This is a genomic window from Pseudomonas sp. FW300-N2A2 (assembly GCF_017351735.1).
GTDB lineage: Bacteria > Pseudomonadota > Gammaproteobacteria > Pseudomonadales > Pseudomonadaceae > Aquipseudomonas > Aquipseudomonas migulae.
Window position 1 is genome coordinate 1 of sequence record NZ_JACNDU010000027.1, and the last position, 57,142, is coordinate 57,142.

Here is a 57,142-nt window from a genome sequence, read left to right on the forward strand (position 1 = left end):
TGCGTTGATGGCGGCGCAACAGATGGTGGCGGCGGGGGAAACGGGGTCGATCGTGGCGATTCTGTGCGATGGCGGCGAGCGCTATGAGACCAGTTATTACGATCAGGCCTGGCTCAAGGCGCAGGGGTATGAGTTGAGTGGGTTGATGGCGGCGGTGGCAGCGAGTGTCGAGCGCGGCGAGCCGCTTCCAGCGACCGTGCTGCGCGCCAACATCTGACACACCGAAATCCAATGTGGGAGCGAGCCTGCTCGCGATAGCGGTAGACCAGTCAACATCTCAGTTGAATGTTCAGCCGTCATCGCGAGCAGGCTCGCTCCCACAGGGTTCTGCATTGTTTCAGAAATTGCCGGTCAGGCCTCGAGGCCGAGGATATCGCGGGCCACGGCTTCAGCGATGCGAATGCCATCGACACCCGCCGACAGAATCCCGCCCGCATAACCCGCGCCTTCACCCGCCGGGAACAAGCCCTTCACGTTCAGGCTCTGCATCGACTCGTTACGGGTGATCCGCAACGGTGACGACGTGCGCGTCTCGATCCCGGTCAACACCGCGTCATGCAGCGAGTAGCCGCGAATCTGCTTCTCGAACGCCGGCAAGGCTTCGCGAATGGCTTCGATGGCGAATGCCGGCAAGGCCAGCGCCAAATCACCCAGTGCAACACCGGGCTTGTAGGACGGTTCAACGCTGCCCAGCTCGGTGGACGGTTTGCCCGCGATGAAATCGCCAACCAACTGTGCCGGCGCTTCGTAGTTGCTGCCACCCAGCACAAAGGCGTGGGATTCCAGGCGTTCCTGCAACTCGATACCGGCCAGCGGGCCGCCCGGATAATCGACTTCCGGGGTGATCCCGACGACGATCCCGGAGTTGGCGTTGCGCTCGTTACGCGAGTACTGGCTCATGCCGTTGGTCACGACGCGATTCGGCTCGGAGGTCGCCGCGACCACCGTGCCGCCCGGGCACATGCAGAAGCTGTAGACCGAGCGACCGTTCTTGGCGTGGTGCACCAGTTTGTAGTCGGCGGCACCCAGTTTCGGGTGGCCGGCGTACTTGCCCAGGCGCGCGCGGTCGATCAGCGACTGCGGGTGTTCGATACGGAAACCCACCGAGAACGGCTTGGCTTCCATGAACACGCCACGGCCGTGCAGCATGCGGAAAGTGTCGCGGGCGCTGTGGCCGAGGGCCAGAATCACGTGCTTCGAATGGATCTGTTCGCCGCCGTTGAGCTCGACGCCAACCAATTGACCGTCCTCGATCAACACGTCGGTGACGCGCTGTTGGAAGCGTACTTCGCCGCCCAGTGCACGGATCTGCTCACGCATGTTTTCCACAACGCCCGTCAGACGGAACGTACCGATGTGCGGTTTGCTGACGTAGAGGATTTCTTCCGGCGCACCGGCTTTGACGAACTCATGCAGAACTTTGCGCCCGATGAATTTCGGGTCCTTGATCTGGCTGTAGAGCTTGCCGTCGGAGAACGTCCCCGCGCCGCCTTCACCAAATTGCACGTTGGACTCGGGGTTGAGCACGCTTTTACGCCACAGGCCCCAGGTGTCCTTGGTGCGCTGGCGCACTTCGGTGCCGCGCTCGAGGATGATCGGCTTGAAGCCCATTTGCGCGAGCAGCAGCCCGGCGAAAATCCCGCACGGCCCGAAACCTACGACAACCGGGCGTTGCTGCAGATCGGCCGGCGCCTGGCCGACCACTTTGTAGCTGACATCCGGCGCCTCGTTGACGTTACGGTCATCGGCGAATTTGTGCAGCAACGCCGCCTCATCCTTCGCGGTGAGGTCGATGGTGTAGATGAAGCACAGTTCGGAGGATTTTTTGCGCGCATCGTAGCTGCGCTTGAACAAGGTGAAATCGAGCAGGTCATCACTGGCGATACCCAGGCGCTGCACGATGGCAGGGCGCAGGTCTTCTTCGGGATGGTCGATCGGCAGCTTGAGTTCAGTGATTCGTAACATGACGGGATCCGGTTCGCGGGGCGCACAACTGCGCCAAGGCGTTTGAAGGCGGCGATTATAAGCCCCAAAAGCCGAGTCCCGTGAGGCTTAAACGATCAGTCGTCGCGCGATCCGCCGAAATACCCGCAACCACGCTGAACCTGGCCATCAATGCGCAGTTCGGCGCTCATGTGTTGAACACTGCCGGTGCTGCTGTCGACGCAACGTTGCGGTGCGACCCACAGTTCGATGTGCTGGTTATTGGCTTCGGTGCTGAGGTTGAAGCGGCCATCGCCCAGTTGCTCTTCAACATAAGGGACGGCCAGGGGCGGTTGGCCCGCACGGTCGACGACCATGCCTTTGCCACTGACCTTGACGTTCCACTCGGGCCCGTGGCCGGCGGCGCGCAGGATCAACGGTTTGAAATTTGGATCGCCGCAGGCGGTGCCCGAGCGCTCGACGCGGTACAACTGCTCCAGATCGAGGCGGCTGTCGACGATCCGCCCGCGAACGTCAGCGAACAGCTTGCCTTGCGCATTGGCGAGGCTTGCGGCCTCTTGCAGGACGCTGGTGCCGCCGGTGTCGTTGACCACGAAACTGCGCTGCTCATTGCACGGCTGGAACAACAGCTTGCCGTCGGCTGCCGTCAACTGACCCTGCATTCGGGTCTGGCCCACGTGGGAGGCACTTTCATGCGGGCCATCGAACAACTGACAGGCCGCGAACAGTGGAAGCACGGCAACAAGGACTAAGGAACGGGCAACACGCATCTTTGGCTCTCCAGACAAGAGCCGCCACGTTACGCAGCCTGACCGTTCATCACAACCCCGCCGAGGTGTGTTGGTCCACCTGTAGGAGCACAGCTTGCTGGCGAAGGCGATCTTACGGACGCCTTCGCCGGCAAGCCGTGCTCCTACGGATTGTGTTGTTCAGCCGACGTGAAAGGTCTGACCGGTTTGCAGGCCTTCGACGCTTTTGGCGTAGGCCAGTGCCACATCGACAGCCGGAACCGGTTTGAAGCCGCGGAAATACGGCGCGTATTTGCCCATCGCTTCAACCAGGACATTCGGGCTCACCGAGTTCACCCGCAGGCCGCGCGGCAGTTCGATCGCTGCGGCACGCACGAAGCTGTCGATGGCACCGTTGACCAGTGCGGCCGAAGCACCGCTGCGGATCGGGTCGTGGCTGAGCACGCCGGTGGTGAAGGTGAACGATGCGCCGTCATTGGCGAATTCGCGACCGATCAGCAGCAGGTTGACCTGGCCCATCAGCTTGTCGTTCAGGCCGAGGGTGAAACTGTCGGCGGTCATTTCGTTCAGTGGTGCGAAGGTCACGTTGCCCGCCGCGCAAACCAGTGCGTCGAACTTGCCGGTCTGTTCGAACAGTTTGCGAATCGAGGCGCTGTCGCTGATATCCACTTGGAAGTCGCCGCTGTTGCGACCGATGCGGATGACCTCGTGACGCTCGGACAACTCCTTGTCGATCGCCGAACCGATGGTGCCGCCTGCGCCAATCAAAAGAATTTTCATGTTGTTGATCCTCATGTGTGTTGAAAGTGGCTTCAGTCTAGAGTGGTTTTTTCTGCGGATAAGCGCGCTAATAGGCAACCTTTGGTTTTCTAATGGAAACAATCCATGAGCGAGATGGATGATCTGGCGGCGTTTGCAGTGCTGATTGAAGCGGGCAGTTTCACCTTGGCGGCGCAACAACTGGGTTGCAGCAAGGGCCAGTTGTCCAAGCGCATCAGCCTGTTGGAGACGCGGTTTTCCGTGGTGCTGCTGCAACGCACCACCCGCCGCTTGAGCCTGACGGCGGCGGGGGCGGCGCTGTTGCCGCAAGCCCAGGCGCTGGTGGTGCAAGTGGAACGGGCGCGTCAGGCATTGGCGCGGTTGAAGGACGATATGGCAGGGCCGGTGCGTATGACGGTTCCGGTATCGTTGGGAGAAACCTTCTTCGATGGCTTGCTGCTGGAGTTTTCCCACAAGTACCCGCAGGTGCAGATCGAGCTCGACCTCAGCAACAATTACCGTGACTTGTCCCGCGACGGTTTTGATCTGGCGGTTCGCTCCGACGTCGGCAATGACGAGCGTCTGGTGGCGCGACCGCTGTTGGCCTGGCACGAACTGACCTGCGCCAGCCCGGCTTACCTTGAGCAACACGGCGAACCGCTGACCCCACAGTCCCTGGCTGAGCACCAGTGTTTGCTCAACAGCCACTACAGCGGCCGCGAAGAATGGCTGTATCACCAACAGCACGAATTATTGCGGGTGCGTGTATCTGGGCCGTTCGCCAGCAATCATTACAGCCTGCTCAAAAAAGCCGCGCTGGCGGGCGCCGGCATTGCGCGTCTGCCGTCCTACCTGTTGCAGGCCGAATTGGCTGACGGCCGTTTGCGCTGGCTCCTGCGCGATTATCAGACGCGTCGCATGCCGATGTATTTGGTGCATCCGTATCAGGGTGGGTTGCCCAAGCGCACGCAGGTGCTGGCGGATTACTTGATTGGCTGGTTCAAGCGCAGTGGGGAGGCGTTGGACAGGCTGTGAGCCATCACACGGTCCCTGTAGGAGCCGGCTTGCTGGCGATCGCGGTATAACATTCAACAGAGATGCTGACTGATACACCGCCATCGCCAGCAAGCCGGCTCCTACAGGGGGATTTCGTTGTTCGGGGGATTGGGGGCAGACACAAAAAAACGGCCCGAAGGCCGTTTTTTGTTTACCGCGAACGCTTAACCACCGAGGTACGCTTCGCGCACTTTCGGGTCGGTCAGCAGCGCTTCACCGGTGCCTTGCATCACCACGCGGCCGTTCTCCAGAACGTACGCGCGGTCAGCGATTTTCAGCGCCTGGTTGGCGTTTTGCTCGACCAGGAACACCGTCACGCCATCCTTGCGCAGCTGTTCGATGATGTCGAAGATCTGCTGGATGATGATCGGCGCCAGACCCAGCGAAGGCTCGTCGAGCAGCAGCAGCTTGGGCTTGCTCATCAGCGCACGGCCGATGGCGAGCATTTGCTGTTCGCCGCCGGACATGGTGCCGCCGCGCTGATTGAAACGCTCTTTCAGGCGTGGGAAAAGTCCGAGGACCTTGTCCATCTGTTCCTGGTAATCGCCCTTTTCAGTGAAGAAGCCACCCATGGAGAGGTTTTCTTCTACGGTCAGGCGAGCAAACACCCGACGACCTTCCGGCACGACGGCGATGCTCTTGCGCATGATCTGCGACGAACTCTGGCCGACGAGCTCTTCGCCCATGTAGCGGATGCTGCCGCTGTGGGCTTGCGGCGAACCGCAGAGGGTCATCAGCAGGGTCGACTTGCCGGCGCCGTTGGCACCGATCAGGGTCACGATCTCGCCCTGACGGACTTCGACGTTGACGCTGTGCAGCGCCTGGATCTTGCCGTAGAAGGTGGAAACGTTTTCGAATTGCAGCATTTACGCTTCCCCCAGGTAGGCTTTGATCACTTCAGGATTGTCGCGGATCTGTTCCGGCGTACCGTCGGCCAGAGGCGTGCCCTGGTTGATCACGACGATGTGGTCGGAAATGCTCATGACCAGTTTCATGTCATGTTCGATCAGTAGCACGGTGACGTTGTGCTCTTCACGCAGCATGCTGATCAGCGCCTTGAGATCCTCGGTTTCCTTCGGGTTCAGGCCGGCAGCCGGTTCGTCGAGCATGAGGATCCGCGGGCGGGTCATCATGCACCGAGCGATTTCCAGGCGACGTTGCTGACCGTAGGCCAGGGTGCCGGCCGGACGGTTGGCAAACGCCTTGAGGTTGACCTTGTCCAGCCAGTACTCGGCGAACTCCATGGCTTCGCGTTCGCTTTTGCGGAAGCCCGGGGTCTTGAACAGGCCCGCCAGGAAGTTGGTGTTCAGGTGACGGTGCTGGGCGATCAAGAGGTTCTCGACCGCCGTCATGTCCTTGAACAGCCGCACGTTCTGGAAGGTGCGCACCACGCCTTTGAGGGCGATCTTGTGGCCGGGCAGGCCTTCGATCGGCTCGCCGTCCAGCATGATGCTGCCGCCGCTCGGCTTGTAGAAACCGGTCAGGCAGTTGAACACGGTGGTCTTGCCGGCGCCGTTGGGGCCGATCAGTGCCACGACCTGTTTCTCTTTCACGCTCAGGGCTACGCCATTGACGGCCAGCAAGCCGCCGAAGCGCATGCTCAGGTTTTCGACTTTAAGGATCTCGCGGCTCATTTGCGCAGCTCCATGTGAGGACGTTGCATGGGCAGCAGACCTTGAGGACGCCAGATCATCATCAGCACCATCAAGGCGCCGAACATCAACATGCGGTATTCACTGAACTCACGCATCATTTCCGGCAACAGGATCATCACCGTGGCGGCGAGTACGACGCCCAGCTGCGAGCCCATGCCACCCAGCACCACGATGGCGAGGATGGTCGCCGACTCGATGAAGGTGAAGGACTCCGGTGTGACCAGGCCCTGACGCGCGGCGAAGAAGCTGCCCGCGAAACCGGCGAAGCACGCGCCGAGGGTGAAAGCCGAGAGCTTGATGATCGTCGGGTTCAGACCCAGAGCACGGCAGGCGATTTCGTCTTCACGCAACGCTTCCCAGGCGCGGCCCAGGGGCATGCGCAGCAAGCGGTTGATGACGAACAGCGCAAACAGCGCGAGGAACAGCGCGACCAGGTAAAGAAAGATCACCTTGTTGATCGAGTTGTATTCCAGGCCGAAGTACTCGTGGAACGTCTGCAGGCCTTCGGCCGCTTTGCGTTCGAAAGTCAGGCCGAAGAACGTCGGTTTCTCGATGTTGCTGATGCCGTTCGGACCACCGGTGATGTCGGTCAGGTTACGCAGGAACAGACGGATGATTTCGCCGAAGCCCAGGGTCACGATCGCCAGGTAGTCACCGCGCAGACGCAGGACCGGGAAACCGAGCAGGAAGCCGAAAGTGGCCGCCATCAGGCCGGCGATCGGCAGGCAGATCCAGAAGCTCAAGCCGTAGTAGTGCGACAGCAGCGCGTAGCTGTAGGCGCCGACGGCATAGAAGCCGACGTAACCGAGGTCGAGCAGGCCGGCCAGACCGACCACGATGTTCAGGCCCAGGCCGAGCATCACGTAGATCAGCACCAGCGTGGCGATATCCACCGCACCGCGAGAACCGAAGAACGGCCAGACCAGCGCGCCGACGATCAGCGCGATGATGATCCAGCGTTGGGTGGTCGGCAGGGTCAGGAAATTACTGGCCTTGGCCGGCATCACCGGCAGGTTGGGCGAGGATTTCCAGGCCGAGCTGATCTGCTGGTCGAACAGCACCCGCAGGAACATCAGTACCGAGCACACGGCGATGGTGATCAGCGTTGCAGTGCTGGTGCCATGGACTTCGAGGTTGATGCCGACAATGGTCAGCTTCAGACCGAGTACCGGGTAGGCAACGGCCCACACCAGCAAGGCGCTGAACAACGCCTGTTTAAGATTCCTAGTCATACTTTTTCAACCTCCGGACGGCCCAACAGGCCGGTAGGCCGGAACAACAACACCAGAACCAATAGGCCGAACGCCACGACGTCCTTGTACTGGTCGCCGAAGATATCGGCACCGAAGGCTTCCGCCACCCCAAGCACGATCCCGCCGAGCATGGCGCCGGGGATGCTGCCGATACCGCCGAGTACCGCTGCGGTGAAGGCCTTGAGGCCGACCAGGAAACCGGCGTTCGGGTTGATCACGCCATATTGCATGCTCAGCAGCACGGCCGCGATGGCCGCCAGTGCGGCACCGATGACGAAGGTCAGGGCGATGATGTTGTTGGTGTTGATACCCAGCAGGTTGGCCATCTTGATGTCTTCGGCACAGGCGCGGCAGGCGCGACCCAGGCGAGAGCGGGAGATGAACAGCGTCAGGCCGAGCATGGCGATCAGGGTCACCACGAACACCACGATTTGCATGTAGGAAATCAGCACTTCATGTGCGCCACCTGGCCCGATGGCGAAGTTGCCGGGGATCAGGTTGGGGATGGATTTGTCCTTGGAGTCTTGCGCCAGCAGAACCGTGTTCTGCAGGAAAATCGACATGCCGATGGCGGAAATCAGCGGGATCAGACGGTTGCTGCCGCGCAAGGGGCGGTAGGCAATCCGTTCGATGCTGTAACCGTAGGCACTGGTCACGACGATGGTCGCGAGGAAAGCGGCGGTCATCAACAGCGGAACACTGTCGAGTCCCATCATGGACAGGCCCGCAATGGCGATGAACGCCACGTAGGAACCGATCATGTACACCTCGCCGTGGGCGAAGTTGATCATTCCAATGATGCCGTAAACCATCGTATAGCCGATGGCGATCAGGGCATACGTGCTGCCAATGGTCAGACCATTAACCAGCTGTTGGAAGAAGTGATAGATGTCAGGCATTACAGCGCTCCTAAAAACCTGATACGCATTTCACTGGTGGAGTCATTTTCCCGCTCGAGCCCCGTGGATCTGCATCCACTTCGAACGCGAGGTTTGCCAGCGAACCGCTGATGACGGTTTTGAGATTTTCAGGTGGGGAGACTGGCGGATCACGCCAGCGCGGCCCAATACGTTCGTAAAACAAAGCCCACGGCACGCCGTGGGCTTTATTGGCAGTCAGTCAGGCAACGCCTTACTGAGGCTTGGCTTCAGTTTTTGGTTTGCCGAAGTGCCACTCGTAAACCACAAATTTGAAGTCTTTCAGGTCGCCCTTGTCGTCGAAGCTCAGGTCGCCGGTAGGGGTCTTGAAGGTGCCTTTGTGGATGGCTTCAGCCACTTTGGCGGAGTCTTCGGACTTGGCAGCCTTGATACCATCGGCAATTACAGTCACCGCCGAGTAGGCCGGGAACACGAACGGACCGCTCGGGTCTTCTTTCTTCGCTTTGAACGCGTCAGCCAGGGCGATGTTGGCAGGATCCTGGTCGAAGGATTTCGGCAGGGTCACCAGCAGGCCTTCGGAAGCTTCCTTGGCGATCTGCGAAATGGAGTCGTTACCCACGCCTTCCGGACCCATGAACTTGGCTTTCAGGCCTTTTTCCTGGGATTGACGCAGGATCAGACCCAGCTCCGGGTGGTAGCCGCCGTAGTAGACGAAGTCGACGTTGGCTTGCTTGAGCTTGGAGACCATCGAAGAGAAGTCTTTGTCGCCGGCGTTGATGCCTTCGAACACGGCAACCTTGACGCCTTTGCCTTCCAGGGTTTTCTTCACGGCACTGGCGATGCCTTCACCGTATTGCTGTTTGTCGTGCAGGACAGCAACGATCTTCGGTTTTACGAAGTCGGCAATGTAGTTACCGGCGGCAGGGCCCTGGGCGCTGTCCAGACCGATAGTACGGAAGATCATTTTGTAACCGCGATTGGTGATGTCCGGGCTGGTGGCAGCCGGGGTGATCATGATCACGCCTTCGTCTTCGTAGATGTCCGAAGCCGGTTGAGTGGAGCTGGAGCACAGGTGACCGACTACGAACTTGACGCCGTCGTTGACGACCTTGTTCGCTACAGCCACAGCTTGTTTTGGATCACAGGCGTCATCGTATTCAACGGCTTCGAGTTTCTTGCCGTCTACGCCGCCCTTGGCGTTGATCTGTTCGATGGCCATTTTGGCGCCACTGAACTGCATGTCGCCGTATTGGGCTACAGGGCCGGTTTTAGGGCCGGCGATGCCGATCTTGATGGTGTCAGCTGCGAACGAATGGCTGGCAACCCCGGCCAGAACCATAGCGGCAAACAGTTTGGAAATCTGCTTAGTAGCCTTAGTCATAGTGCTCCACTCTTACTGTTGTAGTTTTTATAGTCCTGGCGCCGTAGCAGCAGAACCGGGTCAGATATCTTCGAATATCCTCCGGAAAATGCCCCCGGCAACTGTACCGGTACAGTGTAGAGCGCCGATTGTTAGCCTGGGAAGGCAGCGCCGGGGGGCAAAACCTGAGGGTGTCGCTTTTTTGAAAGAAAAAGACAGAATTGCGGCGGGGGTTGTAGCTGAATTCTCAGCAATCCTTGGCTTTCCTGCAGTTTTCAATCGGTAACTCAATTGCATCCGGGTTTTTCTGCCTGACCACCGACGTTATCATCCACGTCGATTTCTTTTCCGGACAGGACCCATGACTCAAGAACCTAGCACCCTCTATGCCAAGCTGCTTGGTGAAACCGCATCTATTACCTGGAAGGAGCTGGAGCCCTTCTTCGCCAAGGGTGCCCTATTGTGGGTCGATCCCGGTCTGGATTTGATCGCGGTGGCCGAGGCTGTGGCGACGGACGAAGGGACGAAAGTGGCTGCCTGGCTGGCCGCCGACACGGTCGCCAAGCTGTCTGAAACGCGGGCGCTGGATCTTTTCGAACGTGATCCGGAGTTGTGGGCAGTGGTGGTTTCGCCGTGGATTCTGATCCAGGAAAGGGCGACGAAGTGAAGTTGTGCACCGAATGAGTGCGTCGCTTCGCCGGGGAAAAGTGTGTAGCCGAGTAGCGTGATGGCATGTTGCCGTAGAGAAAGGCCACAGGCGGAGTTGGCATAACGGTGACGTAAACGTAACGGGCACAGTTTATTGAGCAGCCGATGGGCTGCTTAATTGTTTCTGGATGTTGGATTTGGGGGGCTATTCAGGCTGGGAGGCGTGGGTTGTGTACATATCCATTGCTGCGGTAACGGCTGCTAATGGTTTCGCCCTTACGGCGAGTCACTTGGAAAAGCCCCAAGTAACCAAGGGCTCTTGCCCCTTTCGTCCGGTGCCTCGCCATGGCTCGGCATACCCTCGCTCCGGTCCTGCTCCGTGGGCCCGCCGCCATCGGCCATCCATGGCCGGGGGCGGCTAACCCGGCATCCATGCCGGGTTGCCCACTGCGCAGAACCTCCACTCGGCCTCCCCATGGGGCAAGCAGATCAAATTCAAAAGCCAGATCAACAGCGCGCGAGGCGGCCTTAAAGCCGACCTGGCTCTTTGGTGGTCCGCGTTGTCCTTCTTTGTTTCGTACACTCATTCCGGACTTGTACACCAATCCCCTGTAGGAGCCGGCTTGCTGGCGATGGACGTTAACGATGACGCGGGCTGCCTGAATGTGCGCGGTGGCTGGGCGTTTTTCGCGAGCAGGCTCGCTCCTACATGGGAGCGGCGTCAGCACGGTCAAACAAGCGCAGCGCGCCCGCTTGACGCCCCGGTCGGCCCAGAGGCCGCTTCGTTTTTGATTTTGATTTTGATTTTGATTTTGATCGCAAGCGCCCCGTTAACCACGCTGGCCGAACGCAGGCATTGCGCAGCGGGGAAACCGGCAAGGATGCCGGTTTAGCCGCGCTGGGCCAGGGATGGCCCATCGCGGCGACCCGCGGAGCAATGCCGGAGTTGAGGGCACACCGAGCCTAGGCGAGGTGCCAAGTGGTGGGGCAAGAGCGCTTGGTTACTTGGCGCTCTTCCAAGTAACTCGCCGTAAGGGCGAAACCAATATCAGCCATCACCCAAAAAACGGATATGCCCCCCAAGCTTGAATCTAAAAGCCTGAGGAGCGGCATCAGATCAGACGGTAAACGTCTTGCCCGTGTGGTTATTAAGCGAAATAACCTTGGTCTTGCCAATCCGGTGACGGTAGATCTCGCGCAGGTACTTGATCGCCTTTTTCACGCAATCGCGCGACAGGCGAATGTCATTGATCGAGACAAATTTTTCCTTGTCGTTGATCAGCTCGCGGTACTTCTTCTCGTACATCGGTTTGATCGCATACCAGTTGGTATCGAGGATCTTCGCCGGGTTCTCGAACTCGTTCAGCAAGTCGTCGATCAGCTCTTCGTTGAAGTCTTCGTTGATGATGAAGTCGAGGATCGAGTTGTCCAGCGTGTCGTCGAAGCGGTACGGGTTCTTCGCGAAGCAGCGCTTGATGAAGGCCACGATCAGCGTCAGGAAGTCGTCCGACAGGCACGGGCTCTTGGCGATCAAGGTGGTCAGCGACAAGTTGGCCGACGCGCCGATCACCAGCGCATAACGCTTGAGCGTGGTGTTCGGGAACAGGCTGTTGAGGTGAGTCTTCAACCGGTTCAGGTCCATGTACGACAGCTTGTAGTCTTTTGGCAGCGAAACAATCGACACCACCGACGAGCAGTTCTTGAAGAAGTGCAGGTCGTGCAACGCGGCCGCGTCGTAACCGGAATTCTTGTACTGCTCCAGCGAGGCGCGATAGCGCTTGGACTCGATCGGCAGCAGGCTGATGCCTTCAATGGCCTGGGTCACTTTGTTGAAGTGCGGCAGGTCGATGGAGCGGAAGAACAGGTCATCGATGTTCAGGCGCTGCGGCTCTTTCTCGAACACCTTGAACTTGTCACTGCTTGGCGGCGGGGTTTCCGGCACGACGGATTCTGCGTAGGCAATCGCCACCGGGCCGGCCAGGCTCATGAACAGGTCGTTGGCGTCGAGGCGAATGGTTTCGCCGATGTCGATGCCGGCGCGACGGAAATAGTTCTGGTCGTAGTCAGTCGTGACCGCCTGCGCCGTCAGAATGTTGAAGATCTGCTGCGAAATGTATTGGTTGGCGTGCTTTTCCATCGCGTTGACGTCGATGTTCTGGATGTTGCCGTCATCGCTTTCTTCGGCATAACGCATGATGTCGTTGGAAATCAGCATCATCGCGTTCCATGGGCGGATACGGCCCATGACGCTGGCTTCGCTGCTGTCTTCGTTGGCGAAGTTGTAGGAGAAGTCCCATTCTTCCGAGAGGTATTTGCACAGCAGGCGACCGGCGTTGATGTGCAGCGCCTCGGACATTTCACTGCGGTGATCGGAAATGTTCGGCAGCACGCAGATGCCGCTGGTGAAGATCGGTTCGAAGACGAAGGAATGACCGCTTTTGCCGTCGTGCTCGTCCATCGGCTTGGTGTCGAACGTCTTGTTCATGTACGAGTGCTGCTGGGCCAGGCCGAATTCCGAAGCCATGCCCGAACCGGTACCGCCGCCGGCACTGAAGATCGAGAAGTACAGGCGCGACTGGTTAGCCTTGATGCCGCAGCTGTCGATCAGGTACGAGTGAATCATTTTCCAGTCCGGGCTGGAGAAACGCTGGGTGTCCTTGTTCAGGATGATCTTGGCCAGGTACTGACCGAGGATCGGCGCGTTACCGGCGCCACCGGCGTGGACTTCCGACAAGTCCATGATCTTCATTTTGCTGTAGTCGCGCAGGAAGCCGCTTTTTTCGCCTTTGCGCGAGAAACGGATGCGACCGGCGATGTCTTTGTCGAGGTCGCCGAGCATTACCAGTGGTTCGACCAGGAACACCGGCTTGGTGGCCTTGTTCGGGCCCAGGCGCAGGTTGTTGCGGATCCACTGGGCCGGGCTGTAACCCTTTTCCGCGTAGCGCTTGTCCGGCGACAGGCGATCTTCGTTGTTGAATTCGTTGAGGTAGAACTTGCGGGCGTTGTACACCAGCTCCGCGACGTCCAGCGCGATGTTCGAGCCGCAGCGACCGAGGCCGATCAGGCACACCGACGGGAATTCCTGATCGTTGTGCTGTTCGTTATCGCCTTCCAGGTGCGGCGGGCGCGGGAACACCATGTCGCGCAGACCGTCGAGGTTATCGAGGATGCGGTCGGTATTGGTCTCGGTGAAGTACAGGTATTGCTGAGTCGCCAACGGGCGCGAGGGGCTCAATGGCTTCGACGGCGTGGGGCTGTTCGCCGCGGGGCTCAGCGTCAGATCGGAAATCGCAGTGGCCGGATTGTTTTTAGAAGTCATTGTGCGCCATGTACCTGGGCTGGTTGGCTGGACGACAACGTGTCGTCAAACCATCACGGATGGGTTCTCGCGTCTTTTTTCAGCGCGTATTGGGCCCAAGCGTCAGGGACTGGGCCTGAACATCACTCGGGGGAATCCTTTCCTTAGTCATGATGAATCGGCCAATATTTGGCGATCTTTAATGAAAAAGGAGGCCAAATGATGTCAACCCTACCTTCGTTGGGTTTTGCCGGTATCGGCCTTATGGGCCTGCCGATGTGTCGGCGCCTGCTGGCTGCGGGGTTTTCGCTGACTGTATGGAACCGTAATCCGGCCAAATGTGCTCCGCTGGTCGAGGCGGGTGCGCGACAAGTTGCCACGCCTGCCGAGCTGTGTCGGCACGCCGATGTGCTGATGTTGTGCCTGGCCGACACGGCCGTGGTGCGCGAGGTGGTGTTTGGTCCGGGCGGAGTGGCTGAAGGTGGGAAAAGCGGCCAGTTGCTGGTGGATTTTTCCAGCCTGGAACCCACCGCGACGCGGGAAATGTCGGCGCAGTTGGCCAGCCAGACCGGCATGCGCTGGCTGGATGCTCCGGTGTCCGGGGGCGTTATCGGCGCCGAGGCCGGGAGCCTGGCGATCATGGTGGGCGGCGAAGCGGCGGACCTTGAGCGTGTCAGGCCTGTTCTGCTCAGCCTCGGCCAACGTGTCACTCATATGGGCGCGGTCGGGGCGGGGCAGGTGACCAAGGCCTGCAATCAGATGATCGTTGCCTGTAACGCTCTGGTCATCGCCGAAGTCGTGGCGCTGGCCGAACGTTCCGGTGTGCAGGCCAGCCTGATTGCCGAAGCGCTCGCCGGCGGTTTTGCCGATTCAAAGCCGTTGCAGATCCTCGCCCCGCAAATGGCCGAAAGCCGTTTTGAACCGGTGAAATGGCACGTGCGCACGCTGCTCAAGGACCTCGATACCGCGGTGAAATTTTCCCGTGAGCAAGGTTCGGCCACGCCCATCAGCGGATTGGCCGCACAATTGATGCGGTTGCATGGTAGCCAGGGATTCCTGGAAAAAGATCCGTCGACCCTGGTGCAGCTGTACCGCGAACCGGACTCAGCGGGCTGATCGTGTGCCCGTGTTGGCGCTGGTTGATTTCACTCAGCACCGGACGCAGTTCCGCCAGCGGCACCGGGCGGCTGAGCAGGTAGCCCTGGACGAAATCGCAGCCGTTGCGCTGGAGAAACTCGTATTGCTCAAGGGTTTCGACGCCTTCGGTGATCACCTGCAAATGCAGGGTGTGAGCCATGACGATAATCGCCTGAACGATTTCCATGTCCTGAGTCGACTTGGGAATGTCCTGGATGAACGAGCGATCGATCTTCAGCGAGTTGAGCGGCAGGCGCTTGAGGTAGGCGAGGGAGGAATAACCGGTGCCGAATTCGTCGATCGACAGCGACACGCCGAGGGCGCGGATCTGGCGCAACAACACCAGCGAATTGGCGATGTTGACCATCAGCGCGTTCTCGGTCACTTCCAGTTCCAGTCGCTGCGGCGCCACTCCGGCAACCCGCAACGCGTGTTCGATTTCATCGGCGAGGTCTTCGCGCGCCAGGTTCAGCGGCGAGCAGTTGACGGCGATGTGCAGTTCTTCGTAGCCCTGACGTGACAACTCGCTCAGGTCCTCGCAGGCTTTGCGCAGAACCCAATTGTCCAGCTCGGCAATCAACCCGTTGGCCTCGGCGATGGCAATGAAGCGGTCTGGTGTCAGCAGCCCGTGAACCGGATGTTGCCAGCGGACCAGCGCTTCCAGCTTGCTGACCTGTGCGGTTTGCAAGTCGAAAATCGGTTGGTAATGCAGGATCAGCCCGGTGTTTTCATGCAGGGCGTGGCGCAGTTCCTCTTCGAGTTGCAGCTCCAGCGTGGCTCGGGTTTTCAGGTTCGGGCTGAAGAAATTCAGGCCATTGCGGCCGCCGCCCTTGGACTGGTACAGCGCCAGGTCGGCGTGTTTCAGCAATTCCTCGCAGGTGGTGCCATCCTCCGGAAACAGGCTGATGCCGATGCTGGTGGTCATGACCATGCGCCGCCCGGACAGCTCGATCGGTTCCTTCATCTTCAGCATGATGCGCTGGGCCATGGCCCGTGCTTCCTCGCGTTCACGCAGGCTGATGAGGAGGCAGAACTCGTCACCGCCGAAACGCGCCACCACATCTTCGTGGCTGCGAACCGAACCCTTGATGTGCTGGGCCAGGACTTTGAGCAATTCGTCGCCGGCGTCGTGGCCGAGGCTGTCGTTGATCCGCTTGAAGTGGTCGATGTCCAGAAACATCACCGCGAGCATGCCGCCTTCATCGGTTTTCTGGAGCAGCTTCTCGGCGAAAATCTGGTTGAAGCCGCGGCGGTTGATCAGGTTGGTCAGGGCGTCATAGTTCGCCACTTCTTGCAGCGACATGCGCGCCTGATCCAGTTGGCCGAGCAGCGTGTTGACCCGTTGCAGGTCGCGTTCCTTGTGTTGCAGTTTCTTGTCCGCCAGTGCTGCGCCGATGCTGCTGCCGATGATCAGCAGCGTGATGACCGCCACCGTCAGCCCCAGTTGCAGGTGATTGTTGTCACCGGGCAACGTCAGCGGGCTGCCGGTCGGCAGCACCAGGCTGAAGGCGGCCATGCCAGTGAAATGCATGCTGATAATGCCCGCCCCGAGCACCAGGCTGGCGCTGAATTTGACCAATTGATGGAGCAGGCCAGAGCCTTCGCGCAATCGACTCGACAGCAACAGCGCCGCGAGGCTGGCGCCAATGGCGATGACGATGGAAAGGATGAACAGCACCGGTTCGTAATACGTCATCGCATTCGAACGCATCGCCGCCATGCCCACGTAATGCATGATCGCGATGCCCAGGCCAATGCAAATGGCCGCCTGGATGTACTGCCGGATGCTCAGGTGAGGATGACTGAGGGTGTGCATCGCCAGCCACGAGGCGAACAGGGCAATCAGCAGGGAGGCAAGGGTGACGGGCAGTTCGTATTGAATCTCGACCGGCGCCTGGAACGCCAGCATGCCGATGAAGTGCATGGCCCAGATGCCGCCGGCCAGGCACCCGGCGCCGATCCAGCGCCACAGCCGTTGTGACGCCGGGTTTTCCGAATGCCCGACCCGTTCGGCCATGTCCAGCGTGGCGAAGCCGCCCACACAGGCGACCAGATAGGCCAGCAGCACCAGAAAAGGATCATGTGTGCAATTGAGGACAACTTGCCCGTTCGCGGTCAGCTCGGTAAAAAAATGCAAACCAAGCCACTCCATAGCATGCCCCGTCTTGTCCCGGCCCGCGCCATGCACGCTGGCGAATGCTTTGGAGTATAGAGGTCATACAAAGAGCGTCAGCGGTGATGGCACATTGGCACTAATGATTTTGGCATAAGTGTTATAGCGTTTACGGCTAAGGCTCAGGCGATCTGCTCATAAGGTAAATCGGGTTGCAGCGCTGGTAACCCGAAGGCGGCTCGTGCCGCATCGCAATCCACATTCGCCTCGCCGTTGGCCCAGGAAGCATCGAACTCCCGGCAAGTGCTGGAGCGTTGGTCGTAAATCGAGCATTGCACCGCGGTGCCGACTTCACCGACCAATCCGACACAACGAGTCGGTTTGCAGTCGGTTCCGAGCATGGCCACCCGGCTGGGGCTGATCGGCGCCACCAGTTCATCGGGCACTACACCTCCGGCCGAGGTGCATTCACCCCAGAAAAAAGACACGCGAAAGTGAGAACAGCAGGCACCGCAATTCAGACACGGACTGGCTTCGGACATGGGCGATAATCAAAGGAGGGATGGGGGCATGGTGTGGCAGACAAGGCCGCTATTCTAGGCTTCGCCTCGGGCTTTGGAAGGGGGGCACAGAGGTATTTTTCAACGGTTGGTCGGATCATGGAAAACACCACCAACCCACTGTGGGACGGGCGATGCGACCGGTATATCAGTCACATGAATGTTGAATGTGGCATCGCCATCGCTTGCAAGCCGGCTCCACTGGCGCCATGGGTTGATATCAGCCTTACGAATAATTACAGACAGTTGCACCGGGCCTGACTAGATTGCAGGTTCCGGGGACAGTGATGCCCCAAAAACAATAAAAAGAGACGGACCCATGCAGAACTCGACCCAAGCGGCGAATGCCTGGCGCATTCTGTTCCTGCTGTTCCTGGCCAATCTGTTCAATTTCTTCGACCGCACCATTCCGGCCATCATCATTGAGCCGATCCGTATGGAATGGCACCTTAGCGACTTTCAGCTGGGCATCATCGGTACCGCCTTCACCATCGTCTATGCGATTGCCGGGTTGCCGCTGGGGCGGATGGCCGATACCGGTTCGCGCGCCAAGTTGATGGGTTGGGGGCTGGCGGCCTGGAGCGGGCTGACAGCGGTCAACGGGCTGGTGGGCAGTTTCTGGAGTTTCCTGATCGTGCGCATGGGCATCGGTATCGGTGAGGCCAGTTACGCACCTGCCGCCAATTCGCTGATCGGCGACCTGTTTCCGGCCCACCGCCGTGCGCGTGCGATGGGCATTTTCATGCTGGGTCTGCCGTTGGGCCTGCTGCTGGCATTCTTCACCATCGGCTGGATGGTCAAGGCGTTCGACAGCTGGCGCGCGCCGTTCTTCATCGCGGCGGTGCCGGGGCTGATCCTGGCGGTCTTCATGTTTTTCATCAAGGAACCGAAACGCGGCGCAGCGGAAAGTGTGCAGGTCTCGCAGGAGCGTGTGGACCGGCCGATCCGCCGGGTGCTGGCGGTGCCGACCTTTCTGTGGCTGGTGATGGCGGGGCTGTGCTTCAACTTCGCGACCTATGCCTGCAACTCCTTCCTGGTGCCGATGCTGCAACGCTACTTCCAGATGCCATTGCACGAAGCGGCGGTGGCGACCGGTGTGATCGTCGGCGTGACGGGGCTGTTCGGCCTGACGTTGGGCGGCTGGGTCGCAGACAAGATTCACCAGCGGGTGGCCAATGGTCGGCTGCTGTTTGCGGCGTTCAGCCTGATCGTTTCGACGGTGTGCACCGCGTGGGCGTTGCATGCCGGGCGGATCGAGATCGGGGTGTTCGTGGCGGTGTTCAGTCTGGGCTGGTTGTTTGCCTACAACTTCTACACCTGCGTTTACACGGCCATCCAGGACGTGGTCGAACCACGCCTGCGGGCCACGGCGATGGCGTTGTTCTTTGCCGGGCTGTATTTGCTGGGTGGTGGATTGGGGCCGGTGGTGGTGGGCGGTTTGTCCGATCACTTTGCGCACACGGCGATGCTGGCGGCCGGCGCCGAACAGATGACCGAAGCGTTCAAGGCTGTTGGCCTGCATGACGCGATGTACCTGATTCCGGTAGCGCTGTTCTTTACGATGGTGTTCCTGTTCATGGCGTCGCGGTGTTTTGTGCGGGATGCGAAGCGGATGAAGGAAGGCTTGGTGGCGGTGGTTGAGCCGCAGATCCCGGCGGTCACCGCTTAAAAAACTGGAATATTGGACTTGTAGGAGCCGGCTTGCCGGCGATGGCGCCCGTACAATCACCGCCGAATTCAAGGGCCTCATCGCCGGCAAGCCGGCTCCTACAGGGATTGTCTGGTTTTTCCGAGACAAAAAAAGGCCCGCATCGCTGCGGGCCTTTTTCATTGCACGAGGTGGGGCAGGACGATTAACCCGCCACCAATACCCGAATCGCTTCCAGTCGCAGCGCTGCCTTGTCGAGCATCGCCAGACCTTGTTCACGTTGTTTACGCAGGGCAACCAGTTCGCTGTCGCGAACGGTCGGGTTGACCGCTTGCAACGCGGTCAGGCGCGCCAGTTCTTCATCGGTATCAGCCGCGAGACGACGTTGCGCCTCAGCCACGCGCTCGGCGTGACGCGGGAAGATTTTCTCTTCACCGGCGTTGATCCGTGGCGTCAGCTGATCGCGCTGGGCCTGGATGAACTTGTTGGCGCTGGCACGCGGTACGCTTTCCAGTTGATCGTTCAGGGTCTCGAACGACACGCGGGCCGACAGGTCGTTGCCATTGGCATCGAGCAGGCAGCGCAGCGCGGCCGGCGGCAGGTAACGACCCAGTTGCAGCGAACGCGGTGCAACCACTTCGCTGACGTAGAGCAGTTCCAGCAACACGGTGCCCGGTTTCAGCGCCTTGTTCTTGATCAGCGCCACGGCGGTGTTGCCCATCGAACCGGACAGCACCAGGTCCATGCCGCCTTGCACCATCGGGTGTTCCCAGGTGATGAACTGCATGTCTTCGCGAGACAGCGCCTGGTTGCGGTCGTAAGTGATGGTCACGCCTTCGTCGTCGCCCAGCGGGAAGCTGGCGTCGAGCATTTTTTCGCTCGGCTTGAGGATCAGGGCGTTTTCCGAGTGGTCTTCGCTGTCGATGCCAAAGGCGTCGAACAGGGTTTCCATGTAGATCGGCAGCGTGAACTGATCGTCTTGCTCGAGGATGTCCTCGACCAGTGCATCACCTTCGCCCGCGCCGCCGGAATTGAGTTCCAGCAAGCGGTCACGGCCAGTGTGCAGCTCGGCTTCCAGGCGCTCACGCTCGGTGCGAGCCTCGTCGATCAGCGCTTGCCACTCGCCGTCGTCGGCATTTTCCAGCAGCGGCAGCAGGCGCGGGCCGAACTGATGCTGCAAGGCGTTGCCGGTCGGGCAGGTGTTGAGGAAAGCGTTCAACGCTTCGTGGTACCACTGGAACAAGCGCTCTTGCGGGCTGGTTTCGAGGTACGGCACGTGCAGTTCGATGATGTGCTTCTGGCCGATCCGGTCGAGACGACCGATCCGCTGCTCCAGCAGGTCCGGGTGCGACGGCAGATCGAACAGCACCAGGTGGTGCGAGAACTGGAAGTTGCGACCTTCACTGCCGATTTCCGAGCAGATCAGCACTTGCGCGCCAAATTCTTCATCGGCGAAGTAAGCGGCGGCGCGGTCACGCTCAAGGATGTTCATGCCTTCGTGGAACACCGTCGCAGGAATACCGGAACGCACGCGCAGGGCGTCTTCCAGGTCCATGGCGGTTTCGGCGTGGGCGCAGATCACCAGCACTTTGGTGCGCTTGAGCATTTTCAGCTGGTCGATCAGCCACTCGACGCGCGGGTCGAATTTCCACCAGCGTTCTTCTTCGTTGGCGTCCGGCTGGGCCTGGAAGCTGACTTCCGGGTACAGCTCGGCGTGATCGCCCAGCGGCAGTTCGAGGTATTCGTCGGGGCACGGCAGCGGGTACGGGTGCAGTTTGCGCTCCGGGAAACCCTGCACGGCGGCGCGGGTGTTGCGGAACAGCACGCGGCCAGTGCCGTGGCGGTCGAGCAGTTCACGGACCAGGCGGGCACTGGCTTCGGTGTCGCCATCATTGACGGCGCTCAGCAGCGCTTCGCCTTCGTTGCCGAGGAAACCGTGAATGGTCTTGTGCGCTTCAGGCGACAGGCGCCCCTTGTCGAGCAGCTCCTGAACGGCTTCGGCCACCGGGCGATAGTTCTCGCTCTCGGCGCGGAAGGCGTGCAGGTCATGGAAACGGTTCGGGTCGAGCAGGCGCAGGCGCGCGAAGTGGCTGTCCTGACCCAGTTGTTCCGGGGTGGCGGTCAGCAGCAATACGCCGGGAATGACTTCGGCCAACTGTTCGACCAGCGAGTACTCAGGGCTGGCCTTGTCTTCGTGCCACACCAGGTGGTGGGCTTCGTCGACGACCATCAAGTCCCAACCGGCGGCGAACAGCGCGTCCTGAGCCTTTTCGTCTTCCACCAGCCATTCCAGGGCGACCAACGCGAGCTGGGTGTCCTCGAACGGGTTGGCGGCATCGCTTTCGATGAAGCGTTCTTCGTCGAACAGTGCGACTTGCAGGTTGAAGCGGCGGCGCATTTCCACCAGCCACTGGTGTTGCAGGTTTTCCGGCACCAGGATCAGCACGCGGTTGGCGCGGCCCGAGAGCAGTTGGCGATGAATCACCAGACCGGCTTCGATGGTTTTGCCCAGGCCCACTTCGTCTGCCAGCAATACCCGCGGCGCAATGCGGTCGGCGACTTCACGGGCGATGTGCAGCTGGTGCGCGATAGGTTGCGCACGCACGCCGCCCAGGCCCCAGAGCGAGGATTGCAACTGGCGGCTGGTGTGTTCCAGGGTGTTGTAGCGCAGGGAGAACCAGGCCAGCGGGTCGATCTGCCCGGCGAACAAACGGTCGCTGGCCAGTCGGAACTGAATGAAGTTCGACAGCTGGGTTTCCGGCAGGGTGACCACTTCGTTCTGCGCGTTGAGGCCGTGGTAGATCAGCAGGCCGTCGATGTCGTCGACTTCCTGTACGGTCAGTTTCCAGCCTTCGAAGTGAATGATCGAATCGCCCGGCGAAAAACGCACGCGGGTGAGGGGCGCATTCCGTAGCGCGTACTGGCGAGTCTCGCCAGTGGCCGGATAGAGCACGGTCAACAAGCGGCCGTCCTGTGCCAGAACGGTGCCTAAACCCAGCTCGGCTTCGCTGTCACTGATCCAGCGTTGCCCCGGTTGATACTGCTGCGCCATGCTGCCTGACTCCCACCTTGAAAAAGCGGGCTATCTTAACGGAATGAGGGCTTCAGGGCCAAAGGACTCTCAGAAAAACTCACAGTCTTACGTTAGTCCACCGCTTGAGACGTGTGCGGGCCGGGGCACTTGTTAGTGCCAATCCGGTCACAGTTTGCGACCGATGGCTCAAGTCGCCATCCCCGCAGCCGACAGCCTGCTGACAGGAGACAAATAATTATGCTGCCACCGATGCTCCCCTTGAGTGCCGTGCCGATCACTTCACAGCACGACCCGATCCGCCAGCGCCCGGATATTCCGCCTGTTGTACCGGTGCAGGAAAGCTCCAACGAAAGCACGATCGACCTGCAACAGCGCGATCCGGAAGAGGCGGCGTTTCAGCTGCGCGAGGAACAGCGCCGCAAGCAGGAAAAGGAACGCCGTCGCCGTGAAGCCGATGAAGATCCTGAAGAGCACCTGGCGATTCCCGGCACTGAGCTCAACGCGGATAATACCGTGCCGGTCGCGCCATTGATGGACGACGAGCCGCGTCAGGGGTTGTGGGTCGACATTCAGATTTAGTCCTTGATGAGGGAAAGTTCGTTGAGGGCGTTGTGCAGTACATCCATTTCTTCTTCGGTATTGAGGTAACTGACGGCAATCCGCGCGATGCTGTCCAGCCCTCGGGCCTGCATATCCAGCGGTGTATAGGCGACGCCATTGGCGCCGATGTTGATCCCTCGTTGCGCCAGCCGCTGCTTCAATTCAACGCTGTCCCAACCCTTGAGCGTGAAGGCGATCAAGCCTGATTGCTGATTCGCCGGCCCCAGGTTGTGTAGCGTCAGCCCGCTGACCGACTCAAGGCGTTCGCGCAGTTGCCCGCTCAAGCTTTCGATCCGCTGGCGAATCCGGGTTGCACCCAAGTGGTTGAACTCCTCCAGCGCATTGGCCAGCCCGGCCAGCAAAGCCACCGATACTTCACTGGTTTCAAACCGCCGCGCATCGTCACGCACCGAGAAACCTTCGCCGTCCCACGGCGCGGAAAGCACGTCCAGATGGCCGGGCACGAGACGTTCGAGAAACCCCGGTTTGATGTACATCAACGCCGTTCCTCGCGGGCCACGGAGGAATTTGCGCCCGGCGCCCTTGAGCACATCGCAGTTCAACGCCTGCACATCGCAGGGCAATTGCCCCAGCGCCTGGCCGGCGTCGATGAAGTAGGGAATGCCGTGCTGGCGCGCCACGGCACCGATGGCCTCGGCCGGGTTGATCAGGCCGCCGTTGGCCGGCAGCCAGGTCAGCGCGATCAGCTTCACCTTCGGGTCGATCATCTGCTGGAGGGCGGACACGGACACGGCGCCCGTCTCATCGCAGGGAATCACCTCCAGTCGCGCCCCGGCGCTGACGGCCCCGGCGATGCAGGCCAGATTGCCGCCCCATTCATGGCGCCCGACCAAAATCCGCTCGCCGTCCTGCCATGGCCCCAATGCATTGAATGCCATGCCCCAGGCAGCCGAACCGCTGCTGGCGAACGCGATGTTTTCAGTGTTTGCATTGAGCAGCAGAGCCGCCGCACTGCGAGCGCGGGCCTGCACGCTCTGGTCGGCGGCCTCCATGGGGCCGCAGCGGGCTTCGAGTCGCAGTTGCTCGATGATCGCGTCGAGGGTGGCCTGGCTCGGCAACGAGGCGCCGGCGTGGTTGAAGTGAATCACGCTGGCGCACCCCGGCGTCGCCGCTCGCAAACGCTCCACTTCGTCGAGGTTCATGGACGCAGCTCGAAAATCGCGTCGATTTCCACGGCCACGCCGCCGGGCAGGCTCGATACGCCGACAGCCGTGCGCACATGCTGGCCTTTTTCGCCGAGGGCATTGACCAACAGGTTGGACGCGCCATTGGCGACCGCACCTTGACGCGCAAAATCTGGGGCGCTGGCGATGAACACGCCAAGACGGATGATGCGCACCAGTTTCGACAGGTCATCACCGAGCGCATCGCTCAATTGTGCGAGCAGGCCCAGCGCGGCAAGTTCGGCGGCGTTGGCGCCTTCTTCATCGGAGATCGACTCTCCCAATCGGCCGATGAATGCCGGTTTGCCGTCCAGTAACGGAATCTGCCCGGAAATGAACAACTGGTTCTGGCTGACCACGTGGTTGACGTAGTTGGCGATGGGCTGGCTCGGTGTTGGCAGGCTCAGGCCAAGTTGCTGGACACGGTGGGCGAGTGAATCGGTCATGGTGAATCCTCCTGAATGAAGGCTTCAGCATGTTGGCGGACGGGGAGCGCGACAAACGGATAGATTTAATCCGACGTATTTAATTAGCTCATGCGTAGATCGAATGTGGGAGCGAGCCTGCTCGCGAAAGGGTGTGTCAGTCACATGAATGTTGGATGGGACATCGCCTTCGCGAGCAGGCTCGCTCCCACCTTTGACCCTCAGTCGCCGTGAGATTTGTGTGCGATGTTGGCCATCTCATTCAGCCATTCACTAAAGCATTGTGCCGCGTGGCTCGGCGGTCGCTCGGGCGTGACCAGCCAATAGCCGATATCGCTAATGAACGGCGGGGTGGAGAAGGCTTCTACCAACGAGCCGTCCTTGAGTCGGCGCTCGATCAAGTGATGACGTCCCATGGCGATGCCTTGGCCGGCCACGGCGGCTTCGACGACGATGTTGTAGTCATGGAGCATGACGCTGGGGCAATGGCTGAGGTCGATGGCGTTGTGCGCGCTCCAGTCGATCCACTCGAACGGCTGGTGCGACTTGGCCATGAGCAGCGGGCCTTGGTCGGTGCCCTTGGCCTTGAACGCCGGGCTGCAGACCGGGTTCAGTGTTTCCACCATAAAGCGCCGGGCCTGGACTTTCGGCCAGCCACCTTTGCCGTAGCGAATGGCCAGGTCGACTTCGCCGCCGCTGACGTCGGCCAGTTGCACCGAGGGCAGGAGTTCGACATGAATGTGCGGGTGGCGCGCGTTGAAACTGGCCAGGCGCGGCGCCAGCCACAGGGTGGCGAACGAGGCGAGCAGGCCGATGCGCAGGGTGCTTTCCTGGTGCTCATTGCCCCGCAGTTCACGGGTGGCCAGGGCGATGGAGGCGAGGGCCGGTTGAATTTGCCGGTAGTAGGCTGCCCCGGTTGGTGTCAGATCGATGGCCCGGGTGCGACGGATAAACAGCCGCTGATTGAGGAACTGTTCCAGTTTCTGCACTTGATGGCTGATTGCACTTTGGGTCACCGACAATTCATCGGCGGCCTTGATGAAACTCAAATGACGCGCCACGGCCTCGAAGGCGCGCAGGGCCATCAAGGGAGGCAGATCCTGGTGCAGTTCCACGGCGCGGGTCCTTTGGGTCCATCGCAAAGTCGCGATTGTGCGTTGAAAAAACGCCGTGAGCACATATTTTGTTAAGCCGCTGTTACGCAGGCGACTGGTCAGCGCGGGCGCCAGACCGCATTATTGGCGCAATCCTGCCGAGCGATGCGGCAGTTGAACTTCATTTCACACGATGCACTGAAGACCATGAGCCAAGACGACAAACTGATCGACCTCAATTCCGAACGCGCCAAGCGTGTTCATGACCTCAACGAAAAACGCCTGAACGAAGTGCGCCAGGCATTCGAGCAGGCAATGCCGTTGGGCAAGGCGAAGAAGAAGCCGAAGAGCAAACCGAAAAAGCGTTAAACCCCTTGCATCCGTTGATGTAGATCAGTTTTCCCCCTCCTTTGCGCCCAGTCTCGGGCGATATTGATCCCGGTCAATTTCCTCTCCTGCCTGATTGGTTAACTTAGCCCCATCGCAACAGGGCAAGTGCAGGAGGCCAGTCATGTTTTTCGACAACGTGGTGATCGCCGGAGTGCTGACAGTCGGCCTCATGGTTCTGTTTTTCGCAGGGTTTGGATTTTTTATCTGGAAAGATTCGCACAAACGGAAAAAACCGTAGGTCTTTCTGGATGCAATGAGCACGCAAGGCATTTTGGGCAACTTCGGTTGCCCTTTTTTTTGCCTGCGAGAATCTGGTGGTTTGTGTGGGTTGGTGGTGGGAGGTTCTGAGTTGGGCAACGGCCTGGGGTTTTCAGGTTGATTGTTGGGTGGGGTACATATCCGTTTCTGTGGTGATGGCGGCTATTGGTTTCGCCCTTACGGCGAGTCACTTTCGAAAAGCGCGAAAGTAACCAAAGCGCTTTTGCCCCTTTCGTTCGGTGCCTCGCCTAGGCTCGGCATACCCTCGCTCCGGTCCTGCTCCGTGGGCCCGCCGCGATCGGCCATCCTTGGCCGTGCGCGGCTAACCCGGCATCCATGCCGGGTTGCCCACTGCGCAGAACCTCCACTCGGCCTCTCGAGGGGGCGACCACCGCCACAGCCGCCGAGGCGGCCTGAAAGCCGACCTGGCTCTTTGGGGGGGGCGCGCTGTCCTTCTTGGCTGCGTTCACTCATTCCGGACCTGTACACCGATCCCCTGTAGGAGCCAGCTTGCTGGCGATGGACGCCAACGATAACGCGGGGTGTCTGAATGAACGCGTCGCCTAGACGATTTTCGCCGGCAAGCCGGCTCCTACAGGGAATCGCGTACGCTTTCGCTTCTCACCACTCATCAGGCCGAGCGTTAGCTCGCCTTCAGCTTTTGATCTGAGCGCCCCCTCGAGAGGCCGAGCGCAGGTTCTGCGCAGTGGGCAACCCGGCAAGGATGGCGGCGGGCCCACGGAGCAGGACCGGAGCGAGGGTATGCCGAGCCTAGGCGAGGCACCGAACGAAAGGGGCAAGAGCCCTTGGTTACTTGGGGCTCTTCCAAGTGACTCGCCGTAAGGGCGAAACCCATAGCCGCCATCACCGCAGAAACGGATATGCACCCCATCCAACACCGCCCCCCCCCAGCTCGCGTGCTTCGTGAAGTTCACTAAAACGCAGCGATAAAAAAAAGGCGCGAACCTCACGGAACGCGCCTTTTTCGTTGCAGCGATGTATCAGCTGGCCAGTGCCTTCGACGCCAGCCAGAACAGGCCGGCCGACAGGCCCACGGTTGCCGGCAGGGTCAGGACCCAAGCCAGCAGGATGGTTTTGACGGTGCCGCCCTGCAGGCCGCTTTTGTTGGCGACCATGGTGCCGGCCACGCCCGAAGACAGAACGTGGGTGGTGGACACCGGCAGGCTGAAGATGTTGGCCATGCCGATCAGGCTCGCCGTCGTGATCTGCGCCGACATGCCCTGGGAGTAAGTCATGCCTTGCTTGCCGATCTTCTCGCCGATGGTCAGTACCACGCGTTTCCAGCCAACCATGGTACCGAGGCCCAGAGCCAGTGCGACCGCCAGGATTACCCAGAACGGAGCGTATTCGGTGGTGGTTGTCAGGTCTTTGCGCAGCTTGTCCAGGTCAGCCTTTTCACGGGCCGCGAGGCTTGGCAGTTTGCTGACTTTCTTGGCCGTGTCGTCCAGGCAGAGCAGGTAGCGACGCACTTCGATGCGGCTTTCCGCCGACAACGAGTGGTAATCGGCCACACCTTTAAGGGTGTCGAGCAGGGCGGAAATGGTCGGTTCGGTCTGTTTCGGGTTGCAACGGAATTTCTCCGGCAGATCGCCTTCCACGCTTTTGCCCAGTGCCAGGAACTCGCCCAGCGTATCGGCATTGCGTTTGTAGAACTGGCTCAGGTGCAGGGTCGCATCGCGAGTCCGTTCGATCTGGTACGTGGTGCTGCCCAAGTCGAGGACGAACTGCGCCGGCACGATACCGATCAGCACCAGCATGATCAGGCCGATACCTTTCTGACCATCGTTGGAACCGTGCACGAAGCTCACGGCCATGGCCGAGATCACCAGCACCAGGCGGTTCCAGAACGGCGGATGCTTCTTGTCGTCGATCTTGCGGCGCTGTTCCGGCGTCTTGTGCATCTTCGACAGCGGACGCCACCATTTAAGGCCGATCAGAATCAGCGCGGCGACCAGGAAGCCGGCCATTGGCGAGAACACCAGGGAGGCACCGATATCGATCGCCTTCTGCCAGTTCACACCATCGGCCAACGGAATGTCGTTGATCAGGGCGTTGGCCAGGCCGACCCCGAGGATCGAACCGATCAGCGTGTGGGAGCTGGAGGCCGGGATACCGAAGTACCAGGTGCCCAGGTTCCAGGTGATGGCGGCGGCGAGCAACGAGAACACCATGGCCAGCCCGTGACCGGTGTTCACATTGATCAGCAGTTCTACCGGCAGCAGGTGGACGATGGCATACGCCACGCCGACACCGCCCAGCAGCACGCCAAGAAAGTTGAACACACCGGAAAAGAACACGGCCAGATGAGGCGGCATGGCTTTGGTGTAGATAACAGTGGCCACCGCGTTTGCAGTGTCATGAAAGCCGTTGATGAACTCGAAGGCGAGGACAAAGGCGAGGGCGAGCAAGAGGCTCACAAGCACCCAAGCATCCAGTCCGCTGAATAAATCGATCATGAAGGTTTTCTGACCCGGTCATAAGGGGGCGCGATTATGCCAGAAAAGACTGCTAATCGATGCACTAGCTGCTCATCGGTAACATTCTTCAACGAATTAGTTTGCGGAAATAGCCTAGGCGCCGGGTTTTTACCGGGTTTTGCAAGTCGTTGAATTTCTTTGGAAAGCCCGCAGGCACAAGGGTTTCTCTCCTGTAAGCGAGAGGCTTGAACGCTTGTGTGAAATATCTGAGAAGAGGGCCAGACATGAGCCATTTGCCTCATCAGATGGATGAGGAGGCCGCTGCCCGCTCGTAGCGGGCGCGAATGGCAACATCATTGCTTCCCGCTTTTAACGGGGGCAGGCGCGGGCCCTTGAAAGGAATCAGGCCGGGGCAATCATGGCTCTTCGGCTTTGAGTTCCTTTTCCATCTTCTGCAATTCCTGGGAAAAAGCCTGATCCTGAACGGTGGCGCGTTTACGCCAGGGTTTGCGTTCCGGTTCGGGCTGAGCGGCGTAGGTGGTGACTTCCCCGCCGTAAACTTCCTTGTAACGTTGTTCCTGGCGCTCAAGTTCCGCGCGCAGTTCGTCTTTCGTCACAGTGCTACCTGTATGGGTTGAGATTAATTCTGGTAAATCGCGCTGCAGCAAATGCATTGACCACGCTCGCCGAAAGGACAATGCCCGCAAAGGCATCGTTTTACGACACGGCAATCAATACTTCCATGTTGCAGGCGGCCACGGCACCAGAGCAAAACGGCTGACGTAGCATCAGTTTCCTGTTTCAGCGAGCGCGCTGGCGGAGCATATGAAATGAACGACAGGCACTTGCTGCGGGCAGCCGCGATGGAACATCGTGCTGCCGGGTGACGCAATCGGCAAGTAAAAACCGAGGGGTCACTGAGTTGCATTATAGCGGTCGATTTGCAGAACACTATCGCCAACGAGTTAAAAATGAATGGCAATGTGTGATTGTTTTGTTACTTGAAAGTTTTGTGGTCACTTAGCAGTGATGTCTTTCTGGCGTCATTAAGCCGAACAAGTTAAAGCTTATATGGGGGGCTTTAACGGCGGGTTCAAGCAAAGGTAAAACATGTAATAGAGGGCGAGCCGAAACCTGCACAGTGTCTGTCGCGTCCATAGGGCTGATTGCGATTATCGGTCGGCCGTTCGATAATCGCCCGATCTTGGCTGCTTGTGGCTTGTGCGCCGAACCCGGGGCCGCATGTAATAGCCTTCGCCGATCCGTGTGGGAAAAGGACCTGATATGAACGAGCAAATGCGCAATTCCTTCGCTTCAGTAGCGCCGCCGATAGTCGCGTCGCCCGCCAAGCGGATCCAGGCCCTGACCGGCGACCCGGATTTCATGACGTCCCTGGCCCGTGGCCTGGCCGTGGTGCAAGCGTTCCAGGAGCGCAAACGGCATTTGACCATCGCCCAGATCAGTCACCGCACAGAAATTCCCCGCGCCGCTGTGCGACGTTGCCTGCACACCCTGATCAAACTCGGCTACGCCACCACCGACGGTCGCACCTATTCGCTGCTGCCCAAAGTGCTGACCCTCGGCCATGCCTATCTGTCCTCGACCCCGTTGGCGGTGTCGGCCCAGCCTTACCTCGACCGTATGAGCGAGCAACTTCATGAGGCCTGCAACATGGCCACACTGGAAGGCGACGACATTTTGTACATCGCCCGCTCGGCGACCACTCAGCGTCTGATCTCGGTGGACCTGTCGGTGGGCGGACGCCTGCCCGCCTATTGCACCTCCATGGGCAGGATTCTTCTCGCGGCACTGGACGACACGTCGCTGCGCGAATACCTCGACCATGCCGACCTGCAAGCCAAGACCAGTCGCACTCTGCATACCCCCGAAGCGCTGCTCGAGTGTCTGCAGGAAGTACGGCAACAAGGCTGGTGCATCGTCGATCAGGAACTGGAACAAGGCCTGCGCTCGATTGCCGTTCCGGTGTACGACGCTTCCGGGCAAGTGGTGGCGGCGCTCAACGTCAGCACGCACGCCGGCCGGGTCAGCCGCAACGAGCTGGAGCAACGGTTCCTGCCGGGTCTGCTGGCGGCCAGCCGCAACCTCAGCGCCCAGTTGTTTGCCTAAGCTGTTCGGTAATCGCCCAGACTCGCGTTTAACGAATTGACGCACTTTCCCCAGGATCACTAATGTCGCGGCAGCGCCAGCCTAGGCTGGCACCTGTCCGACTGCGTTCTTGCGTGGAATAAAAATAATGAACCAGCCTCAGTCTGCTGTAGGAAACTGCCTCGACGTGCAGTCCTTCATCAATGCTCAACCCATTTCGCGCTACCAGTGGCGAGTGGTGATCCTGTGTTTCCTGATTGTCTTCCTCGATGGCCTCGACACCGCGGCCATGGGCTTCATCGCGCCAGCACTGTCCCAGGACTGGGGCATCGATCGCGCCAGCCTCGGTCCGGTGATGAGTGCGGCGTTGATCGGTATGGTCTTCGGCGCACTGGGTTCCGGTCCGTTGGCTGACCGCTTCGGGCGAAAAGTCGTACTGGTGGGCGCCGTGTTGTTGTTCGGCGCCTTCAGCCTGGCGTCGGCTTACAGCACTAATGTCGATCAATTGCTGGTGCTGCGCTTCCTGACCGGCCTGGGCCTCGGTGCCGGTATGCCGAACGCCACGACGTTGCTGTCGGAATACACCCCGGAGCGCAAAAAATCCCTGCTGGTGACCAGCATGTTCTGCGGCTTCAACCTCGGCATGGCCGGTGGCGGGTTTATTTCGGCCAAGCTGATTCCGGCGTTCGGCTGGCACAGCCTGTTGCTGATCGGCGGAATTCTGCCGCTGATCCTCACCGTCGTTTTGCTGCTCTGGCTGCCGGAATCGGCGCGTTACCTGGTTGTGCGCAATCGCGGCACCGACAAGGTACGCAAGGCGCTGGCGCCGATCGATCCGAGCGTTGTCGCTCAGGCATCCAGCTTCAGTGTGCCGGAACAGAAAACCGTGAAGGCGCGCAACGTGTTTGCGGTGATCTTCTCCGGCACTTACAGCACCGGCACCTTGTTGTTGTGGCTGACCTACTTCATGGGCCTGGTGATCGTTTACCTGCTGACCAGTTGGCTGCCGACGCTGATGCGTGACAGTGGCGCGAGCATGGAGCAAGCGGCGTTCATCGGCGCGCTGTTCCAGTTCGGCGGTGTGTTGAGCGCCGTGGGCGTAGGCTGGGCGATGGACCGGTTCAATCCGCACAAAGTCATCGGCACTTTCTACTTGCTGGCCGGGGTGTTTGCCTACGCGGTAGGGCAGAGCCTGGGCAACATCACGCTGTTGGCAACCCTGGTGCTGGTGGCGGGGATGTGTGTCAACGGCGCGCAATCGGCGATGCCTTCTTTGGCGGCGCGGTTTTATCCGACTCAAGGTCGGGCGACGGGTGTGTCGTGGATGCTCGGGATTGGTCGCTTTGGCGCGATCCTCGGGGCGTGGATGGGCGCGACGTTGCTGGGGTTGGGCTGGAACTTTGAACAGGTGCTGACGGCGCTGGTGATTCCGGCGGCATTGGCGACCACGGCGGTGGTGATCAAGGGCATGGTCAGCCATGCGGATGCGACCTGAGTCCGGGTTTCAGAATCTTCAGTGAGTTTGATGGCCTCTTCGCGGGCAAGCCTCGCTCCTACAGGTTCAGTGATTACCCGTAGGAGCGAGGCTTGCCCGCGAAGCTTTTGAGGTCGGTAGCGAGACAACAATCTGTTCGATAAACGAACACTCAGTCGATTATCGGATTGTTTGGCGTTTTTATGGGGCTTACTCTCTAGTCATTCCGGCGCGCGCATCGCGCCTTTTTCTACCACTGTCGGTTCATAACAAAACGGGAGCCTGCCCCATGGCTGAAATCCTTTCGCTGCACGACGCGGTGAAGCAATTCGTTAACGACGGCGATACCGTTGCGCTCGAAGGCTTCACTCACCTGATCCCTACGGCGGCGGGTCATGAAATCATTCGTCAGGGCAAGAAAGATCTGACGCTGGTACGGATGACGCCTGACCTGATCTACGACCAGTTGATCGGCGCCGGTTGTGCTCGCAAGCTGATTTTCTCCTGGGGCGGCAACCCGGGCGTGGGTTCGCTGCACCGTCTGCGTGATGCGGTCGAGAAGCAGTGGCCGCACCCGCTGGAAATCGAAGAACACAGCCACGCCGACCTGGCGAACGCCTACGTCGCTGGTGCCTCCGGCCTGCCGTTCGCGGTGCTGCGTGCCTACGCCGGTTCCGACCTGCCGAAGGTCAACCCGCTGATCAAATCCGTTACCTGCCCGTTCACCGGCGAAGTGTTGGCCGCCGTGCCTTCGGTGCGCCCGGACATCACCGTGATCCACGCGCAGAAAGCCGACCGTAAAGGCAACGTGCTGCTCTGGGGCATCCTCGGTGTGCAAAAAGAAGCCGCACTGGCCGCCAAGCGCTGCATCGTCACCGTCGAAGAAATCGTCGATGACCTCAACGCACCGATGAACTCCTGCGTGCTGCCGACCTGGGCCTTGAGCGCGGTCTGCCACGTTCCCGGTGGCGCGCATCCGTCCTACGCCCACGGCTACAACGAGCGTGACAACCGTTTCTATCAGGCCTGGGACCCGATTGCCCGCGACCGTGAAACCTTCACCGCGTGGATCAACGAGTACATCCATGGCTGCGCTGACTTCAGCGAGTTCCAGGCCAAGCTGGCCGCTGCTTCGGAGGCGAAGTAATGACTTACACCACCAATGAAATGATGACCGTTGCCGCCGCTCGCCGACTGAAGAACGGTTCGGTGTGCTTCGTTGGCATCGGCCTGCCGTCGAAAGCGGCCAACCTGGCGCGGCTGACGTCCTCGCCCGACGTAGTCCTGATCTATGAATCGGGTCCGATCGGTGCCAAGCCGAGTGTATTGCCGCTGTCGATTGGTGACGGTGAACTGGCGGAAACCGCTGACACCGTCGTCCCGACCGGTGAGATTTTTCGCTACTGGTTGCAGGGCGGGCGCATCGACGTCGGTTTTCTCGGCGCCGCGCAAGTCGACCGCTTCGGCAACATCAACACCACGGTAGTCGGCGATTATCACGCACCGAAAGTCCGTCTGCCGGGCGCCGGTGGCGCGCCGGAAATCGCCGGTTCGGCCAAAAGCGTGTTGATCATCCTTAAGCAGTCGTCGCGTTCCTTCGTCGACAAGCTCGACTTCATCACTTCGGTCGGCCATGGCGAGGGCGGCGATTCGCGCAAGCGTCTGGGTCTGCCGGGCGCCGGTCCGGTCGGCATCATTACCGACCTGTGCATCATGGAACCGGAAGCGGGCACCCATGAATTCGTGGTCACGGCGTTGCACCCTGGCGTGACCCGCGAGCAAGTGGTTGCGGCCACCGGTTGGGCGATTCGTTTCGCCGACACCGTTGAACACACTGCCGAGCCGACCGAGGTTGAACTCAAGGCACTCAGGGATCTGGAAGCCCGCACCGCCGCCGCCCACGGCCAAGCACCCGGAGAAGCGTGATGCGTGACGTTTATATCTGCGACGCGATTCGCACCCCCATCGGCCGTTTCGGCGGTGGCCTGTCGGCGGTTCGCGCCGACGACCTGGCCGCTGTGCCGATCAAGGCATTGATGGAGCGCAACCCGTCGGTGGACTGGAACGCCGTGGACGAGGTGTTCCTCGGCTGCGCCAACCAGGCCGGTGAAGACAATCGCAACGTGGCGCGCATGGCGCTGCTGTTGGCGGGCCTGCCGGAAACCATTCCGGGCGTGACCCTCAATCGCCTCTGCGCTTCGGGCATGGATGCCATCGGCACCGCGTTCCGAGCCATCGCCAGCGGTGAAATGGAACTGGCGATTGCCGGCGGCGTCGAGTCGATGTCCCGCGCACCGTTCGTGATGGGCAAGGCCGATGCAGCGTTCTCGCGCAACATGAAGCTGGAAGACACCACCATCGGCTGGCGATTCATCAACCCGCTGATGAAAGCGCAATACGGTGTCGATGCGATGCCGCAGACCGCCGACAACGTGGCGGACGATTATGAAGTGTCCCGCGAGGATCAGGACGCGTTTGCCCTGCGCAGTCAGCAGCGGACTGCCGCCGCGCAAGCTGCAGGATTTTTCGCGGAAGAAATCGTTGAAGTGCGGATTGCCCACAAGAAGGGTGAAACCGTCGTCAGCCAGGACGAACATCCTCGCGCTGATACCACGCTGGAAACCCTGGCCAAACTGAAACCGGTCAACGGTCCCGACAAAACCGTCACCGCCGGCAATGCTTCGGGTGTGAACGACGGCGCGGCGGCACTGATTCTGGCTTCGGCCGAAGCGGTGAAGAAACACGGTTTGACTGCTCGCGCCAAAGTGCTGGGCATGTCCAGCGCCGGTGTCGCACCACGTGTCATGGGCATCGGCCCGGTGCCGGCAGTGCGCAAGCTGACCGAACGCCTCGGCCTGGCGGTCAGCGATTTCGATGTGATCGAACTCAACGAAGCCTTCGCCAGCCAAGGCTTGGCGGTGTTGCGTGAACTGGGCCTGGCGGACGACGCGGCGCAGGTCAACCCGAACGGTGGCGCCATTGCCCTGGGCCATCCGCTGGGCATGAGCGGCGCGCGCCTGGTGTTGACGGCGTTGCATCAGCTGGAAAAAACCGGTGGCAAGAAAGGTCTGGCGACCATGTGCGTCGGCGTTGGCCAGGGTCTGGCCTTGGCCATCGAACGGGTCTGACCCACAGCAGTGACAATAAGAACTGAGGAAAGCGAAATGACTGACAAGCCTGGTTACCGTCGCCCGCAGGAAGGCACCCAGCCGGAGTACCTGCACCCGACGTATCAATCCACCAACCGTCGCTCACCGTCGAAGCCGTTGGTGTTTTTGCCTCATTCGTTGTCGGAAATTACCGGTCCGACCATCGGCGCCGAACGCGTCAACGAGAAGGACAATGACCTGACGGCCCAGCACAAGGGCGAGCCGCTGGGCGAGCGCATCATCATTCACGGCCGCGTGCTGGATGAAAACGGTCTGCCGGTGCCGGGGATTCTGGTGGAGATCTGGCAGGCCAACGCCGCCGGTCGCTACAACCATGCCCGCGACCTGCACGACGCGCCGCTGGACCCGAACTTCACCGGCACCGGCCGCACCGTGACCGACGCCGATGGCTGGTATCAATTCCAGACCATCAAGCCCGGCGCTTACCCGTGGGGCAACCACCACAATGCCTGGCGTCCGGCGCACATCCATTTTTCGCTGTTCGGGCCGAGCATCCTGACGCGCCTCGTCACGCAGATGTATTTCCCCGGCGACCCGTTGCTGGCGTACGACCCGATCTACAACTGCGTGCCCGATACCAGCGCCAAAGAGCGCTTGATCGCCAGTTTCGACCTGGAAAAAACCATCCCTTCCTATGCCCTCGGTTACCGCTGGGACATCGTCTTGCGCGGCCGCGACGCCACGCCGATGGAGAAATAAGATGACGCTGACTGCGACCACGTCCCACACCGTCGGGCCGTATTACCACATCGGCCTGACCTGGCTGAACCGCGAAAACCTGACCGTCGAACACACCCTGGGCGAGCGCGTGGCGATCACCGGGCAAGTCATCGACGGCAACGGTGACATCGTCAACGACGCGATGCTGGAAGTCTGGCAGGCCAACGCCGCCGGCAAGTACGACCATCCCGAAGACGATCAGGCCAAACCGCTGGACCCGAACTTCGAAGGCTTTGGCCGGATCCCGGTGGATGCCGAAGGGCGCTTCCGCTTCACCACGATCAAACCGGGCACAGTGGAAGGCCTGAAAGGTTCGACCCAGGCGCCACACCTGGTGGTGCTGGTGTTTGCTCGCGGGCTGGTGAAGCACTTGCTGACGCGGATTTACTTTGATGGCGAGCCGGCCAACGTCGCCGACCCGCTGTTGGAGTGCGTGCCGGCCGAGCGTCGCAATACCTTGCTGGCGAAGCAGGATGCGACCGGTGTTTATCAGTGGAATGTGATTCTGCAAGGCACGGATGCGGAGACGGTGTTCTTCGACTACTGAAAACACCACAAATCCCTGTAGGAGCCAGCTTGCTGGCGATGGTCGTTAACGATGACGCGTATTCATGGATTATCCGCGTCGCTCTTGCGTTCATCGCTGGCAAGCCAGCTCCTACAAGGGATCTGTATTGCTTGTGTGGAACGGGACTGTTGCAAAGTGTGTCTAGACTCTCACTGTCCCCATTGAGTGAAAAACAATGACAACGCCAATCGCTTCAACCGCGCTATACACCGGCGAAGAGCGCAGCAAACGGATCTTCGCGATTGTCGGCGCCTCGTCCGGCAACCTCGTCGAATGGTTCGACTTCTACGTCTACGCCTTTTGCGCGATCTATTTCGCCCCTGCCTTTTTCCCGTCCGACAACCCCACGGTGCAGCTGGTCAACACTGCGGGCGTGTTTGCCGCCGGGTTCCTGATGCGCCCGATTGGCGGCTGGATTTTCGGTCGCGTCGCGGACAAGCACGGGCGCAAGAATTCGATGCTGATATCGATTCTGATGATGTGCTTCGGTTCGTTGCTCATCGCCTGCCTGCCGACCTACAAGGACATCGGGGTCTGGGCGCCGATCATGCTGCTGTTCGCCCGTTTGCTCCAGGGCCTGTCGGTGGGCGGCGAATACGGCACCACCGCCACCTACATGAGCGAAGTGGCGCTCAAGGGCCAGCGCGGTTTCTTCGCCTCGTTCCAGTACGTGACGCTGATCGGCGGGCAGTTGCTGGCGGTGTCGCTGGTGGTGGTGCTGCAACAGTTCCTCACCGAGAATGATCTGCGTGCCTACGGCTGGCGGATTCCGTTCGTGGTCGGTGCCATGGCGGCATTGGTTTCGCTGTACCTGCGTCGTTCGCTGAAAGAAACCACCAGCAAGGAAATGCGCGAAAACAAGGACGCCGGCAGCATCCGCGCGTTGTTCCGCGACCATAAGGCCGCGTTTATCACCGTGCTCGGCTATACCGCCGGTGGCTCGCTGATTTTCTACACCTTCACCACGTACATGCAGAAGTACCTGGTGAACACCGCCGGCATGCATGCCAAGACCGCCAGCTACATCATGACCGGCGCGCTGTTCCTTTATATGTGCATGCAGCCGATCTTCGGCATGCTCTCGGACAGGATCGGCCGCCGGAGCTCGATGCTGTGGTTTGGCGCACTCGGCACGCTGTGCACCGTGCCGATTCTGCTCAGCCTGAAAAGCGTCACCAGTCCGTTCCTGGCCTTCGTGCTCATTACCCTGGCGCTGGCGATTGTCAGTTTCTACACCTCGATCAGCGGTCTGGTAAAAGCCGAAATGTTCCCGCCTGAGGTGCGTGCATTGGGTGTTGGCCTGGCTTACGCGGTGGCGAATGCAATATTCGGTGGTTCAGCGGAGTATGTAGCCTTGAGCCTCAAAGCGGTCGGCATGGAAAACTCCTTCTACTGGTACGTGACGTTGATGATGGCGATAGCGTTCCTGTTCAGCCTGCGTCTGCCCAAGCATGCGAAGTATCTAGAAAACGACCTTTGATCCACACCCGCGGGCCCAAGCGGCCCGCGCCTCCAGGGACTGTTTATGAACCAGCGACCGGGCAATCAATTGTTCGATGCCTATTTCACTGCGCGCGATATGCGCGAGGTGTTTTGCGATCAGGGCCGGGTTCAGGCCATGCTCGATTTCGAAGCGGCGCTGGCCCGCGCCGAGGCGCATGTCGGGTTGATTCCGCAGACGGCGGTGGCGCCTATCGAAGCGGCTTGCCGCGCCGGGCATTACGATTTCGCCGCCCTCGGCGAGGCGATTGCCACGGCCGGTAATTCGGCGATTCCGCTGGTGAAAGCTTTGGGCAAACAGATCGCGACCACCGATGCCGAAGCCGAGCGCTATGTGCATCTGGGCGCCACCAGCCAGGACGTGATGGACACCGGCCTGGTGCTGCAATTGCGCCGGGCGCTGGAACTGATTGAGAGCGATCTGGCGCAACTGGGCGAAACCCTTTCAACGCAAGCCCAGCGTTATGTCGCCACGCCGCTGGCCGGTCGCACCTGGTTGCAGCACGCAACGCCGGTCACCTTGGGCATGAAGATCGCCGGTTGGCTGGGCGCCGTTACCCGCAGCCGTCAACGCCTGCAAGAACTCAAACCGCGCCTGCTGGTGCTGCAATTCGGCGGCGCCTCCGGGACCCTCGCGGCCCTCGGTGCGCAAGCGCTGCCGATTGCCGACGCGCTGGCCACGGAGCTGCGCCTGACGTTGCCCGACCAACCGTGGCACACCCAACGCGACCGCCTGGTGGAGTTCGGTTCGGTGCTGGGATTGATCGCCGGCAGTCTCGGCAAGCTCGGTCGCGATATCAGCCTGTTGATGCAGACTGAAGCGGGCGAAGTGTTCGAACCCTCGGCGCCGGGCAAGGGCGGTTCGTCGACCATGCCGCACAAACGCAACCCGGTGGGCGCCGCCGTGCTGATCGGCGCTGCAACACGGGTTCCCGGTCTGCTCTCGACCCTGTTCAGTGCCATGCCGCAAGAGCACGAGCGCAGCCTCGGCCTGTGGCATGCCGAGTGGGAAACCCTGCCGGAGATTTGTTGCCTGGTGTCCGGCAGCCTCAAGCAGGCATTGCTGGTGGCAGACGGACTGGAAGTGGACGCCGAGCGCATGGCCCGCAACCTCGACCTGACCCAAGGCCTGGTGCTGGCCGAAGCGGTGAGCATCGTTCTCGCGCAACGGGTCGGCCGCGACACCGCGCATCATTTACTGGAGCAGTGCTGCAAGCGCGCCGTGGTCGAGCAACGGCATTTGCGCGCGGTGCTGGGCGACGAGCCGCACGTGACCGCCGAGCTCTCGGCTGCTGAACTCGATCATCTGCTGGACCCCGCTCACTACCTCGGACAGGCCCGTACCTGGGTCGAGCGAGCGGTGGCTGAACATTCTGCGTTAACTGCCTGAAGGAGACTGCTGTGGCTTTCGTACAACTCGCCGAGGGCGAACTGCACTACCAAATTGAAGGGCCGCACTTCGATGGACCGGTCGATGCGCCGGTGCTGGTGCTGTCCAACTCGCTGGGCACCGACCTGCACATGTGGGACGCGCAAATTGCCGCGTTCACCGAGCATTTCCGGGTGCTGCGTTTTGATACCCGTGGCCACGGCAAATCCCTGGTCACGCCGGGGCCTTACAGCATCGAACAACTGGGCCGAGACGTGTTGGCGCTGCTGGATGCGTTGCACATTGAGAAGGCGCATTTCTGTGGTCTGTCGATGGGTGGCCTGATCGGCCAGTGGCTGGGCATCAATGCCGGTGATCGATTGAACAAACTGGTGGTGTGCAACACCGCCGCGAAAATCGGCGACCCGTCGATCTGGAACCCGCGCATCGAAACCGTGTTGCGTGACGGCGCGGCGGCGATGGTTGCGCTGCGCGATGCATCGATTGCGCGCTGGTTTACCCCGGACTTTTCCGAGGCCAATCCGGCGGCGGCGAAACGGATTACCGACATGCTCGCGGCCACTTCGCCACAAGGTTACGCAGCCAATTGCGCTGCCGTGCGCGATGCCGATTTCCGTGATCAGTTGTCCTCGATCAAAGTGCCGCTGCTGGTGATCGCCGGCACCGAAGACGCGGTCACGCCGCCGTCCGGTGGGCACTTCATCCAGGAACATGTGGCAGGTGCCGAGTACGCCGAGTTCTACGCGGCGCACCTGTCCAACGTACAGGCGGGCGATGCGTTCAGTGAGCGCGTTCTCGCTTTTTTGCTGGGTCATTGAGGGGGAAATCCGTGGACGAGAAACAACGTTACGACGAGGGCATGAACGTCCGTCGCGCAGTCCTCGGCGACGCCCATGTCGACCGCAGCCTGAACGCGCTGACCGAGTTCAATTCGGAGTTTCAGGAGATGATCACCCGCCATGCGTGGGGCGACATCTGGACCCGACCTGGCCTGCCGCGCCATACCCGCAGCCTGATCACCATCGCCATGTTGATCGGCATGAACCGTGAGGGTGAACTCAAACTGCACCTGCGTGCCGCCGCCAACAATGGCGTGACCCGTGGCGAGATCAAGGAAGTGATCATGCAGAGCGCCATCTATTGCGGCATCCCGGCGGCGAATGCGACGTTTCATTTGGCCGAGTCGGTTTGGGACGAGTTGGGCGTCGAGTCCCGGGAATAATGTTCGCGATTTGCGGTGCATGAATTGACGCCTTCGCGGGCAAGCCTCGCTCCTACAGGATTATCACAACCTCTGTAGGAGCGAGGCTTGCCCGCGAAGGCAATGTCATGTGTTACACCGTCGCGACGATGAATATGCGCTTGAACGGAAACAGCGTTCGCCCGTCGCTCTCCGGCGGGTAATGCGCGTGTACGCGCATCAGGTAGTGGTAAATGAAGCGTGCCTGTTCGTCGGGCTTGAGTCCCTGCATCACTGGTCGCAGCGCCGAGACCTTGACCCAGTCATAGATCGGCGATTGGCCGCAGACCACCTGCAATTGCTCGGTCTCCCAGATGTCCAGGGTGTCAGTGATCGGGGCGAGCAAGCGGTAGTAATCTTCCAGCGACAAGAGCGTTCGTGCGGCCATGGCCTCGCGCAGCTGCGCCGTGCCTAACGGTTGGCCGCAAGCCCCCGCGTCTTCCAGCGTGTCGAGCACCAACCGATACCACAACGCATCCCGCCAGTCGGGCATGTGCGCTGCCAGGCAACCGCCAGGGTTGAGCTGCCTGAGCAGTCGCGGCAGCAGTTGATGGTGATCCTTGATGAAGTGCAAAACGGCGGCGGCGAACAGCAGGTCTGCTGGCTGTTCGGGCTGCCAGTCGAGCAGGTCACACTGTTTCCACAGCGCCTTGATGGGCAGAAGGCGGGCTTCGTCGAGCATTTGTCCGGAGCTGTCGATACCCTGCAACTGCGCGCGAGGCCAACGCTTGGCCAACAGTTGCGTGGCGATGCCGGTGCCGCACCCCAGGTCATAAATACGTTGGGGCGATTTGAGTTCGACACGACCGAGCAATTCATTCACCGGTCGTTGCCTGAGGCGCGAAAACTGCTGGTACGCCTTGGCGTCCCAGTGCGTGCAGGCGCTCCCTGCCTTATCAAGCTTGACGCTCATGAGGTGGTCCTCTCTGGCGGTTACAGTTGTCTTCCGATGACGTTCAGGGTTTTCAGGACAACAGCCACACCTTTGCGCGTGTCCGGTTCGTTCAGCAGTTTTATCAACGCGTAGACCCCCGGTGGCTCAGGGGCAGCGGCGACTTCGGCACGGGCCATGCGCACGGCGTTACTGACGGTCCAGGTGGCCGCCGTAGCGTTTTCGAACAACCGCGCCAGTTTTTCCACCATGGCCGCGTCCAGCAGGTCGACCATGTCCGAGGTCAACGAGAGCAAATCGACAAGGTTATCCAGTCGCCCGCCATCGATCAGCGGCTGCAGTTTTGCCATCAAGGCAACGAGTCCCTCCGACCTGTCGGCCGTGCCGATGGCGAGGGTTTCATCTGTCAGGTTTGTCATTGTGTTTGTCTCCCAGAACCCGTCACAGCATGCCCCGGGCAATCATCCAGTACAGGCCATGATTGAAGCCGTGTCTGAGCAGGCCGCCGAGTTTGGTCGGTGGAGTTGGCTGAACGTCGCGCTTGAAGTTGTACCAAAGCGGCATGCCGGCATAGAGGCCCATTTGCGCGACGGCCTGAACCCGTCCGTCGTAGACATCGATGGGACCACCAAGGCGGATTTCAGCGGCAATGTTGTTGGCGATCACCGGTGCCTGGTTATGGCACGCGCCTCCGGCCTTGCTCACCGGCAAATCGACGGTGTCGCCGATCACGTAGACGTTTTCCAGGCCGTAGACTTGCAGGGATTCATGGTTGGTGGGCAGCCAGCCTTCGTCGTTGGGCGCTTGTGACGCTCCGGACTCCAGCACGGCATCCACGGCGCGGATCGGCGGCGTTGCCATCAGTATGTCGAAAGGCTGCGCGTCGCCTTCTGCGGAGTAGGCGATTTTGCTGTCCGGATCGACACGGTCCAGGGTGAACCCACGCTGAAAACGAATGTTTTTCTGCTCGAAAATACTCGGCAGAATTTCCCCTGTCGGTCGTTGCAGGAACAGGCAGTTGCGCAGTAACTGAGCGGTTGTCGGGTAGGTGTAGATAATTTCCACCTGGTCTCGCACACCTCTACGCCGCAAATAATCATCGAGCATCAAGGTGGTTTCGACGGGCGCGATGCCGCATTGATGCGGCACGTTGGGCGTTTGCGGGAAAGACACGGTAATGAAGATCCGGCCTTTTTCGATGGTGCTCAGCTTCTGCGCCAGTTGCCGGGCCGGCTCGTATTGATAGAAGTGGTCGCCGCCTTCTTTCAAACCTTCGATGCGTTTAGGGTCGGGCACGCAACCGGTGGCGATGACCAGATAATCGTAGTCGTAGACTTTGCCGCTGCGGGTCTTGAGGCGTTGCCCAGGGAAATCAAAACGCGTCACTTCTTCAACGTTGAAGGTGATTTCCGGGCGCAACAATGAGCGTTCCGGGCGCTTGAGTTCTTCCTGAAAAAACAGGTTGAACGCCACGTACATGAACGCAGGTTTGTAGTAGTGATCGGGGGAGTTGGACAGCAGGGTAATCAGGACTTCGCCGCGCAGGATTTCTGGATACAGCTTGTTGACCAGTTGATTGGCCAGCATGGTTCCACCGACGCCGCCACCGACGATAACTATTCGCTTGCTCATACCTGACCTCCGTGGTCATGGCAGCTTCGCGTACAGCATCCGGAGATAACGGAAGAAAATGGGGGCTCCTACATCAGGCTGGAGAACTTGAACACCTTGATGACTGTATCTGCGGTTCAATAATTCGCCAGTTCATCGCGACCAGTGGTCAGCGCCAGCGTTTCCCGCAATGGGCAACGCTGGCGCTGAGGCTTACAACAAACTGATCGGGTAGCTGATGATCAACCGGTTCTCGTCGAACTCGTTGTTGCTGTAGTCGCGGCGCATGGTCGAGTTGCGCCATTTGACGTTCAGGTCCTTCAGCGCACCGCTTTGTACGGTGTAGCCCAGTTCACTCTCGCGGCCCCATTCCTTGCCGTCGGTGATGGTGCCGGTGTGTACGTTTTCGCCGCTGATGTAGCGGTTCATCAGGGTCAGGCCCGGTACGCCGAGCGCAACGAAGTTGTAGTCGTGGCGCACCTGCCAGGATTTTTCCCGCGCGTTGTCATAGCTGGAGTTGTAGCTGTCGTTGGCCAGTGTGCCGCCGCTGGTGCCGTTGACCCGCATCCAGGCGCTGTCGCCGGTGAGTTTTTGCAGGCCGACGTAGAAGGTGTTGCCGCCGTACTTGGCGGAAAGCATTCCCGACCAGGTCTTGTTGTCCAGATCGCCGGCGCGGGCGCTACCGTCTTCTTTGCCATAGAAGAAACCGAGGTTGGCGCCCAGAGTCCAGTCGCCGACGGGTTGGCTGTGGGTCAGGTTGACGAATTGCTGGCTGTAGATGTCCTTGAGTTCGGCGTTCCACAGGCCGATCTGGGTGCGTTTCTCGTTGAACAGGTATTCGCCGCCCTGGAAGTTGAAGCGGTCGGAGGTGAACGCCGCTTTGCCGGTCATCGACATGTCATTCATGCTGCTGTCGTCACGCGGGCTGTTCTGGCGGAACTGGCCGCCGTAGAGCGTCAGGCCGTTGATTTCCTTTGAGGTGATCTGACCGCCACGGAAGGTTTGTGGCAGCGAACGTCCATCGTCCGAACGCAGGATCGGCAGCACCGGCATCCATTCGCCGACCTTCACTTCGGTCTGCGACAGCTTGGCCTTGAACGCCACGTTGGTGCGACCGAAGTTGTCCGCCGGGCGACCATCGTGGTCCAGCGGCAGCAACTGCGTACCGCCGGTGCCTTTACCGCCGTCGAGTTTTACCGAGTACAGCCCCAGCACATCCATGCCGAAGCCGACGGTGCCTTGGGTGAATCCCGACTTGGCGTCGAGGATGAAACTTTGCGTCCACTCTTCAGCCTTGCCCTGTGCCTTGGTCGGGTTGGTGAAGTTGCGGTTGATGTAGAAGTTGCGCAGGTTCAGGTTGACCTTGGCCCCTTCGACAAAACCCGCCTCTTCGGCCGTGGCGGGCAGGGCGGCGCCGGCCAGTGCGAGGGCGATCAGGCTGGGAACGAAATAAGTGGAAGGCGTCATGGGCTCGGTCTCTCTAATTCTTGGAGATGAAACGGGGCGATGCCGCAACCGTCGGGTTGCAGACAAAAAGATTCGAATTCAAATGAAACGGGGCGAGATCAGCCGGACAGGGCGGGGCGCGGGGGCATGGTGTCGAACCTGTTGTTATTGGTTTTGTGTGGCGAATGGTGCGGGGAATGAACTGGATGGTTCAATTGGTAAAAGCGGGTTTTGGGCGATTATCGAACGCAACATTTGCTGGGTTTTTGTGTTGTTAATATTGGCCCCTTCGTCGGAATGCCGCCCAGACCAAGCCCGCTCCTACGGGTTAGCGTGGTTCACACATTTTGTGATCGACACGCAACCTGTAGGAGCGAGGCTTGCCCGCGAAGGGGCCATAACAGACACCACAACTTTCCAGCAGACAACAAAAAGCCCACCAAACGGTGGGCTTCGTGTTTACAGCAACTCGATCAGAACAACTTCAGCTTCGGCGCTTCTTCTTTCAGCGGCTCGACTTTCGCAGTCTGCTCGTTCCAGCCACCGCCCAGTGCCTTGTACAGATTCACGGCGCTGGTCAGTTGCGCCAGGCGGTCGGTGATCAGCGCCTGTTGCGCACTGAACAGCTGACGCTGGGCATCGAGGAAGGTCAGGTTGCTGTCGACGCCAATGCGATAACGACGCTCGGCCAGACGGTAGTAGTCCTGGTTGGCGGTGACGAAATCACGCTGGGCCTGCAACTGCTCGGTGTAGGTCTGGCGGGCGGCCAGGCCGTCGGCGACTTCCTGGAAGGCCGTTTGAATGGACTTCTCGTAGTTCGCCACGCCGATGTCCTTCTGGATTTTCGAGTAATCCAGGCTGGCGCGCAGGCTGCCGGCGTTGAAGATCGGCAGGTTGATTTGCGGCTGGAACAACCACGTGCCCGAACCACCCTTGAACAGGCCGGACAGGTCCGGGCTCAACGTACCGGCATTGGCGGTGAGGCTGATGCTCGGGAAGAACGCTGCACGCGCCGCGCCGATGTTGGCGTTGGCCGCTTTCAGGTTGTATTCGGCTTGCAGAATGTCCGGACGACGTTGCAGCAGGTCCGACGGCAGGCCGGGCGGTACGTCGCTCAGCAGGTCGTCAGACAGCGGCCTGGCTTCCCGCAGATTGGCCGGGATACCGGTGCCGAGCAGCAGCACCAGGCTGTTTTCATCCTGGGCGACCTGGCGTGTGTAACGGGCCAGTTGCGCACGGGCGTTTTCCACCGAGGTGCGCGACTGCGCCAGGTCCAGCGCCGAGGCGACGCCTACTTCGTTGCTGCGCGCGGTGAGCTTGTAGCTCTCCTCGAACGCAGCGAGGGTGTCCTGAGTCAGCTTGCGCAGCTCTTTGTCGGCCTGCCAGGTCAGGTAGGCATTCGCCACGCTGGCCACCAGGCTGATTTGCGTGCTGCGACGGCCTTCTTCGGTGGCGAAGTATTTTTGCAGGGCTTCTTCGTTCAGGCTGCGAACCCGACCAAACAGGTCGAGTTCATAGGCGCTGATGCCGACGGTGGCCGAGTAGGAACTGGTGATGCCTGCCTGACCGCTCTGTGAAGCGTCAGCCGGAACCCGCTGACGGCTGCCGGTACCGTTGGCCGAAACCGCCGGGAACAGGTCGGCGCGCGAGATGCGGTATTGCGCAGCGAACGCGTCGATGTTCAGCGCCGCGACACGCAGGTCACGGTTGTTTTCCAGGGAAAGCTGGATCAGCTGCTGCAGCGCAGGGTCATGGAAAAACTGCTTCCAGCCTTGTTCGGCGGCGGCCTGGCTCGGCGCCTGGGCCGGCGAATACGCCGGGCCTTGCGGGTACTGGGCGGCCACCGGTGCTTCAGGCTGCTGATAATCGGGTATCAGCGAGCAGCCGCTCAGCACGAAGGCCGCGACTGCGATGGAGAGTAGCGACTTGCTCATTAGCCAGCCTCTTTAGAAGGTTCAATAGCGTCGTCCTGATCGGCGATTTTTCGCTGACCCATGGCCGACACGGTGACGAAGAACAACGGGACCCAGAAGATCGCCAATACGGTGGCGGTGATCATACCGCCAATTACCACGGTACCGATGGCGTGTTGGCTGCCCGAGCCGGCGCCGCTGGAAATGGCCAGCGGCACTACGCCGAGAATGAACGCCAGGGAGGTCATGATGATCGGGCGCAAACGCATGCGGCAAGCCTCGATGGCAGCCTCCTGCAAGCTCTTGCCCTGTTCATGCAGATCCTTGGCGAACTCGACGATCAGAATGGCGTTTTTCGCCGCCAGACCGATGGTGGTCAACAGACCCACGAGGAAGTACACGTCGTTGGACAGACCCCGCAAGCTGGTGGCCATCAACGCACCGATAATCCCCAGTGGCACCACGAGCACGACGGCAATCGGAATCGACCAGCTTTCATACAACGCCGCCAGGCACAGGAACACCATCAGAATCGACAGCGCGAACAGCGCAGGCGCCTGGGAGCCCGCCAGTCGTTCTTCATACGACAGACCGGTCCAGGAAATACCGACACCGGCCGGCAGTTTCAGGGCAAGCGCCTCGACTTCGGCCATGGCTTCACCGGTGGAATAACCCGGGGCAGGGGAACCGAGGATTTCCATCGCTTCTACGCCGTTGTAACGGGCCAGTTTTGGCGAACCGTAAATCCACTCACCCTTGGCAAACGCGGTGAAGGGAACCATGGTTCCGGTGCTGTTGCGCACGTACCACTTCTTCAGGTCTTCAGGGCTCATGCGCGCGCCGGGCTGGCCTTGCACGTAAACCTTCTTCACACGACCACGGTCGATGAAGTCGTTCACATAGCTACTGCCCAAGGCAATCGACAAGGTGTTGTTGATGTCGGCGATGGTAACGCCCAGCGCACTGGCCTTCTCGTCGTCGATTTCCAACTGGAATTGCGGCTCGTCGTTCAGACCGTTCGGGCGCACTTGCGCCAGCACTTTGCTCTGCGCCGCCATGCCGAGGAACTGGTTACGGGCAGCCATCAGCTTTTCGTGACCGATACCGGCGCGGTCTTGCAGGAACACGTCGAAACCGGTGGCGTTACCCAGCTCCAGTACCGCTGGCGGTGCGAAAGCGAACACCATGGCGTCACGGAAGGTGAAGAAGTGCTGTTGGGCACGGGCCGCGACCTTGAACACGTTGTTGTCGGCGTTACGTTCGTGCCACGGCCTCATCATGATGAACGCCATACCCGAACTCTGGCCACGGCCGGCGAAGTTGAAGCCGGTCACGGTAAACACCGAGTTCACCGCATCGCCTTCACCGCCATCCTTGCTTGGACGCAGCAGGAATTCACGCATCTCGTCCACGACGACCTGAGTGCGCTGGGCAGTCGAGCCGGCCGGGGTCTGCACTTGAGCAAACAGTACGCCCTGGTCTTCCTCCGGGAGGAACGAGGAAGGAATACGCATGAACAACCAGATCATGCCGATGACGATGATCACGTAGGCCAGCAGGTACGGCGCCTTGTTGCGCAGAATGTTGCCGACGCCACGCTCGTAGCTTTTCACGCTACGGTCGAAGTTGCGGTTGAACCAGCCGAAGAAGCCGCGTTTCGGCACGCCATGCTCGCCCTTGGGAATGGCTTTGAGCATGGTGGCGCAGAGCGCCGGGGTGAAGATCAGCGCGACCAGTACCGACAGGGCCATGGCCGAGACGATGGTGATCGAGAACTGCTTGTAGATCACACCCGTGGAACCGCCGAAGAACGCCATCGGCAACAGTACCGCCGAGAGCACCAGGGCAATACCGACCAGTGCACCCTGGATCTGCCCCATGGATTTCTTGGTGGCTTCCTTGGGTGACAGGCCTTCTTCGCTCATGACCCGTTCGACGTTTTCCACCACGACGATGGCATCGTCCACCAGCAAGCCGATGGCCAACACCATACCGAACATGGTCAGGGTGTTGATGCTGAAACCGAACGCCGCGAGGATGCCGAACGTACCCAGCAATACCACCGGCACGGTCATCGTGGTGATGACGGTGGCGCGGAAGTTCTGCAGGAACAGGAACATCACCAGGAACACCAGCACGATTGCTTCGACCAGGGTTTCAACCACACCCTTGATCGACTCGGTCACCACTGGCGTGGTGTCGTACGGGAACACCACTTCCATCCCTTGCGGGAAGAACGGCTTGAGGCTGTCGATGGTCTTGCGCAGCGCTTTCGCGGTGTCGAGGGCGTTGGCACCGTTGGCCAGTTTCACCGCCAGGCCGGAAGCCGGGGCGCCGTTGAACTGGGCGTTGATGCTGTAGTTCTCGCCACCCAGACCGACGTCGGCGACATCTTTCAAGCGAACCTGGGAGCCGTCCTTGTTGACCTTGAGCAGGATTCTGTTGAATTGCTCAGCGGTCTGCAGGCGGGTCTTGCCGATGATCGTCGCGTTCAACTGAGTGCCGGGCAGGGCAGGCAGGCCGCCGAGCTGGCCGGACGATACCTGGACGTTTTGCGCGGCGATGGCGGTTTTGACGTCGATCGGGGTCAGGTTGAAGTTGTTCAACTTGGCCGGGTCGAGCCAGATACGCATGGCGTACTGGGAACCGAACACCTGGAAGTCGCCCACGCCGGCTGTCCGCGAGATCGGATCCTGCATGTTGGACACGATGTAGTTGGACAGGTCGTCCTTGGTCATGCTGCCGTCACGCGAGACCACGCCGATCACCAGCAGGAAGTTTTTCACTGCCTTGGTCACACGGATACCTTGCTGCTGTACTTCTTGCGGCAGCAGCGGGGTGGCCAGGTTCAGTTTGTTCTGGACCTGAACCTGCGCGGTATCGGAGTTGGTGCCTTGCTCGAAGGTCGCGGTGATCGTCATGGTGCCGTCGGAGTTACTTTCCGAGGACACATAACGCAGGTTGTCGATACCGTTGAGCTGCTGCTCGATCACCTGAACCACGGTGTCTTGCACGGTTTGCGCGGAAGCGCCCGGGTAGGCCACGGAGATGGCGATCGCCGGAGGCGCAATGCTCGGGTACTGGTTGATCGGCAACTTGAGGATCGATAGAGCCCCGACCAGCATGATCACCAGGGCAATTACCCAGGCGAAAATCGGACGGTCGATAAAAAATTTCGACATGGTTTACTCCCCTTTGCCGCTGGAAGCCTTGTTAGCTGCCTGTGCGGGGGCCGGGTTCTTTGCGCCAACGTTAGTCGCCTCAGTGGCCTTGACTTCAATGCCAGGTTTGACGAATTGCAGCCCTTCGGTGATCAGGCGATCGCCGGCTTTCAGGCCGTCCTCGATCAGCCACTGGCTGCCGACAGTGCGGCTGGCCTTGAGCTGACGCAGTTCGACCTTGTTGTCCGCACCGACGACCAGCGCGGTCGGGGAGCCTTTGAGGTCGCGGGTCACGCCTTGTTGCGGCGCCAGGATGGCGGCTGCATTCACGCCGGCCTGAAGCTGGGCGTGAACGAACATGCCGGGCAACAGGGTGTGATCAGGGTTCGGGAACACCGCACGCAGGGTGACGGAACCGGTGGTCTGGTCAACCGAGACTTCGGAGAATTCGAGCTTGCCGTCGAGCTTGTACTGGCTGCCGTCTTCGAGGGTCAGCTTGACCGCCGCCGAGTTGTCGCCGGCCTTTTGCAGACGACCGCTTTCCAGTTCGCGGCGCAGTTCAAGCAGCTCTACCGAGGACTGGGTGACATCGACGTAGATCGGGTCGAGTTGCTGGATCACCGCCATGGCGTCCGCCTGGCCACTGGTGACCAGTGCGCCTTCGGTCACGCTGGAACGACCGATGCGACCGGACAGTGGCGCATAGACCTTGGTGTAGCGCACATTGATCTGGGCGCTTTGCAGGGCGGCTTCCGATTGCAGGCGGTTGGCCTGTGCGGTGTCGTATTCCTGACGGCTCACAGCCTGTTCGTTGACCAGTTGCTTGTAGCGATCGGAGATCGACTTGGTCTGTTGCAGGTTGGCTTCGGCGCTTTTCAGCGTGGCTTCATAGACGGCTGGATCGATCTGATACAGCTGTTGGCCGGCCTTGACGTCGCCGCCTTCCTTGAACAGACGTTTGAGAATGATGCCGTTGACCTGCGGGCGAACTTCCGCGATGCGGTAGGCGCTGGTGCGGCCCGGCAGCTCGGACGTCAGGGTGAAGGCTTGAGGTTGCAGGGTGACGACGCCGACCTGAGGCGGTGGAGCGGCCGGTGCCGCTTCTTCCTTTTTGCATCCGCTGAGCAGCGATGCCAAGGCGACGGCAGTGACCAGAGCGGTAACAGCTGGCTTGAATTGCATGAAAATCCTCGGGTCAGGCGCGCAAAAAAACGCACAAGAAAAGATGGAAGGTTAAAAATTGGGTACCGGGTGGATAAGTAGCTTGCTAAGGAATATACTTACATTCACGGTTGTTTGTAAATACCTTGGCTGTGTACCCTCGCTGTTACAGAGGCCGTCGCAAGGTTGGAATTGTAGGCCCGGGGACGAGTCCCAAGAGCGCTCGCCCCACTTTTATTCAGCTGATATTCAGACATCGCTGAAGCATCCTGATTGAGGTTGTACTGCCATGGTCCGTCGCACCAAAGAGGAAGCTCAAGAAACCCGCAGCCAGATACTCGAGGCGGCCGAAAAAGCCTTTTTCGAGCGGGGCGTGGCCCGCACGACGCTGGCGGACATCGCAACCCTGGCCGGCGTCACCCGTGGCGCCATCTACTGGCATTTCAGCAACAAGGCCGATCTGGTGCAGGCCATGCTCGACAGCTTGCATGAGCCCCTTGATGAGCTGGCCAAAGCCGCGGAGAGCGAAGACGAGCTCGATCCGCTGGGCTGCATGCGTCGGTTGCTGATTCATTTGTTTCATGAAGTTGCGCTGGACCCCAAGACCCGGCGCATCAACGAGATTCTGTTTCATAAGTGCGAATTCACCGATGAAATGTGCGATCTGCGCCAGCAGCGCCGAACGGCCAGCCTCGAATGCAACACGCGCATTGGCCTGACCTTGCGTAATGCCGTGAATCGCGGGCAGTTGCCGGAAAACCTCGACACCGCCCGTGCGGCCATCAGCATTCATGCCTATATAGATGGCCTGTTGTACCAATGGTTGCTCGCGCCGGACAGCTTTGAACTGCACACCGAGGCCGAGCGTTGGGTCGATATCGGGCTGGACATGCTGCGTTTCAGTCCCAGCCTGCGAAAGTGAAGCAACATGCGTAATTGGATCCGTTTATGTCAATAGACGCGGGCGAAGATCAACTCTTCGCCCGCTTTGACGTACTGGGGTGCTTTTATATAGGGACGCGCTCCGGGATGACAGGTAGCGAGCTACGTATTTTGTAGGAAATTTGTGTCGCAGATGTGAAAAGCCAAGAGCGATCCCCAGTGGTCGCTGCTTCAGCCCAGTGTGATTTCCACCTCGAAGTTGAAAGGCTGATCCTCTGCCATGCGGGTGATTTTGGTGGAACAATTGATTTTGGATGAGCCAATGGAGGTGACGGTGTTTTTTACCGTTGCCCTGTGTATTGGCGAAATAACGCCGAAGGATTTGTTCATGATCATGCCGAGGTCAAAACGTACCCCGACGTTCTGATCGATAAAATCCACGAATTGATTGAACATGATTTTGTTCTTCGGCCACGGCGCGGCGTACGTATAGGCAAAATCGGATTTGAATGCTGTCTTTGCGTGAGCCCGGAGCAGGAATGACTCACGCTCTGATGGGTGTAAAGGCAGGCTGGTTTGTGCGATTTTAAACGTGTGCGGTGTGTTGTTAATGAGTTTGACGATCACACGAGTGTTTTTCGAGCTTTCATCTTGATGTCGCCACTGTTCTATTTTCTGATTCAACTCGCGTTCTGATTCAATCTTTTCGAGGTAACCGATTAATTCCACTTGGGCGATCCCGATCAACTCATCCAGTGCTTGCTGATTCTCTTCGCTGAATAGTAGTGGTGTCAGGTTGTAAAGTGTGCCAATGGAAGTGTAATTGAAAAACGATAGTAAATCTTCGTACTTGTTACTGGTTTCTTTGATGTCGTTCATGTCGATTCCTTTCGATCAAACACGTGGTTCCCGGTCTGGGTGGATTGCGGCTCAGCGATCCATGATGACGGCCAGCATGTTGTAGTTGTAGGGATAGTTATCGCTCGTGTCTTCAAGAAAAGACTGGCTGAAAATGGGGACTTCCCCAATGGACAACGCGTTGTGTTCCCAGAAGAAATCAACTTCCGGCCGCCGATGATTCAGGCGTTTACGGTGCGTGTATTGAAAAGCCGTTTTGATATGCACCGTCTGACGGTAATTGGTGTAAATGGCCTGAGCACTGAAAACGGTTTTTCTGATGCCGTATTCGATATTAATGCTTTGCGGCAATTGTGGGTTGCCTTCCAAGACGATTAACTGAGTGCTCAGTGGCATGATTTTGGAGGGGAAGGCTGGCGGGGTATCGTCCAGCATGACGTCGTTGCGCCATAATATCGAGTCTGTGAAGTTGCTAAGGGTTAATGTAAAAGTAAGTTTGTTTGCGGGGGAGTTGTCCATTTCAGATCACTTGTTGGTTATGTTGTTGTTTGAAATTAACCCCGCTATAAGTGCTGTTGCAATACAGATGTTGTTTCATTAGTTTAGTGTTTTCCAAATAAAAAACCCCGGGTGTTTCTACCCGGGGCTTTTTATTTAAACGGAGCTTACATAACCGGGTAGTCGATGTAGCCGACCGGGCCCTTGCCGTAGAACAGCTCCGGACGCGCTTCGTTCAGCGGCGCATCGGCTTTCAAGCGTGCCGGCAAATCCGGGTTGGCAATGAACGGCACGCCGAAGGCGACCGCGTCAGCCTTGCCGCTGGCCAGCCAGGCGTTGGCGCTGTCCTTGGTGAAGCGTTCGTTGACGATGTACGGACCGCCGAAGGCTTCCTTGATTTGCGGGCCGAGGCTGTCGGTGCCTTCTTTTTCGCGGGAGCAGATGAACGCGATGCCACGTTTGCCCAGTTCGCGAGCGACGTAGGTGAAGGTTTCGGCGAGGTTGTCGTCACCCATGTCATGGGAGTCGGCACGCGGTGCCAGGTGCACACCGACGCGGCCGGCGCCCCAGACTTCGATGGCGGCATCGGTCACTTCCAACAGCAGGCGAGCACGGTTTTCCACGGAGCCGCCGTATTGGTCGGTGCGCTGGTTGGTGCTGCTTTGCAGGAACTGGTCGAGCAGGTAACCGTTGGCGCCGTGGATTTCCACGCCGTCAAAACCGGCGGCCTTGGCGTTTTCGGCACCGATGCGGTAGGCGTCGACGATGTCGGCGATTTCAGCGGTTTCCAGGGCGCGCGGCGTCGGGTAATCGGCCAGTGGGCGAACCAGGCTGACATGGCCTTTGGGCTGGATGGCGCTCGGTGCGACCGGTTTTTCGCCGTTCAGGTACGACTCGTGGGAAACCCGGCCGACGTGCCACAGTTGCAGGAAGATCTTGCCGCCTGCGCCGTGGATCGCCTTGGTGACGTTGGTCCAGCCGCGCACTTGATCGTTGGACCAGATGCCCGGGGTGTCCGGGTAGCCAACGCCCATCGGCGTGACCGACGTGGCTTCGCTGAGGATCAGGCCGGCCGAGGCGCGTTGAACGTAGTACTCGGCCATCAGCGCGTTCGGCACACGACCTTCGTCGGCGCGGCAGCGGGTCAGCGGAGCCATGATGATGCGGTTGGCCAACTCGAGGTCGCCCAGTTTGATCGGATCGAAAATAGTCGTCATGAAATGCACCCTCGTGAGGTATCAGTGAGTCAGTTGTTGGTAGCAGGGGCCAGTTCGGGATTACCGCTCTGACGGAAAGTAATCAGGGTCACCAGCAGGGCGAGTACCGCCAGTGCGGCGGCCGCCAGTGGCACGCTGGTCAGGCCGTAGCCGTGGGCGATGACGCTGCCGCCGACCCAGGCACCGAGTGCGTTGCCGACGTTGAAGGCGCCGATGTTCAGGGTTGAGACCAGGTTCGGTGCAGCCTTGCCGTAGGTCACCACGTTTACTTGCAGGGCGGGCACGGCGGCAAAGCACGCGGTGGCCCAGAGGAACAGGGTGATTTCGGTCGGGATCAGCGCCACGCTGGTCCAGGTCAGTACGGTGGACACCACGGCCATGCTGATGAACACGCCGATCAGCGTCGCCGCCAGGCCTTTGTCGGCCAGTTTGCCGCCGATGATGTTGCCGACCGTCAGGCCCAGGCCGATGAGCATCAGCGTCCAGGTCACGCCGCGTGGCGAGACGCCGGTCACCTCGCCCAGCAGCGGGGCGACGTAGGTGAACAAGGTGAACACCGACGCGGCGAACAGCGCGGTCATGCTCAACGACAGCCAGATGCCGGCGCCTTTGAGGGCACGCAGTTCGGCGCGCATGTCGAGTTTCTCTTCATCGCGCTTGGCCGGCAGGAAACGGATCAGGCCGATCAAGGCGATTACGCCGATAACGGTCACCGCCCAGAACGTCGAGCGCCAGCCGGCTTGTTGACCCAGCGCTGTGCCCAGCGGCACGCCGAGGACGTTGGCCAGGGTCAGGCCGGTGAACATCAGGGCCACGGCCGAAGCGCGTTTGTTGGCTGGCACCAGGCCTGCCGCCACGACCGAACCGATACCGAAGAACGCACCGTGGCAGAGGGCAGTCACCACTCGGGCGAACATCAGCACGTTGTAGTCACTGGCCACTGCGCAGAGCAGATTGCCGATGATGAATATCCCCATCAACGCCACCAGTGCGGCCTTGCGCGGCAGCCTGGCGGTGGCCAGTGCCATGAACGGCGCACCGATGGCCACGCCCAGGGCGTAACCGGTCACCAGCCAGCCGGCACCGGGGATCGACACACCGAGGTCAGCCGCCACATCGGGCAGCAGGCCCATGATGACGAACTCGGTGGTGCCGATGGCGAAGGCGCTCAAGGCCAGGATGAGGAGCGAGAGGGGCATTGTTGATTCCTTGTCAGCTTAAGGGTCAGAGCTCTTTGCTGAAGGTTTTGAGGAATTCCTGGATGGTTTCCTCGTTGCGTTTGAAAAAGTGCCACTGGCCGACTTTGCGGCTGCTGATCAGGCCGGCGCGTTGCAGGGTCGCCAGGTGTGCGGACACCGTGGACTGCGACAAACCGCACCGTTGATCGATCTGCCCGGCGCAGACGCCGTGCTCGTTGCTGTGGGTCTGGTCGGGAAATTCGACGTCCGGGTCTTTGAGCCAGTGCAGGATTTCTCGCCGTACTGGGTGTGCCAGGGCTTTTATTATTTCGTCGAGGTCGAGGTTCATGGCTTGGGGCTCGTGATGAGTAAAACGTTATATCGCGATGAAGCGAACTTTAAATCGGTATTTCGCGATATACCAATATGATTTTGATCTGATGACCGCGTAAATCGGTATATCGGGTTATAACGATATGAATGCCGCAGTGTTAAGCTGGGCGGCATGAACTATCTCGCACATCTTCACCTCGGTGGCCAGCGTCCCGGTCAATTGCTCGGCAGTCTGTATGGCGATTTCGTCAAAGGACGGCTGCAAGGGCAGTTCGACCCGGAGATCGAGGCGGCTATCCAGTTGCATCGCAGCATCGACGTGTTTACCGACCGCCATTCGATGGTGGACGTGGCGTTGTCGCGGTTTTCCCTGACCCGCCGGCGTTATGCCGGGATCGTGCTCGATGTGTTTTTTGACCATTGCCTGGCGCGGGACTGGACGCTGTATGCCGACCGGCCGCTGGCGCTGTTCACCGGCGACGTGTATCGGGTGCTGTCCAATGAGCCGCAATTACCGGAACGCCTGGCGAGGATTGCGCCGCACATGGTGGCGAATGACTGGTTGGGTTCTTACCGGGAATTCGACGTGTTGGAGCAGGTACTGCGGGGGATTTCGCGGCGGCTGACCAGGCCCGAGGAACTGGCGGCGGCGATGCAGGAGTTGCGGGTGTTGTATGAGCCGTTGAGCGAGGATTTTCGGTTGTTCTACCCGCAGCTACAGGACTTCGCCCGGAACCGCTGACACAAAACCTGTAGGAGCGAGGCTTGCCCGCGAAGAACGATAACGCGGTATATCAGTTACACCGCAGCGTTCCCTTCGCGGGCAAGCCTCGCTCCTACAGAAAGGCAGTGTTACGCGGCGATGAGTTCGCCGGGGCGCCGTGGCTCTGCCGGTTTCGCCACTTCGCCAAACAACACCTTCTGCACCGCCTGCTGCGCTTCGAACGCCAGCGCCGCGCGTTCCCGGCCTTCGCAGGCAATCGGCTTGAGCAGATGAATCTCCACATCGCCACGGTCATTGGCAAACAAGCGCATCAGGTGCGAGAGCAAGTCATCATCGCCAATGAACGGCGCCAGCGAATCGACTTCACCCTCGCGCAGGTAACGAATCGCCAACGGTTGCAGCTTCGCTTGCGAATCAATCGCCGCCGACAGCAAGCGACCATGGAAGGTGCGCAACGAACGGCCATCGGTGGTGGTGCCTTCCGGGAACATCAGCAGCGGATGCGCTTGCTCCAGGTGGCGCGTCATCTGTTTGCGGATCAACTGACTGTCACCCGAACCACGGCGGATAAACAGGCTGCCGGCCTTGGCCGCCAACCAACCTGCTACCGGCCAGGTGC

50 protein-coding genes and 1 pseudogene (1 of these 51 cut by a window edge) are annotated in these 57,142 nt (G+C 60.0%); 21 read left to right on the forward strand and 30 right to left on the reverse strand.

What is annotated here, in order from left to right:
- Window positions 1-217: pseudogene (locus J4E42_RS23925) on the forward strand (PLP-dependent cysteine synthase family protein); the annotation flags it as partial.
- Between the two features lie 134 nt (window positions 218-351).
- On the opposite strand, the gene J4E42_RS23930 reads toward J4E42_RS23925, so the two are convergent.
- The 3 genes from J4E42_RS23930 to J4E42_RS23940 form a co-directional block, all read right to left on the reverse strand.
- Complete coding sequence (locus tag J4E42_RS23930) at window positions 352-1,965, reverse strand: NAD(P)/FAD-dependent oxidoreductase (protein WP_207286325.1); 1,614 nt, start codon at window positions 1,963-1,965, stop codon at window positions 352-354.
- Window positions 1,966-2,060: 95 nt separating this feature from the next.
- Window positions 2,061-2,714 carry a COG3650 family protein gene (locus tag J4E42_RS23935; RefSeq protein WP_207286326.1) on the reverse strand — a complete coding sequence of 218 codons (654 nt, stop codon included), beginning with the start codon at window positions 2,712-2,714 and terminating at the stop codon, window positions 2,061-2,063.
- 159 nt (window positions 2,715-2,873) lie between these two features.
- The gene (locus J4E42_RS23940) at window positions 2,874-3,473 is read right to left on the reverse strand and encodes a short chain dehydrogenase (RefSeq protein ID WP_008034386.1); all 600 of its coding nucleotides are present in this window, start codon (window positions 3,471-3,473) and stop codon (window positions 2,874-2,876) included.
- Window positions 3,474-3,578: 105 nt separating this feature from the next.
- Between J4E42_RS23940 and J4E42_RS23945 the strand changes: the two genes are divergently transcribed.
- A complete protein-coding gene (locus J4E42_RS23945) occupies window positions 3,579-4,487 on the forward strand; it encodes a LysR family transcriptional regulator (protein WP_008034383.1) in 909 nt (302 codons plus the stop codon).
- Between the two features lie 185 nt (window positions 4,488-4,672).
- On the opposite strand, the gene J4E42_RS23950 is transcribed toward J4E42_RS23945, so the two are convergent.
- The 5 genes from J4E42_RS23950 to J4E42_RS23970 all read right to left on the reverse strand — a co-directional run bounded on the left by J4E42_RS23950 (window position 4,673) and on the right by J4E42_RS23970 (window position 9,675).
- Window positions 4,673-5,374: an ABC transporter ATP-binding protein gene (locus tag J4E42_RS23950; RefSeq protein WP_008034381.1), complete on the reverse strand. Its 702-nt coding sequence runs from the start codon at window positions 5,372-5,374 to the stop codon at window positions 4,673-4,675.
- Window positions 5,375-6,142 (reverse strand): high-affinity branched-chain amino acid ABC transporter ATP-binding protein LivG, encoded by a 768-nt coding sequence (gene livG, locus J4E42_RS23955; RefSeq protein WP_008034380.1) that lies wholly within the window; start codon window positions 6,140-6,142, stop codon window positions 5,375-5,377. It lies immediately after the preceding gene.
- On the reverse strand, window positions 6,139-7,395 hold the full coding sequence (locus tag J4E42_RS23960) for a high-affinity branched-chain amino acid ABC transporter permease LivM (protein WP_008034379.1): 1,257 nt from the start codon (window positions 7,393-7,395) through the stop codon (window positions 6,139-6,141). Before J4E42_RS23960 ends, livG begins: the two co-directional genes overlap by 4 nt.
- Entirely contained in the window at window positions 7,392-8,315 is a 924-nt protein-coding gene (gene livH, locus J4E42_RS23965) for a high-affinity branched-chain amino acid ABC transporter permease LivH (RefSeq protein WP_008034378.1), read from the reverse strand. The genes J4E42_RS23960 and livH overlap by 4 nt, the downstream gene beginning before the upstream one ends.
- A 232-nt stretch (window positions 8,316-8,547) precedes the next feature.
- The gene (locus tag J4E42_RS23970) at window positions 8,548-9,675 is read right to left on the reverse strand and encodes a branched-chain amino acid ABC transporter substrate-binding protein (RefSeq protein ID WP_192228640.1); all 1,128 of its coding nucleotides are present in this window, start codon (window positions 9,673-9,675) and stop codon (window positions 8,548-8,550) included.
- A 340-nt stretch (window positions 9,676-10,015) separates the two neighbouring features.
- Between J4E42_RS23970 and J4E42_RS23975 the strand changes: the two genes are divergently transcribed.
- A complete protein-coding gene (locus J4E42_RS23975; RefSeq protein ID WP_008043547.1) occupies window positions 10,016-10,321 on the forward strand; it encodes a DUF2288 domain-containing protein in 306 nt (101 codons plus the stop codon).
- Window positions 10,322-11,419: 1,098 nt separating this feature from the next.
- Here J4E42_RS23975 and J4E42_RS23980 read toward each other — a convergent pair.
- Window positions 11,420-13,621 (reverse strand): hypothetical protein, encoded by a 2,202-nt coding sequence (locus tag J4E42_RS23980; protein ID WP_008034213.1) that lies wholly within the window; start codon window positions 13,619-13,621, stop codon window positions 11,420-11,422.
- Window positions 13,622-13,819: 198 nt separating this feature from the next.
- Here J4E42_RS23980 and J4E42_RS23985 point away from each other — a divergent pair, with 198 nt between their 5' ends.
- Window positions 13,820-14,716 carry an NAD(P)-dependent oxidoreductase gene (locus J4E42_RS23985; RefSeq protein WP_207286327.1) on the forward strand — a complete coding sequence of 299 codons (897 nt, stop codon included), beginning with the start codon at window positions 13,820-13,822 and terminating at the stop codon, window positions 14,714-14,716.
- Here the strand turns inward: J4E42_RS23985 and J4E42_RS23990 are convergent.
- Entirely contained in the window at window positions 14,607-16,889 is a 2,283-nt protein-coding gene (locus J4E42_RS23990) for a bifunctional diguanylate cyclase/phosphodiesterase (RefSeq protein ID WP_207286328.1), read from the reverse strand. The two genes, J4E42_RS23985 and J4E42_RS23990, sit on opposite strands and share 110 nt — an antisense overlap.
- A gap of 143 nt (window positions 16,890-17,032) precedes the next feature.
- The gene (locus J4E42_RS23995) at window positions 17,033-17,392 is read right to left on the reverse strand and encodes a YkgJ family cysteine cluster protein (RefSeq protein ID WP_032829148.1); all 360 of its coding nucleotides are present in this window, start codon (window positions 17,390-17,392) and stop codon (window positions 17,033-17,035) included.
- A gap of 337 nt (window positions 17,393-17,729) precedes the next feature.
- On the opposite strand from J4E42_RS23995, the gene J4E42_RS24000 reads away from it, so the two are divergent.
- Entirely contained in the window at window positions 17,730-19,079 is a 1,350-nt protein-coding gene (locus J4E42_RS24000; RefSeq protein ID WP_008043599.1) for an MFS transporter, read from the forward strand.
- A gap of 184 nt (window positions 19,080-19,263) precedes the next feature.
- On the opposite strand, the gene rapA is transcribed toward J4E42_RS24000, so the two are convergent.
- Complete coding sequence (gene rapA / locus J4E42_RS24005) at window positions 19,264-22,110, reverse strand: RNA polymerase-associated protein RapA (protein WP_008034221.1); 2,847 nt, start codon at window positions 22,108-22,110, stop codon at window positions 19,264-19,266.
- A 219-nt stretch (window positions 22,111-22,329) separates the two neighbouring features.
- Between rapA and J4E42_RS24010 the strand changes: the two genes are divergently transcribed.
- Entirely contained in the window at window positions 22,330-22,671 is a 342-nt protein-coding gene (locus tag J4E42_RS24010) for a hypothetical protein (RefSeq protein WP_008034222.1), read from the forward strand.
- Here J4E42_RS24010 and J4E42_RS24015 read toward each other — a convergent pair.
- The 3 genes from J4E42_RS24015 to J4E42_RS24025 all read right to left on the reverse strand — a co-directional run bounded on the left by J4E42_RS24015 (window position 22,668) and on the right by J4E42_RS24025 (window position 25,416).
- Window positions 22,668-23,855 (reverse strand): aminotransferase class V-fold PLP-dependent enzyme, encoded by a 1,188-nt coding sequence (locus J4E42_RS24015; RefSeq protein WP_207286329.1) that lies wholly within the window; start codon window positions 23,853-23,855, stop codon window positions 22,668-22,670. The two genes, J4E42_RS24010 and J4E42_RS24015, sit on opposite strands and share 4 nt — an antisense overlap.
- On the reverse strand, window positions 23,852-24,322 hold the full coding sequence (locus J4E42_RS24020) for a RidA family protein (protein WP_207286330.1): 471 nt from the start codon (window positions 24,320-24,322) through the stop codon (window positions 23,852-23,854). Before J4E42_RS24020 ends, J4E42_RS24015 begins: the two co-directional genes overlap by 4 nt.
- Window positions 24,323-24,522: 200 nt before the next feature.
- On the reverse strand, window positions 24,523-25,416 hold the full coding sequence (locus J4E42_RS24025) for a LysR substrate-binding domain-containing protein (RefSeq protein ID WP_207286331.1): 894 nt from the start codon (window positions 25,414-25,416) through the stop codon (window positions 24,523-24,525).
- A gap of 186 nt (window positions 25,417-25,602) precedes the next feature.
- Between J4E42_RS24025 and J4E42_RS24030 the strand changes: the two genes are divergently transcribed.
- A complete protein-coding gene (locus J4E42_RS24030; RefSeq protein WP_085988412.1) occupies window positions 25,603-25,764 on the forward strand; it encodes a hypothetical protein in 162 nt (53 codons plus the stop codon).
- Between the two features lie 142 nt (window positions 25,765-25,906).
- Window positions 25,907-26,023, forward strand: a complete 117-nt coding sequence (gene ccoM, locus J4E42_RS29630) for a cytochrome c oxidase subunit CcoM (RefSeq protein WP_007906619.1) — start codon at window positions 25,907-25,909, stop codon at window positions 26,021-26,023.
- Between the two features lie 1,021 nt (window positions 26,024-27,044).
- Here ccoM and J4E42_RS24035 read toward each other — a convergent pair.
- Both J4E42_RS24035 and J4E42_RS24040 read right to left on the reverse strand, forming a co-directional pair.
- Window positions 27,045-28,520 (reverse strand): inorganic phosphate transporter, encoded by a 1,476-nt coding sequence (locus J4E42_RS24035; protein ID WP_008025627.1) that lies wholly within the window; start codon window positions 28,518-28,520, stop codon window positions 27,045-27,047.
- A gap of 377 nt (window positions 28,521-28,897) precedes the next feature.
- Window positions 28,898-29,098, reverse strand: a complete 201-nt coding sequence (locus J4E42_RS24040; RefSeq protein WP_007903846.1) for a hypothetical protein — start codon at window positions 29,096-29,098, stop codon at window positions 28,898-28,900.
- A gap of 667 nt (window positions 29,099-29,765) precedes the next feature.
- On the opposite strand from J4E42_RS24040, the gene pcaR reads away from it, so the two are divergent.
- From pcaR to pcaC, 11 genes are all read left to right on the forward strand, one after another.
- The gene (gene pcaR, locus J4E42_RS24045; protein WP_008025635.1) at window positions 29,766-30,608 is read left to right on the forward strand and encodes a pca regulon transcriptional regulator PcaR; all 843 of its coding nucleotides are present in this window, start codon (window positions 29,766-29,768) and stop codon (window positions 30,606-30,608) included.
- Between the two features lie 127 nt (window positions 30,609-30,735).
- Window positions 30,736-32,082, forward strand: a complete 1,347-nt coding sequence (locus tag J4E42_RS24050; RefSeq protein ID WP_008039434.1) for an MFS transporter — start codon at window positions 30,736-30,738, stop codon at window positions 32,080-32,082.
- A gap of 268 nt (window positions 32,083-32,350) precedes the next feature.
- Entirely contained in the window at window positions 32,351-33,208 is an 858-nt protein-coding gene (locus J4E42_RS24055) for a CoA transferase subunit A (RefSeq protein WP_008025638.1), read from the forward strand.
- Window positions 33,208-33,987 carry a CoA-transferase subunit beta gene (locus J4E42_RS24060; protein ID WP_008025640.1) on the forward strand — a complete coding sequence of 260 codons (780 nt, stop codon included), beginning with the start codon at window positions 33,208-33,210 and terminating at the stop codon, window positions 33,985-33,987. The genes J4E42_RS24055 and J4E42_RS24060 overlap by 1 nt, the downstream gene beginning before the upstream one ends.
- On the forward strand, window positions 33,984-35,189 hold the full coding sequence (gene pcaF / locus J4E42_RS24065; protein WP_207286332.1) for a 3-oxoadipyl-CoA thiolase: 1,206 nt from the start codon (window positions 33,984-33,986) through the stop codon (window positions 35,187-35,189). Before J4E42_RS24060 ends, pcaF begins: the two co-directional genes overlap by 4 nt.
- 36 nt (window positions 35,190-35,225) lie before the next feature.
- Window positions 35,226-35,930, forward strand: coding sequence for a protocatechuate 3,4-dioxygenase subunit beta (gene pcaH / locus J4E42_RS24070; protein WP_008039436.1), 705 nt, complete (start codon window positions 35,226-35,228; stop codon window positions 35,928-35,930).
- Between the two features lies 1 nt (window position 35,931).
- Window positions 35,932-36,498, forward strand: a complete 567-nt coding sequence (gene pcaG / locus J4E42_RS24075) for a protocatechuate 3,4-dioxygenase subunit alpha (protein ID WP_207286333.1) — start codon at window positions 35,932-35,934, stop codon at window positions 36,496-36,498.
- A 196-nt stretch (window positions 36,499-36,694) separates the two neighbouring features.
- Window positions 36,695-37,999, forward strand: a complete 1,305-nt coding sequence (locus J4E42_RS24080) for an MFS family transporter (protein WP_207286334.1) — start codon at window positions 36,695-36,697, stop codon at window positions 37,997-37,999.
- Between the two features lie 45 nt (window positions 38,000-38,044).
- Window positions 38,045-39,409 (forward strand): 3-carboxy-cis,cis-muconate cycloisomerase, encoded by a 1,365-nt coding sequence (locus tag J4E42_RS24085; protein ID WP_207286335.1) that lies wholly within the window; start codon window positions 38,045-38,047, stop codon window positions 39,407-39,409.
- Between the two features lie 11 nt (window positions 39,410-39,420).
- The gene (gene pcaD, locus J4E42_RS24090) at window positions 39,421-40,227 is read left to right on the forward strand and encodes a 3-oxoadipate enol-lactonase (protein ID WP_207286336.1); all 807 of its coding nucleotides are present in this window, start codon (window positions 39,421-39,423) and stop codon (window positions 40,225-40,227) included.
- A gap of 11 nt (window positions 40,228-40,238) precedes the next feature.
- A complete protein-coding gene (gene pcaC, locus J4E42_RS24095; protein WP_008025653.1) occupies window positions 40,239-40,631 on the forward strand; it encodes a 4-carboxymuconolactone decarboxylase in 393 nt (130 codons plus the stop codon).
- Window positions 40,632-40,743: 112 nt separating this feature from the next.
- On the opposite strand, the gene J4E42_RS24100 is transcribed toward pcaC, so the two are convergent.
- The 7 genes from J4E42_RS24100 to emhA form a co-directional block, all read right to left on the reverse strand.
- A complete protein-coding gene (locus J4E42_RS24100) occupies window positions 40,744-41,562 on the reverse strand; it encodes a methyltransferase domain-containing protein (RefSeq protein ID WP_207286337.1) in 819 nt (272 codons plus the stop codon).
- Window positions 41,563-41,582: 20 nt separating this feature from the next.
- Entirely contained in the window at window positions 41,583-41,960 is a 378-nt protein-coding gene (locus J4E42_RS24105; protein ID WP_207286338.1) for a DUF1641 domain-containing protein, read from the reverse strand.
- Between the two features lie 22 nt (window positions 41,961-41,982).
- Window positions 41,983-43,173 (reverse strand): FAD/NAD(P)-binding oxidoreductase, encoded by a 1,191-nt coding sequence (locus tag J4E42_RS24110; RefSeq protein ID WP_207286339.1) that lies wholly within the window; start codon window positions 43,171-43,173, stop codon window positions 41,983-41,985.
- A gap of 192 nt (window positions 43,174-43,365) precedes the next feature.
- Entirely contained in the window at window positions 43,366-44,619 is a 1,254-nt protein-coding gene (locus J4E42_RS24115; protein ID WP_008039448.1) for an OprD family porin, read from the reverse strand.
- A 452-nt stretch (window positions 44,620-45,071) separates the two neighbouring features.
- On the reverse strand, window positions 45,072-46,532 hold the full coding sequence (gene emhC, locus J4E42_RS24120) for an efflux RND transporter outer membrane subunit EmhC (RefSeq protein ID WP_008039450.1): 1,461 nt from the start codon (window positions 46,530-46,532) through the stop codon (window positions 45,072-45,074).
- The gene (gene emhB, locus J4E42_RS24125) at window positions 46,532-49,693 is read right to left on the reverse strand and encodes an efflux RND transporter permease subunit EmhB (protein ID WP_008039452.1); all 3,162 of its coding nucleotides are present in this window, start codon (window positions 49,691-49,693) and stop codon (window positions 46,532-46,534) included. The genes emhC and emhB overlap by 1 nt, the downstream gene beginning before the upstream one ends.
- Window positions 49,694-49,696: 3 nt before the next feature.
- A complete protein-coding gene (gene emhA, locus J4E42_RS24130; protein ID WP_008025666.1) occupies window positions 49,697-50,854 on the reverse strand; it encodes an efflux RND transporter periplasmic adaptor subunit EmhA in 1,158 nt (385 codons plus the stop codon).
- 268 nt (window positions 50,855-51,122) lie between these two features.
- On the opposite strand from emhA, the gene emhR reads away from it, so the two are divergent.
- Window positions 51,123-51,755 carry a TetR family transcriptional regulator gene (gene emhR / locus J4E42_RS24135; protein ID WP_207286340.1) on the forward strand — a complete coding sequence of 211 codons (633 nt, stop codon included), beginning with the start codon at window positions 51,123-51,125 and terminating at the stop codon, window positions 51,753-51,755.
- A gap of 191 nt (window positions 51,756-51,946) precedes the next feature.
- On the opposite strand, the gene J4E42_RS24140 is transcribed toward emhR, so the two are convergent.
- The 5 genes from J4E42_RS24140 to J4E42_RS24160 form a co-directional block, all read right to left on the reverse strand.
- Entirely contained in the window at window positions 51,947-52,594 is a 648-nt protein-coding gene (locus J4E42_RS24140; protein ID WP_207286341.1) for a hypothetical protein, read from the reverse strand.
- Window positions 52,595-52,645: 51 nt separating this feature from the next.
- A complete protein-coding gene (locus J4E42_RS24145) occupies window positions 52,646-53,092 on the reverse strand; it encodes a hypothetical protein (protein WP_008039459.1) in 447 nt (148 codons plus the stop codon).
- Between the two features lie 146 nt (window positions 53,093-53,238).
- Complete coding sequence (locus tag J4E42_RS24150; protein WP_008039461.1) at window positions 53,239-54,288, reverse strand: alkene reductase; 1,050 nt, start codon at window positions 54,286-54,288, stop codon at window positions 53,239-53,241.
- 29 nt (window positions 54,289-54,317) lie between these two features.
- Window positions 54,318-55,487, reverse strand: a complete 1,170-nt coding sequence (locus J4E42_RS24155; protein ID WP_008039463.1) for an MFS transporter — start codon at window positions 55,485-55,487, stop codon at window positions 54,318-54,320.
- A 25-nt stretch (window positions 55,488-55,512) separates the two neighbouring features.
- Entirely contained in the window at window positions 55,513-55,815 is a 303-nt protein-coding gene (locus J4E42_RS24160) for a helix-turn-helix transcriptional regulator (RefSeq protein WP_008025677.1), read from the reverse strand.
- Window positions 55,816-55,971: 156 nt separating this feature from the next.
- Here J4E42_RS24160 and J4E42_RS24165 point away from each other — a divergent pair, with 156 nt between their 5' ends.
- Window positions 55,972-56,541, forward strand: coding sequence for an ACP phosphodiesterase (locus J4E42_RS24165; RefSeq protein WP_207286342.1), 570 nt, complete (start codon window positions 55,972-55,974; stop codon window positions 56,539-56,541).
- Window positions 56,542-56,651: 110 nt separating this feature from the next.
- Here J4E42_RS24165 and J4E42_RS24170 read toward each other — a convergent pair whose 3' ends face one another.
- On the reverse strand, window positions 56,652-57,142 hold the 3' portion of the coding sequence (locus J4E42_RS24170; RefSeq protein WP_008039480.1) for a 1-acyl-sn-glycerol-3-phosphate acyltransferase. Its footprint extends 304 nt past the window's final position; the window shows 491 of its 795 coding nt (coding positions 305-795); the start codon falls outside the window, past its right edge; its stop codon occupies window positions 56,652-56,654.

Bases quoted from the DNA above. Each gene is read 5' to 3' on its own strand.
- emhA (WP_008025666.1), bottom strand. From the start codon at position 50,854: ATGCAATTCAAGCCAGCTGTTACCGCTCTGGTCACTGCCGTCGCCTTG.
- J4E42_RS24100 (WP_207286337.1), bottom strand. From the start codon at position 41,562: ATGAGCGTCAAGCTTGATAAGGCAGGGAGCGCCTGCACGCACTGGGAC.
- J4E42_RS24060 (WP_008025640.1), top strand. From the start codon at position 33,208: ATGACTTACACCACCAATGAAATGATGACCGTTGCCGCCGCTCGCCGA.
- J4E42_RS24035 (WP_008025627.1), bottom strand. From the start codon at position 28,520: ATGATCGATTTATTCAGCGGACTGGATGCTTGGGTGCTTGTGAGCCTC.
- emhB (WP_008039452.1), bottom strand. From the start codon at position 49,693: ATGTCGAAATTTTTTATCGACCGTCCGATTTTCGCCTGGGTAATTGCC.
- J4E42_RS24160 (WP_008025677.1), bottom strand. From the start codon at position 55,815: ATGAACCTCGACCTCGACGAAATAATAAAAGCCCTGGCACACCCAGTA.
- livH (WP_008034378.1), bottom strand. From the start codon at position 8,315: ATGCCTGACATCTATCACTTCTTCCAACAGCTGGTTAATGGTCTGACC.
- J4E42_RS24000 (WP_008043599.1), top strand. From the start codon at position 17,730: ATGCAGAACTCGACCCAAGCGGCGAATGCCTGGCGCATTCTGTTCCTG.
- J4E42_RS24140 (WP_207286341.1), bottom strand. From the start codon at position 52,594: ATGAACGACATCAAAGAAACCAGTAACAAGTACGAAGATTTACTATCG.
- ccoM (WP_007906619.1), top strand. From the start codon at position 25,907: ATGTTTTTCGACAACGTGGTGATCGCCGGAGTGCTGACAGTCGGCCTC.
- J4E42_RS24105 (WP_207286338.1), bottom strand. From the start codon at position 41,960: ATGACAAACCTGACAGATGAAACCCTCGCCATCGGCACGGCCGACAGG.
- J4E42_RS24055 (WP_008025638.1), top strand. From the start codon at position 32,351: ATGGCTGAAATCCTTTCGCTGCACGACGCGGTGAAGCAATTCGTTAAC.
- J4E42_RS24010 (WP_008034222.1), top strand. From the start codon at position 22,330: ATGCTGCCACCGATGCTCCCCTTGAGTGCCGTGCCGATCACTTCACAG.
- rapA (WP_008034221.1), bottom strand. From the start codon at position 22,110: ATGGCGCAGCAGTATCAACCGGGGCAACGCTGGATCAGTGACAGCGAA.
- J4E42_RS24155 (WP_008039463.1), bottom strand. From the start codon at position 55,487: ATGCCCCTCTCGCTCCTCATCCTGGCCTTGAGCGCCTTCGCCATCGGC.
- emhR (WP_207286340.1), top strand. From the start codon at position 51,123: ATGGTCCGTCGCACCAAAGAGGAAGCTCAAGAAACCCGCAGCCAGATA.
- J4E42_RS24115 (WP_008039448.1), bottom strand. From the start codon at position 44,619: ATGACGCCTTCCACTTATTTCGTTCCCAGCCTGATCGCCCTCGCACTG.
- J4E42_RS23980 (WP_008034213.1), bottom strand. From the start codon at position 13,621: ATGACTTCTAAAAACAATCCGGCCACTGCGATTTCCGATCTGACGCTG.
- pcaH (WP_008039436.1), top strand. From the start codon at position 35,226: ATGACTGACAAGCCTGGTTACCGTCGCCCGCAGGAAGGCACCCAGCCG.
- J4E42_RS24020 (WP_207286330.1), bottom strand. From the start codon at position 24,322: ATGACCGATTCACTCGCCCACCGTGTCCAGCAACTTGGCCTGAGCCTG.
- J4E42_RS23950 (WP_008034381.1), bottom strand. From the start codon at position 5,374: ATGCTGCAATTCGAAAACGTTTCCACCTTCTACGGCAAGATCCAGGCG.
- J4E42_RS23990 (WP_207286328.1), bottom strand. From the start codon at position 16,889: ATGGAGTGGCTTGGTTTGCATTTTTTTACCGAGCTGACCGCGAACGGG.
- emhC (WP_008039450.1), bottom strand. From the start codon at position 46,532: ATGAGCAAGTCGCTACTCTCCATCGCAGTCGCGGCCTTCGTGCTGAGC.
- J4E42_RS24110 (WP_207286339.1), bottom strand. From the start codon at position 43,173: ATGAGCAAGCGAATAGTTATCGTCGGTGGCGGCGTCGGTGGAACCATG.
- J4E42_RS23930 (WP_207286325.1), bottom strand. From the start codon at position 1,965: ATGTTACGAATCACTGAACTCAAGCTGCCGATCGACCATCCCGAAGAA.
- J4E42_RS24050 (WP_008039434.1), top strand. From the start codon at position 30,736: ATGAACCAGCCTCAGTCTGCTGTAGGAAACTGCCTCGACGTGCAGTCC.
- J4E42_RS24145 (WP_008039459.1), bottom strand. From the start codon at position 53,092: ATGGACAACTCCCCCGCAAACAAACTTACTTTTACATTAACCCTTAGC.
- J4E42_RS24150 (WP_008039461.1), bottom strand. From the start codon at position 54,288: ATGACGACTATTTTCGATCCGATCAAACTGGGCGACCTCGAGTTGGCC.
- J4E42_RS23960 (WP_008034379.1), bottom strand. From the start codon at position 7,395: ATGACTAGGAATCTTAAACAGGCGTTGTTCAGCGCCTTGCTGGTGTGG.
- pcaR (WP_008025635.1), top strand. From the start codon at position 29,766: ATGAACGAGCAAATGCGCAATTCCTTCGCTTCAGTAGCGCCGCCGATA.
- livG (WP_008034380.1), bottom strand. From the start codon at position 6,142: ATGAGCCGCGAGATCCTTAAAGTCGAAAACCTGAGCATGCGCTTCGGC.
- J4E42_RS24015 (WP_207286329.1), bottom strand. From the start codon at position 23,855: ATGAACCTCGACGAAGTGGAGCGTTTGCGAGCGGCGACGCCGGGGTGC.
- J4E42_RS23940 (WP_008034386.1), bottom strand. From the start codon at position 3,473: ATGAAAATTCTTTTGATTGGCGCAGGCGGCACCATCGGTTCGGCGATC.
- J4E42_RS23970 (WP_192228640.1), bottom strand. From the start codon at position 9,675: ATGACTAAGGCTACTAAGCAGATTTCCAAACTGTTTGCCGCTATGGTT.
- J4E42_RS24165 (WP_207286342.1), top strand. From the start codon at position 55,972: ATGAACTATCTCGCACATCTTCACCTCGGTGGCCAGCGTCCCGGTCAA.
- pcaG (WP_207286333.1), top strand. From the start codon at position 35,932: ATGACGCTGACTGCGACCACGTCCCACACCGTCGGGCCGTATTACCAC.
- J4E42_RS23995 (WP_032829148.1), bottom strand. From the start codon at position 17,392: ATGTCCGAAGCCAGTCCGTGTCTGAATTGCGGTGCCTGCTGTTCTCAC.
- J4E42_RS23975 (WP_008043547.1), top strand. From the start codon at position 10,016: ATGACTCAAGAACCTAGCACCCTCTATGCCAAGCTGCTTGGTGAAACC.
- J4E42_RS23985 (WP_207286327.1), top strand. From the start codon at position 13,820: ATGATGTCAACCCTACCTTCGTTGGGTTTTGCCGGTATCGGCCTTATG.
- J4E42_RS23945 (WP_008034383.1), top strand. From the start codon at position 3,579: ATGAGCGAGATGGATGATCTGGCGGCGTTTGCAGTGCTGATTGAAGCG.
- J4E42_RS24085 (WP_207286335.1), top strand. From the start codon at position 38,045: ATGAACCAGCGACCGGGCAATCAATTGTTCGATGCCTATTTCACTGCG.
- J4E42_RS24030 (WP_085988412.1), top strand. From the start codon at position 25,603: ATGAGCCAAGACGACAAACTGATCGACCTCAATTCCGAACGCGCCAAG.
- J4E42_RS23935 (WP_207286326.1), bottom strand. From the start codon at position 2,714: ATGCGTGTTGCCCGTTCCTTAGTCCTTGTTGCCGTGCTTCCACTGTTC.
- J4E42_RS24080 (WP_207286334.1), top strand. From the start codon at position 36,695: ATGACAACGCCAATCGCTTCAACCGCGCTATACACCGGCGAAGAGCGC.